Source organism: Streptococcus sp. 1621 (assembly GCF_013276615.1).
In the GTDB taxonomy this organism is placed as follows: Bacteria; Bacillota; Bacilli; order Lactobacillales; family Streptococcaceae; genus Streptococcus.
Map to the genome: position 1 here is coordinate 1 of NZ_VMLJ01000017.1, position 49,291 is coordinate 49,291.

Below are 49,291 nucleotides of genomic sequence, written 5' to 3' on the forward strand. Positions count from 1 at the left end.
TGTCAACACCTTTTTTAAATTTTTTTTACTTTTTTGCATGAATTCCTAATGAGCACGGATGTCAAACTCTTTAAACACAATACGTAAGTCTCTTAACACTCTTTGACGCCCTCGGAAACGTTCATTTCTTAAGACGCGTTCTAACTCTTCTCGTTTCTCTTTACTTTGTTTGTTTCTATAATCTCTTAGTGTTTCATGAAAGAGATAATAGTCATCTAGCCACAGACCTCCCTCACTTATACGATGACTGATCTCGCCTACTTCTTCATAAGGTTCTTTATTATATCTTCGTTTGTGGCTCTCTTGTTTACGGATATAGTCTAAAATTCGATTTCGAAACCTGGTTTTGAAATATTTCCTTAAACGAGGGATATCTTCTACAAGCCTTTCTTCTCTACTGATCAATTCATGTAAGCAAATCATTCCCTCTTGGTCCCAGTCCGATAACTCCCACAAATGAAGGTAATATTCATTTCTACACTTGTATACAATTCCTTGGACTTCTTCATACATTTTTTTAAGCATAATTTTCCCCTTTCTAGATACAGTCTAACAGATTCAGAAACACTTTTGGCACATTTCCTCCATTCTGCACCCTTTAACTCCTCAACTGCACAAAAAAGAGAGGACAAGCCTCTCTCAGGGTTATAATTCTGCAATTTGGTTTAGGTTTACTTCTGCAACTGTGTCATTACCAAACATAGAGATAATCATTTTTACTTTGTTATTATCAATTTCTGTAATCTTACCAGTGTAGTCTGCAAAAGCACCATCAATAATACGTACAGTTTGACCAACCTCAACATCGAAATCAAATTCTTGAACAGTTTGTCCCATAGATACCAAAATGTCACGAATTTCTTGTTCCAATAATGGAGTTGGTTTTGATCTGTTCCCGTGTGATCCGACAAATCCTGTAACATTTGGTGTGTTTCTAACAACAAACCAAGCTTCATCTGTCATGACCATTTCTACAAGAACATAACCTGGAAAGCGATTTTCCTCTACTTCTTTTCTCTTTCCATTTTTTTCAACTTGCACTGTTTGTGTTGGAATTTCAACGCGTAGAATATTATCCAACATATTGTAGGTTTGTGCACGTTGTAATAGATTTTCTTTTACCTTATTTTCATAACCAGAATAAGTTTGTAAGACAAACCATCCTTTATCAAAACTATCCATGATATTTCCTTTCATAAATAGAAGATTTCTAGTGTAATTAACTCCACTAACCTTCTAAAAAATGTTAATAAATCGAATCAAACCTGAAACAATCAACTGGTCAAAAATGTAAATAATTACTACAAAGAAAGCTGTGTATTCCATGATAGAACGAAAATCTCTCCAGCTTTCCTTGCGAGTTGGCCATGTTGTGTCTTTAAGAAGTCTAAAAATATCTCCAATAAAACGCATCGCTCTCTCCTATCTCGTTTCTCTGTGTGTAGTGTACTTACCACAATGCTTACAAAATTTATTTACTTCTAGTCGTGTAGGCTTGGGGGTTCCACTAATCTTGATTGAATAGTTTCTCGAACCACAAACCGCACAAGCTAGGCTTGCTTTTTTTAGTGCCATAACGCCTCCATCTTATCTATTATAACAAGAAAGCTAGGCTTTGACAAGCATCTTAGCGAAATAGATTGACTACCGAATCCCATATTGTTTGAGCCTTTTCCTTAATCTTCGCATCCGAGATAGCCCGACTAGCCTCATCTACTAGACTTTGCGCACGTCCTCGAATATCAGACAAATTATCATCTGTCTGGCTATTATCATTGGTTTGTACTTGTCTTTTTGTGTTAGCTGGTGCAATTCCGTTTTTCTTATATGCATTTTCAACTGTGAAGGTACTTCCTGGTGTATAAGGTAAAATGGTATTTGCAATATTCCTAAAGACATGGGCTGCACCGTTTGAAGTAGATCCTGCTAGATAGTGATTTTCATCAGTGATCGGAAAACCAAGCCAATGACTAATCACCACATCCGGAGTATAACCAATCACCCACTGGTCACTTGTGTATTCCGGATTAAAAACAGCTTCGGTTGTACCAGTTTTCCCTGCCATGACATAATCTGCAGGCGATGAACTAATACCGGTTCCGTTGGTGAATGTCCCCAACATCATACTAGTCATCTTGTCAGCTACAGACTTATCAAGCACCCGTTTTTGTGAATTTTTATGGCTAGCAATAACTTGTCCACTAGCATTTTCAATTCTACTAATAAAATGAGCTTCCGGCATTAAACCTTCATTGGCAAAAACAGCATATGCTTGAGCCATTTGAAGTGGGTTGGTTTCGACACCACTTCCCAAGGCAATACCAAGAACACGGTCGACCTTTTCCATGTTGAGTCCAAATTTTTCGCCCGCCTCAAAAGCCTTATCAAGGCCCAAATCATTAACAGTGGCAACAGCAGGTAGATTAAGCGATTCTGCCAAGGCTTGATACATGGGAACTTCTCGACTCGTTTTGATCCCTGCATAGTTATCAACCTTATAGCTGTCATACTGCATGGTATGGTTATCCAAGAGCTTATTCAAAGCCCAGCCTGCTTCAACTGCTGGCGTATAAACAACTAAAGGCTTAATTGTAGAACCAGGGCTACGTTTCGATTGGGTTGCATAGTTGAAATTCCGGAATCCCGTTTTATCATTGCCAGCAACTTGACCGACAACTCCACGAACTCCCCCTGTTTTCGGTTCGAGAGCGACACTTCCTGATTGAGCAAATGTTCCATCCTCTGCCCTCGGAAATAGCACTGTATTTTCATAGACAACCTGCATATTTGCTTGGTAGTTTTGATCCAGCTCTGTGTAAATGCGGTAGCCATTATTGACAATTTCTTCCTCTGTTAGATTATACTTGGAAACAGCTTCATTAACCACCGCATCAAAGTAAGAAGGATAGCGGTAATCTGAGATTTTCCCTTCATACTTATCGTGCAATTGAGAATTCATATCAACTTCTGCAGCTTCGGTTTCTTGGTTTTTATCAATATATCCTGCTGCAACCATATTTTGTAAGACAGTGTCGCGACGATTAGTCGAATCTTGTACGGAATTCAAAGGATTATACAATTCCGGTCCCTTCAGCATCCCTGCCAGAGTCGCAGCTTGATCCAGACTCACTTCTGATGCAGAAACTCCAAAGTATTTCTTACTCGCATCTTCTACACCCCACACACCATTTCCAAAATAGGCATTGTTAAGGTACATGGTTAGGATCTGATCCTTGCTATATTTTTTAGTCAATTCTAAAGCCAAGAAAAATTCTTTCGCTTTTCTCTCAACAGTTTGATCCTGCGACAGATAGGCATTTTTAGCCAGCTGTTGGGTAATAGTAGAGCCACCACCTGAACGACCAGCAGTGACAATAGCCAAGAAGAAACGACCATAGTTAATCCCGTCATTTTTATAGAAGGAACGGTCTTCTGTCGCAATAACGGCATTCTGCAAATTTTTACTGATAGCAGTCAATTCAACGTAGGTTCCCTTTTGACCAGACAAGGCACCAGCCTCCTTTTCTTCACGGTCAAAAATGATAGTCCGAGTTTTCAAGGCGTTTTGCAAATCATTGACATTGGTTGACTTGGCCACAGCAAACAAATAGGTTCCAACTAGCAAGCCTGCACTCAAACCTAGTATAAGGACAATCTTTGTTAGATGATAACGACGCCAAAATTTTCGAATTGGACCTACTTGGGCCAATTTTTTTCGATCACTACGAGAGCGACGTAGGCTAGTAGAATCAGAGTCCTCTAGTTCACTTGTTTCTTTTTTAAAAAGAGAAAGAAATTTCTCGAATAATTTATCTAATTTCATGCGTTTATTTTATCATCTTCATCATAGGAAGACAAGAATTTAGCTATTTCCTATCAAAATAGGGGGTTTTTTGTTACAATATCTGTATGAAATTCACATTTACATTACCAGACTCTCTACCTCAAATGACGGTAAAGCAATTACTTGAGGAACAACTCCTCATCCCTAGAAAAATCCGTCATTTTTTGAGAATCAAGAAACATATTTTGATAAACCAAGAAGAAGTTCACTGGAACGAGATGGTAAGCCCTGGGGATGTTTGCCAGTTGACTTTTGATGAGGAAGATTATCCCAAAAAGGAAATTCCTTGGGGCAACCCAAACCTCGTTCAAGAGGTTTATCAAGATCAACACTTGATTATTGTCAACAAACCAGAGGGGATGAAAACCCACGGTAATCAGCCGAACGAAATCGCCCTTCTTAACCATGTCAGTGCCTATGTTGGCCAAACCTGCTATGTCGTTCATCGTCTGGACATGGAAACCAGTGGTTTAGTTCTCTTTGCCAAAAATCCTTTTATCCTACCTATTCTCAATCGCTTATTGGAGAAAAAAGAGATTTCTAGGGAATATTGGGCACTCGTTGACGGAAATATCAACAGCAAAGAACTTGTTTTCAGAGACAAAATCGGACGTGATCGCCATGACCGCAGAAAGCGAATAGTTGATACAAAAAATGGGCAATATGCTGAAACACATGTAAGCAGATTAAAGCAATTCCAAAACAAGACTTCCTTGGTTCATTGCAAACTAAAGACAGGTCGAACCCATCAAATCCGTGTACACCTTTCGCATCATAACTTCCCTATTTTGGGCGACCCTCTCTATAACAGCAATTCAAAGATAAGTCGGCTTATGCTTCATGCCTTCCGACTTTCCTTTACCCATCCACTTACATTAGAAAAATTAAGCTTCACTGCCCTTTCAGATACTTTCGAAAGAGAAATAAAAAAGAATGGATGATTGTGTCATCCATTTTTCCATATAAGAAAAGCAAGACCAAGAGGCCTTGCTTTTTATCGACTCATGAATTATTTAGCAATTTTTGCGAAGTATTCAAGAGTACGAACAAGTTGTGCAGTGTATGACATTTCGTTGTCGTACCATGATACAACTTTAACCAATTGTTTACCGTCAACGTCAAGAACTTTAGTTTGAGTTGCATCAAACAATGAACCGTAAGACATACCTAGGATATCTGAAGATACGATTGGATCTTCAGTGTATCCGTATGATTCGTTTGAAGCTGCTTTCATAGCTGCGTTCACTTCATCAACAGTAACGTTCTTTTCAAGAACTGCTACCAACTCAGTTACAGAACCTGCTGGAACAGGAACACGTTGAGCAGCTCCGTCCAATTTACCGTTCAATTCTGGGATTACAAGACCGATAGCTTTCGCAGCACCAGTTGAGTTAGGAACGATGTTTACAGCACCAGCGCGAGCACGGCGAAGGTCACCACCACGGTGTGGTCCGTCAAGAATCATTTGGTCACCAGTGTAAGCGTGGATAGTAGTCATCAATCCTTCAACAACACCAAAGTTGTCTTGAAGAGCTTTAGCCATTGGAGCCAAGCAGTTTGTAGTACATGAAGCACCTGAGATAACTGTTTCAGTACCGTCAAGAACGTCGTGGTTAGTGTTGAATACAACTGTTTTAACGTCGTTTCCACCAGGAGCAGTGATAACAACTTTTTTAGCTCCACCAGCGTGCAAGTGTTTTTCAGCAGCTGCTTTCTTAGCAAAGAAACCAGTAGCTTCAAGAACAATTTCTACACCGTCGTTAGCCCAGTCGATTTGTTCTGGATCACGTTCAGCAGAAACTTTGATGAATTTACCGTTAACTTCAAATCCGCCTTCTTTAACTTCAACAGTACCGTCGAAACGACCTTGAGTTGTGTCGTATTTCAACAAGTGTGCAAGCATAACTGGATCTGTAAGGTCGTTGATACGAGTAACTTCAACACCTTCTACATTTTGGATACGACGGAAAGCAAGACGACCGATACGTCCGAAACCGTTAATACCAACTTTAACTACCATTAGTGATTTCCTCCTTATGAAAATCATGAAATTTTTATTGTGAAAAGAGTAACTTGAATCACTACAAATCACCTTTCAACAAACCTATTATATAACTATTTAAGTTTAATTGCAAGTACGGACATTGTTTTTCTATGTTAGTTTCTTTTTAAGGATATAAATCAAGAACTCCCTTACTATTCATATCGTAGCGATTCTACAGGATCCATTTTACTAATTTTACGTGCTGGGAAGTAGGCTGAGACATAACCAAGTAATAGAGCAAAAGCTAGAGTTCCTAAAACAGATAACAAATTTAATTCAAAAACCTTAGTGATGGATGGGTAAAAATGATTTACAACCGCATTCGCCAAACTTCCCACCCCTTGTGCTACCAAAAAGGCCAGTAGCAAGGCGATGCCTACAATCCAGATAGCCTCGTAAATAAAAATTCCTTTGACATCACGATTTTGATAACCAACTGCCTTCATGACACCTATTTCCTTAGAACGTTGCATGATATTGATGTAAATGATGATACCAATCATGACCGCTGCTACCACAATAGCTTGTGATGAAAGTACAATCAACAATCCCTGAATGACACGAATAAAAGTAATCACAATATCAAGAACCTTCTGTTGAGAAAGAACAGTATACTTCTTGTTTTTCTGCAATTCTTCTGTTATCGCTTTTGTTTGTGATGGATCTTTGAGTTCCAAGATAAAATAAGATACAGCTTTTGTAAATCCAGCCTCTTTCAAGATTGCTTCCATTTGATGAGACGGCATGAAACTGTTGCTGTCCTCCAGGTCATCTTCATCATTGATTACACGTACAATCTTTGTTTGAAATTGAGCAGTCTTACTAGCTTCAGCAGCATTTTCTACAATGCTAGCTGAGACTGATTTGCCAATAACATCATTAGCTGTCAGATTTTTTCCTGTCTGTTCATTCCAATTTTTTAGTAAACTGCTTGGAATCGTCAATCCCTGTTCATTTGAATCAGTATAGAGGGAACCAGCTAATACTTTGTCCGCCTCATTACTACTAACAGAAATACTTGTATCCTCATAGAGACTCACTACTTGAGCATAAGAAGGCATCGTTTGACTCAGATCCATTTCTTGCCCATCTATAGTAATATTTGACATAATCATCCCAAAAGGACTCTCCAAATATTTAATAGCTTCTTTTCCAACTGTATCCGTGATATAGTTCTTATCATCTTGGTTCAAAAAGCCTCGTCCAACATTTTTTGTGTTTAAAGCAATCTGAACTTGAGAAGGAATTTGACCTCCATTCGTATTTTCATCAATCATCGAAATCAAGGCATTTCCCAATCCAAAAGAAATCAAGACTCCTACAAAACCGATTGAGGTTGCTAGCGCAATCAATAGGTTACGCCATTTTCTTTCCAGAAAGTTATTTAAAGAAAGTTTGAATTTATTTTTCAATGATAATCCTTTATTTTTTGACTTCTTCAACGACTTCACCATCCTTCATTTTGATAATCACATCTGCATATTCGGCAACCTCTGGATTATGGGTTACAATCAGTACTGTTTTCCCTGTTTGGGCTAATTTTTTAAATACCTCCAATACCATTTCTTGGGATTGAGAGTCCAGCGAACCCGTTGGTTCATCTGCTACAATCATATCAGGCTGATTTACCAAGGCACGCGCGATTGCTACACGTTGCTTTTGCCCGCCAGAAAGCTGTTTAACATTTTTAGTAATAAAAGGCTCCATGCCCAAGTTACTTAATTGCTCCTTTGCAATCATTGTCATCTCCCTGTCAGATAAATCTTTGACATAGAGAGGTAGCTTGACATTGTCCAAGACAGACTGATGAGGAATAAGGTTAAAGTTTTGAAACACAAATCCAATCTTATCTTTACGAAATTGAGTTAGTTCAATCTCTGATAAGTCACGGAGGGATTCCCCTTTAAACTCTAAACCTCCTTCATATTGTCTGTCTAAACCGCTGATGATGTTTAGTAGACTGGTTTTGCCACAGCCTGACGGACCGTAAATCGCTGTAATTTTACCTTTTGCAATCTGCAGGTTAATATTTCTTAGAGCCTGCTCTTGATGTTTACCGTCCAAAGTGTAAAACTTTGAAATATTTTTAATGGATAAAATGGACATTCTTTCCCCCTTATTTAAAACTGTTATCGTCATACATCATAATTATAGAAAAGCCTTCAAGCGACATCAGCACTGATTGCCACTATGAACCTACTGCTTAGAATTTTTTCTCTATTGCCTCGTTTGCTCTGGATGTATAGCAAGTAAAATTTATTGTAACAAAAAAGCGACATTTCCCCAATGACAGAAATGTCACTCCTATAAATCATTTAATAATACCTTTCTAAGTCTTCGCTCCATTCCTTATCTAAACTAACGAGTAACTTCTCATTACCAAACATCCTCGCCATCATTTTTGCTTCTTCATACTTTTGTTTGGCTGTATCATAATCGGTATGAATATAATATTTCCACTCCACCATCAAGACAATCGGTTGCTTTTGGAAATCTCGTGTTTTTTGTCCTATTTTATTTAAGGTCTCGACTGCCCTCTTAAAATAATGAAACAGCCCCATAATTTCTATACAAGCTAAAGAAGCTAACAAGGAATCTCTAAGTAAGTCCAAACAATCGAACTCTATCTTATCAACCTGAGAACTTAGTTTGTCATGAAAACAAAGAATGGTTTCATGCTCAGATTCTTTTATCTCACCCACATTTAAACCATCCATTAACTGACAGTTGAAATACAGTCTCAGTTTCAACAAGTCCTCGGCTTTATATACATCTCTGGATAGTAAATCTTGAAGACCGTCTTCAATCACACCACTTCCGTATAAGGAATTACTAGTCGCTCTCACTGCATCTATAGCTTGAAGACAATCCACTAGCACTTTCTCATCACGGGGCAGGTCATCATAAAAACACTCAAAAATCTCATCAAAATATTCTTCCTTTTGTTCCTGCAACTCCTCGTCTCCATAGTCAGGATGATGTAAAAGAAAGTACTTTAATTCTTGGTAACGCTTGGGTAATTCCTTATAATCTGGCATCAAGACGTAGGACGGAATTTCTAATCGTTCTGCAATATATTCTAGTGTTTTTATCGTCGGGCGAAATTCTCCTTTTTCAATCCGCACCAACTGACGCACTGATAATTCAGACTCATCCCCGCAAAAAACTGGACGACTAAGTCCTTTCTCCTCTCTTAAAAGTCGCACTTTATCCCCTAACTCATTTATCTTGTTCATTTGCCCCTCGCATGATTATTAAAGATTTGATTTTCAAATAAATATATGCGATGATTATACCATTTTTCAAATAGAATTACAAAAAAAGAGACAGGATTTCTCCTGCCTCTAGGCTGATAACAATTATTTACGGCGTCCTGGTCTTTCTTTGTAGCCATAGTAAGAATCTTCGATGATTTCTTGCATATGGTCAACCATTGGAAGACGTGGGTTAGCTGGCGAACATTGATCTTCATAAGCAAGGAAGGCCAATTCACGAGAATGTTCTTTCCATTCTTTTTCATCAATTCCTTGTGCTTTGAAGTTCATTTGGATACCTACGCGCTCACCAAGTTCGTAAACAGCTTTTGCATAAGATTCCACACCTTCTTCTGGAGTAGAAGCTGGAAGGCCAAGCATGCGTGCGATATCTTGGTATTTTTCATCTGCACGGTAGTAGTTATACTTAGGCCATGTTGCTGTCTTAGCTGGACGTGTACCGTTATAGCGGATGACGTATGGAAGCAAGATTGCATTTGTACGACCGTGGATTGTGTGGAATTGCGCACCAATCTTATGAGCCATTGAGTGAGAAATACCTAGAAAGGCATTGGCAAAGGCCATACCAGCGATTGTTGAAGCGTTATGCATTTTCTCACGTGAGTGGAAGTCTGCGTTCTTAACTGAGCTTTCAAGGTTTTCGAATACAAGTTTGATGGCTTGAAGCGCAAGACCGTCAGTGTAGTCGCTAGCCATTTGTGATACGTAAGCTTCAGTCGCGTGGGTCAATACGTCCATACCAGTATCCGCAGCAACAAATCCAGGAACTGTCAATACCAAAGCAGGGTCTACGATTGCCACAGTTGGTGTCAATGAGTAGTCGGCGATTGGGTATTTACGGTTATTTGCTTTATCAGAGATAACGGCAAATGGTGTTACTTCAGATCCTGTACCAGATGTAGTTGGAATCGCGATGAATTTAGTCTTCTTACCAAGCAATGGGAACTTGAAGGCACGTTTACGGATATCCATGAATTTTTGGACAAGGTCACGGAAGTCCACTTCTGGTTGTTCGTAGAAGAGCCACATTACTTTAGCAGCATCCATTGGAGATCCACCACCGAGAGCGATGATTGTATCTGGTTTGAAGGCACGCATAATCTCAGTACCACGGTTTACAGTTGTGATATCTGGATCTGGTTCCACATCAGCAAAGATTTGATAAACAACCTTATTGCGACGAAGATCAAGTTGTTCGATGATACGATCAAGGAAACCAAGTTCTACCATGGCATGGTCAGTAACGATCATGACACGTTCAACGTCACGACATTTTTGAAGGTATTGAATTGAATCACGTTCAAAGTATGTTTTTGAAGGAAGTTTCATCCATTGCATGTTATTTCTCCGTCTTCCGACTTTTTTGATATTCAAGAGGTTAATGGCACTAACGTTATCCCCAACTGAGTTGCGTCCGTAAGAACCACATCCGAGTGTCAATGATGGTAAGAAGGCATTGTAAACGTCCCCGATACCACCGAAAGTAGAAGGTGAGTTACAGATAACACGAATAGCTTTAACAGCTTTACCAAATTCTTTAGTCAATTCTTCGTCAGCCGTATGGATGGCTGCTGAGTGACCAAGACCGTTAAATTCAACCATTTGACGAGCTTTGGCAATACCATCTTCACGGCTTTCAGATTTCAAAACTGCGATAACTGGTGACAATTTTTCACGAGTCAATGGCTCATTTTCACCAACTTCTTTACATTCTGCAGCCAAAATGTTTGTTCCTTCTGGAACTGTAAATCCTGCTTGTTCTGCAATCCAAGTTGCTGGTTTACCAACGATGTCAGCGTTCAATTTTGCACCAGCACAGTTTTTACTATTTGCTTTCACGCCGAAGCAGAATTCTTCAAGAAGTGCTTTTTCTTTTTTGTTTACAAAGTAAGTGTGGTAAGATTTGAACTCTGCTACAAATTCGTCGTAAATTTCTTTATCAATGATAACCGCTTGTTCAGATGCACAGACCATACCGTTATCAAATGATTTAGACATAACAATATCGTGTGCCGCTTGGCGGATGTTAGCTGATTTTTCAACATAAGCTGGAACGTTTCCGGCACCTACCCCAAGAGCTGGTTTACCGCATGAGTATGCGGCTTTAACCATAGCATTACCACCTGTTGCAAGGATTGTTGCAATACCTTCGTGATTCATAAGGGCACTAGTTGCTTCCATAGATGGTTCAGTGATCCACTGTACACAGTTTTCAGGAGCACCAGCTGCGATAGCTGCATCGCGGACGATACGAGCTGCGTGAGCTGATGATTCTTGAGCTGATGGGTGGAAGGCAAAGACGATTGGGTTACGTGTCTTCAATGAAATCAATGATTTGAAGATTGCTGTTGATGTTGGGTTTGTTGTAGGAGTGATACCACAGACAACACCAACTGGTTCAGCAATAAGAGTCAAACCTGTTACATCGTCTTCTTCGATAACGCCAACTGTCTTAGTGTGGCGCATGTTGTTTACTACGTGTTCACAAGCAAACAAGTTCTTAGTTGCTTTATCTTCAAATACACCACGTCCTGTTTCTTCAAAGGCATGTAAAGCCAATTCTCCGTGGGCATCCAAAGCTGCTACTGATGCTTTGGCAACGATGTAGTCAACCTGCTCTTGATCCAACTTACGCATTTCTTCAAGAGCAACTAAAGCTTTTTGCACCAAGCCATCGACATGCTTTTCAGCAGCGAGTTTCTTTTCCTCTGGTGTCACAGTTTTTTTATCAGCCATATTTTCCTCCATAGCTTTCAAGGATTAAATCCTTTGTTAATTTTTTCACAAGTTTATTATAACGCATTATTTCAACTTTGTAAACAGTTTCATAAACATTTCACAAAGAATTTTTAGCACCTTGTGAAATGTTTGCTAGTTTCTTTTCTTAGCAAGCTTTTTCTTTAAAGTTTGTGAAATTTATTTCAAATATTTTTTTATTTCACAAACTTGCTTGGAAGAGGAGCTTGGAAAGAAAGGGATTTACAGGTAAGCGCTTACTTATTTGGTTTTAACAATACCTCCTTTGATAAGGAGGCTTTATTTTTGTTGAAAAACGCCTTGTTTAAAAGTCCCTTCATAAACGACTTCTTGTTCTGTTGTTAGTTTCCCTTTTCCTTCAGCTTGACCATTTACAAAATCCCCCTCGTAGGTCCAGCCTTCTTTAGATTGAAAGGTACCTTTTCCGTTGAAGGCTCCATTGTTGAAGCCACCTGTATATTGGTCTCCATTTTGGAAGGTAATGGTACCTTGGCCATTCATTTTACCACGGACAAGACTGCCGTCGTAAACAATCGTTCCATTATCAAGCTTTAGAACACCTTTTCCGGGAATATTTAGAAAAAAGACGAGTAGAGCACAAAAAACAATGGCAACTACTGCTAAAAGCTCTAAACGTGGACGAGTCAGATAGACACGGTACTTTTCATAAAAATTCTTAAGATTTTCCACCTTCACTCTCCTTTTCTAAACGTTCTAACCATGCTTGACAACCCTCCTGAACACGCTGATAGGTTTCCTCAAAATCTCCTGTATACCAAGGATCTGGAACGCTTTCAGATGCAAATGAGTAAATCTTATCTTGCAAGCCTACTGGACACATCTGACGTAAGTCAGAAACATTTGAAGCGTCCATGCCGATAATATAATCAAAGGATTCAAAATCTTCCTTACTAATCTGAAGCGATGTTTTGCCTTTGTCATAAGGAATATCATACTCTTGAAAAACCCCCTGAGTTCCCTTATGAATCGGATTGCCATGTTCCCAAGAGGAAGTAGCTCGACTTTGGATTTCATAATTATCTGTCATTGATTTCATCACAAACTCGGCCATAGGGCTACGGCAAATATTTCCCAGACAGACAAAGACTAATTTTTTCATCCCATTTCCTTTCTTTTATAGAAAAACGGGAGTTCGTAATCCCGTCTTATTTTTCAATTGCACCTTCGAGTGAAGCTGTTTCTTTAAGTGGTAATACTGTCTTGATAGCAGCTAGTTCAAAAGTCAAGTAAACCCCATCTACATCAAGAACAATTGTTCCCTTCGCCGTATCTACTTCATCGACTGTTCCATAAAGTCCACCAATTGTAATCACTTCATAACCTTTTTGTAGTTTATTCAAGCTTTCCATACGCTTTTGTGCTTGTTTCTTTTGAGAGCGTTGCGTAAAGAACATCAAACCCACCATAAGGGCTAGCATGATTAAAAATGTATAATTTGGATTCATTGTCTTCTCCTTTGTCTTTTACATAGGACTACTATATCAAATTTCAGCTACTTTTACAAGATTGTACCTTGCTTTTCTAATAAGAAAAACCAGAGCTTGCGCCCTGATTTTTAGAATTATTTCAAGTTTTGAACAACTTTTACAAGATTTTCTACAGTAAAGCCATATTCTGCCAATACTTTTGGTGCTGGGGCAGAGGCTCCGAAGGTATCAATACCAAGAACAGCACCATCTAGTCCAACATATTTGTACCAGTTTTGAGTTGCACCCATTTCGACTGCAACACGACGGCGAACTGCATTTGGAAGAATTTCTTCCTTGTATGCTGCATCTTGTTTATCAAAGACATCTGTAGATGGCATACTAACTACGCGGACTTTTTCGCCTTGACTAGCCAATTCTTTGGCAGCTGAGACAGCAAGATTAACCTCTGAACCTGTTGCAATCAAGATGGTATCAAAGTCGGCTGCATTTTCATAGACAACATAAGCACCTTTAGCAACCTTGTCAAAATCTGTTCCCTCTTCAACAGTCAAGTTTTGACGGGTCAAGACAAGGGCAGTTGGTGTTTTCTCACTTGTCACTGCAAGGTACCAAGCTGCTTGCGTTTCACGCGCATCTGCTGGACGGAAAACATTTAGATTTGGCATAGCACGAAGACCTGCTAAATGCTCAACTGGTTCGTGCGTTGGACCGTCTTCCCCAACCGCGATTGAATCGTGGGTAAAGACATAAGTCACAGGAAGACCTTGCAAAGCTGACAAGCGGACAGCTGCCTTCACATAGTCAGAGAAGACGAAGAAAGTTCCACCGTATACACGAAGTCCACCGTGAAGGGCCATCCCGTTCAAGATCGTTCCCATTGCAAATTCACGAACACCAAACTGAATGTTACGGTTCAAGCGATTAGCATCGTCTTGAAGTCCGTCAGTCTTGATATAAGTCATGTTTGAGTGAGCTAGGTCAGCTGATCCACCCAAGAAAGTTGGCAACTTAGCAGCTACAACATTCAAAGCATCTTGGCTTGAATTACGAGTTGCTTGAGAGAAGCCATTTTCTAATGCTGGGAAGTCTGCTGGAGTCACTTCAACTGGATCACATCCATCAATAATGGCTTCTACTTCTGCAGCCAATTCTGGATGCGCTTCTTTATAGTCAGCAACTAATTTTGTCCAAGCTTCATAAGCTGATGCACCACGGTCTGCAACATGTTCTTTGAAATCAGCATAAACTTGTTCTGGGATTTCAAATGGTTCATAGTCCCAACCGAGAGCTTGACGAGTTGCTGCAGTCTCATCTGCTCCAAGAGGGGCACCATGTACGGCATTGGTTCCTTGTTTGTTTGGAGAACCGTATCCAATAACAGTCTTCACTTCAATCAATGATGGTTTGCCTGAAGCTTTTGCTGTTTCGATAGCAGCATGGATTGCTTCCAAGTCTGTTCCATCTTCAACCAAGGCAGTATGCCAACCATAGGCATTGTAACGGTCACGAACGCTTTCTGTAAAGGAATCCTTTGTCTCACCATCCAAGTTGATGTCATTTGAATCATAAAGAACAACCAACTTGTCTAGTTTTTGCAAACCTGCGTATGAAGCTGCCTCGCTTGAGACACCTTCCATCAAGTCTCCATCTCCACAGATAACGTAAGTATAGTGGTCAAAGATATTGTAGCCTTCACGGTTATACTTAGCTGCCAAGAAACGTTCTGCCTGGGCAAAACCAGTGGCAGTTGAAATACCTTGCCCTAGAGGACCTGTTGTAGCATCAATCCCTGCTGTATGACCAAATTCTGGGTGACCTGGTGTTTTTGAACCCCACTGACGGAAGCTCTTAATCTCATCCATGCTAACATCTTCAAAACCAGAAAGGTGAAGAAGGGCATAAAGAAGCATTGAACCATGACCTGCTGAAAGAATAAAGCGGTCGCGGTTGATCCAGTTTGGTTGAGCTGGATTGATACGAAGTTGTTTTGTAAAGAGGCTGTAAGCCATCGGAGCTGCTCCCATAACCACACCTGGGTGACCTGAGTTGGCTTTGTTGATAGCGTCAATACCTAGGAAACGAATTGCATTAACAGATAGATTTGACATAGAATTTCCTTTCTATTTGAGGTGATTATTGAATCACACATTCTATTTTACTATTATATGAAAATTATCCGTATCATGCAACATACGGATAACCTCCAAAGAATATTTTTATATTATAGCAAAGCTTTAAATTGAATGTTAGAGTCTTGTTCAAAACAATCATCAAAACCACGTGGATGATGGTATTCTACTAAGTGTTGATCTTGAGGATAAGTGTACTTACCGCCGACTTCCCAGATAAATGGATGGAAATCGTATTGCAAGCGATCTTTTCTCATTTTCCAAAGTTCTAGAATCTCATTAGTAGAAGCCATGAAGTTAGACCAGATATCATAGTGAACTGGGATAATGACTTTGGTACGCAGATTTTCTGCCATACGAAGAAGGTCGATAGATGTCATTTTATCTTGGATACCTACCGGATTTTCACCATAGTTATTCAAAGCAACATCAATTTTAAAGTCTTTACCATGTTTTGCAAAATAGTTTGAGAAGTGAGAATCTGCACCATGATAGATGGTTCCACCTGGTGTTTCAAAGATATAGTTAACAGCCTTTTGAGCCATTTCTTCATCTGTAACAGCTAAGCCAGCAAGTTCACCGCCTGTCTCATCAGCACCGTTCACTGGAAGAGTTACCAAGCAAGTACGGTCAAATGATTCTACTGCATGAATCTTCATATCTTTTAATTCGATAGTGTCACCTGGTTTAACAACGATGATACGTTCTTTTGGAACACCCCATCCTTCCCAGATTCGTCCACAGTGGTAAGGACCGATAAACTTAACATGCTCTAACTTAGGATTGTTGAGAATTGCTGCAGCTGTGTATGGGTCGATATGATCACTATGGAAGTGTGAAACTAAGTAATAGTCTAGTTCGTTGATAGCAAATGGATCGATAACCATTGGCTGAACACGCAAGTTTGGTTGCAACTTACGAACACCTGCCATATTTGCCATTTGGTGCCCACGAACCATATCTTTCACTTTTTTGGTTGATTTTCCACGGTTTGACCAAAGGTCCATGACAACGTTAGCACCACCTGGTGTCTTAATCCAAGTACCACAGTTGCCTAGCCACCACATGGCAAAGTTGCCTTCAGGTACGACTTCTTCTTCGATTTCTTCGTTCAACCATGTTCCCCACTCTGGGAAAGTAGCTAAAATCCATGACTCTCTTGTAATTTCTTTGACGTTTGGCATATGTTGCCTCCTTTGGATATAATTGTTATCTTTGAGATTAGTATACCACCCTTCAAAATACTAAAAAAGACCAAGAAAAACACAGGTTTGTGTTCATCATTGGACTGTCCTTCAAATATCTTCCAAAAAAGCTTGAACTACTATTTCTTGATTTATAAGTGTTTGAACCTCTTCTTGGAACTTACTAGCCAACTTGCTGTCTACAATATAAGACGAAATAAGACTGGAAAGATTTTCACTGAAACTTTTGCTCTCATTACGAAATATATTGTGTTTAAGATAGTCTAGCATTTTCAAAATATCTTCTGCTTCAAGGATAGGATTAACTCTTAAAATTGGAAATCTGCTATCCAAATCATCATTAGTAGTAATCACTACATCAACTTGTGCAATATCTTCCACACTCTTAAATTGTTCTGTTGTAAATACAGTGCCAATTTGCTCATTTGGAAAATAAAGTTTGCATTGTTTCAGCAAAAGTCTCGAAACCGCAACACCTTCATCACAAACGAGATAAACTTTTTTCATATTTTTTTGAGACGATGGTGTATACTTTAAAAATCCTCCAATATGAATCGTCAAATAGGCAATATCATCGTCTGTTAGCCGGATAAACCATGCTCCTTCTAAAATTTCCGCAGATTTTCTAGTGACTAAAAATAATTCTCCATACTTGGATCGAATTTGTTTTGTTAGAGGATTTTTAGAAAAAATACCGTAAGTCTTTCTAAATAACAAGGCTTTACAGTGGATCATCAAATTTCGTAATAAATCATCCTTGTTCTCAATCTCCATTCGGATTTGTGATTCAAAATACCAGATAAATTCTTCTAAAGCAAGTTTTAATTGCCGAAAATCATCACTTTCTGCATGAATATCCAAATCTTTACGATAGGAGAGGAGAAGAACAGCTACAAGAGAAACTTCAAGTTCTGACAAAGAAATTTCAAACTTTTGAAACAACCGTTCTCCTAATTTCTTAGACACCTGATACTCTATTCTTTTTCTTATCAAAGAAAATTCTTTCTCTATATCCTGATGTCTTTCTTGATACTGTTCAACATTATGACAGCTTAACAGCAAATAAGGTAGAACCTGCAACATAAAAGTTACTTCATGATGGTTTATTTTCTTCCCTAAATCTTGTTCAACTAAAGGAACCTGTTCCTTAAAAAATTGGTTCATTTCAACAGAAAGCAAACACTCATCATCTAACCTCTCTTTCATCTTATCTTCTAAAATAGATACAAAAGTGGCATTCTCTTCCATAAAAATATGATATAGAAGCGATTGAAGATACTGAATTTTATTAAGAGGGTGGGCATAAAGGTGGTATCCTTGTGACTTGCTCACTAGCAAGGTCACCTGATATTGTTCCAAAGTTAGTTGATAACGAATACTATTCAAATCATTGAGAACAGTATTCCTAGATACCTCTGTTAACTCCATCAATTTTTCAATCGTAATACGTTCTTTAGAAATACCTATCCATAGTAACATTATCATCATACGTTCATGCGCACTCATGATATAATCGTACGAATCTACTTCTGATAATAGTTCACAACAAGCATCTCTCTGCTCTTCCGTTAAGTGAATACCAATTCGTGGAATACTAATGATGTGAAGCGCCTCGTCACCCAAAGCAGCATTGATTTTGTCAATGTGATAATAAATTTTCCTTCTTGACTCTTTCAAATCTTTCGAAATCGCCATAATCGTTTTGGACGTTTCTTGATCCATCAAATATTGAAGTAAATCACAACTTGCCTTATCCAGTACCATATTTCATACTCCTCTATCAATCAACTGCCTTGAAAACAACTTTATAATAGTATCACATTCACTAACGCATTTCAATTATCAACAGTAGTCTCTGAATAACGAATACTTACAATTACAAAAGCGAGGCTTGGATCGAAAGGTCCTAGCCTCTTTTCAATTCAATTTCTTATTTCTTTTGACCGTAATAAGCATTTGGTCCATGTTTACGTTGGTAGTGCTTTTCTAGGATGTACTGGGGAGCAGGTTCAACTCTTGGATTGATTTGCTCTGTGAAACGATTCATCTTAGACACTTCCTCTAGTACAACAGAGTGATAGACAGCATTCTCTGGATTTTTGCCCCAGGTGAATGGACCGTGATTACGTACGACAATCCCTGGTACTTCAACAGGGTTTAGACCACGGCGTTCAAACTCTTCCACGATGACCAGACCAGTATCTTTTTCATAGGCTACTTCTACTTCATCCTTGGTCAAACTACGGGCGCAAGGAATTGAACCGTAGAAATAATCCGCATGGGTTGTTCCATAGAAAGGAATATCACGACCTGCCTGAGCCCAACCAACAGCTTCTGTCGAATGGGTATGGACCACACTAGCAATCTCTGGCCAAGCCTTATATAACTGCACATGAGTTGGAAGGTCCGAAGATGGTCTTAAATCTCCTTCTAGAACCTTGCCATCCAGGTCAGTTGCCACCATGTTTTCAGGTGTCAATTCGTCATAATCTACGCCTGATGGTTTGATAACAATGACACCGAGTTCACGATTGACTTCCGATACATTGCCCCAGGTAAATTTGACAAGTCCATGTTTTGGCAATGATTGATTGGCATCACAGACTCGTTTACGCATAGCATTAATTACTTGATTCATCTTACATCAAACCTGCTTTCTTAATTAGTGGATAGAGAAAAGCTTGCGCCTCTTGAATGGCTGCGCGTGTTTCTTCTACAGTTTCACAATTTTCAGACCACATTTCGATTAGGAAAGGACCATTATAATTGGTTTGCTTTAAAATATCGAAAGCTTCTTCCCATTTGACACAACCTTGCCCAAAAGGTACATCTCGGAACTGGCCCTTTGAACTTTCTGTCACTGCATAAGTATCCTTGAGATGGAGAGCTGCGATAGCATGGTGACCTAGATAGAACTCACTATAGACATCATTATGCCATGCAGACACATTCCCAATATCTGGATATACAAAAAGGTAGGGAGAGTCAACATCCTTTTCTACAGCCAAGTATTTTTCGATACTATTGATAAAAGGATCATCCATAATTTCAATAGCAAGTACCACCTGAGCTTCTTCAGCCCAGTCACAGGCTTTTCTCAAATTTTTGATAAAACGTTGGCGTGTCTGGGGTGACTTTTCCTCATAGTAAACGTCGTAACCAGCTAATTGAATCGTACGAACTCCCAAATCCTGAGCTAATTCGATACATTTTTTCATGAGTTCCAGAGATTTTTCCTCTAGAACTGGATCATTTGATCCCAATGGGTAACGACGATGTCCTGAAAAACAGATAGAAGGAATACGAACACCAGTTTCATAAATCGCTTTGACAACTTCCAAGCGCTCTTCCTTGCTCCAGTCCAGTCTTGCTAAACGCTCGTCACGTTCATCAATAGACATCTCGACAAAATCAAAGCCTAACTCCTTGGCAAAATTTAAACGTTCTAGCCAAGTAAAGTGTGTCGGGGTTGCCTTTTCATAAATTCCAATTGGACGTGCCATGGTTTACCCCCAAATTCGTCTGATTTCATCCTTGAAGGCACGCGCTGCTCCTGCTGGATCCGCAGCTTCTGTAATTCCACGACCTGCGATAAAGGTAAAGACATCAACGCCTTCAAAGAGTTTGAGAGTATCTACATCTAGACCACCTGTTACAGAAACTCGGAAGCCCATGTCAATGAGTTTTTTAACCTTATTAAGGTCTTTTTCACCCCAAGTTTCACCAGCAAGAAGGGCATCACGAGATTGGTGATAGATAGCTTGTGAGATACCTGCATCTAGCCAAAGCTGAGCTTGTTCAAAAGTCCAATCGCCATAAAGCTCGATCTGGATTTCGCCTCGTTCTCCTCGTTCAGTCTTGATAGCCTTTAGAGCTGCTTCCATAGTAGGGATGGTTGCACAACAGATACAAGTCATCCAGTCTGCTCCACGAACTGCATTATTTTTAGCAACTGTTCCACCAGCATCAGCACATTTTGTGTCTGCCACAATAATCTTATCTGGGAAAAGGCTACGCAAGACTTCAACCAGTTCACTTCCAACTTGAAGCAAGCAAACAGTTCCAGCTTCGATAATATCTACTTCCTGACCAACAGAAACAGCTGCTTTAATCGCTCCTTGCAAGTCTGAATGATCTAATGCAACTTGTAAATTTGGTATTCTTTTTGTCATCTCTATATCCCTCTTTCTAACTTTCCAAATCCAACCCTTCAAGATAGGGACTATTTTTCGATTCTTCAATCATAGCCAAGACATCTTCCTTGGTCTGACAAGCTTGTAAACGTGCAATAGAATCTTCCAATTCAAATAAGGCAATAATCTGTGGAATAGCTACACTTGTGTGAATCTTGGAACTTGTAGCGGCCAAAGCTAATAAGACAGATACTTCTTTTCCATCCGAAAAGACAACTGGTTGTTTCAAAGTGATAAGTGAAAAGGCGTCTCGCTGTACTCCTGCCTCTGGTCTAGCATGGGGCATAGCCATACCTGGCATTAAGATATAGTAGGGACCATATTCTTCAGTCGATTCAATGATTGCATCATAATACTCTGGTAAAATAGCCCCACTTTCAATCAAGGGATCTACCGCTACCTTGACTGCTTCTTTCCAGTCCGTAGCCTCTAATCCTAGTCTAATCGAATCGTTTTCAATCAATGCTTGTTTTAAATTCATATTTACCTCCTTATATAAACAAGGGAGGATGTTTCCTCCCCAATCTGCTACTCCAGTGCTAGACTCAGCTTTTCAGTAATTTCTCTATCATCCATCAAATTATCCAAGCCAATTAATTTGCCATCTGTCCGTCCATCCAATTCGTGAATTAAATGAAGGGATGCAATTACAATATCATAACCTGCTGCCAAACTTTTTGCTTCACCAACACTGCAGGAATTGACTGTAAAATCAATTTGATCTAGTTTACGCAGGGCATTCTCCACTTTCATTTTGATCACCATAGATGAACCCATACCATTTCCACATGCTGCTAATACTTTAACCATTTTACTTTCTCCTTTTCTAAAAATTATGCTTCTTCTTGTACTTCACCATTGTAGTATTTTGCCTTATCTTTTGCTTTAGCAAATTGAAGTTGAGGAATGACAAGCAGGAAGAGACATACAAGTACATAACCAATAATACCAAGGTATTTGAAGATATAACCAAATCCAAGCCATGGGAATTCAAAGTCGATATTTCCATGGTAGCCACCATAAGATGCCAAATCGAGAAGGGCCACACAAAGAGCTCCTAGAGCAACTTGAAGGACACCTGAGATAAAGGAAAGGATTACTGCCGCCTTCCATCCACCACGCTTATCAGCATAAACAGCGATAGCGGCATTATCAAAGAACACTGGAACAAACCCTGTAATAATGAGGATAGGATTTTTAAAGACGATGAGCAAGACAATTGTAATCAATTGACCAATCAAACCAAAGGCAAATCCTGACAAGACAGCATTTGGAGATCCAAATCCATAAGAAGCTGCAACGTCAACCGCTGGGAATGACCCTGGCAACAATTTGCTTGAAATCCCTTGGAAGGCATTTGTCAACTCAGATACGAACATACGGACACCTTGCATCAAAACAAAGAGGTAAACTGAGAAGGTGAAGGCTGTTTGGATAATATACATAAAGAAATCTTGTTTAGCAGGATTGAACAAGGTTCCTGAAGTAATAACTTCTTTATTAGACATGATATCTGGCCCCAAAATCAACAGAATTGCTCCAAAGAAGACCAGCATCAAGGTGGCAGATGCAACAACTGTATCGTGGAAGATTGAAAGGAATTTAGGCAATTTCAGATTGTCTAGACTTTCTTCTTTCTTACCAAAACGTCCTGCTACTTTATCCACAAACCAGATGGCAAATTGTTGTTGGTGACCAATCGCGAATCCACCGCCACCAGTTAAACGTTGAGTTGCCTCAACCGTCATATTGGAGCTGACCGCCCAGTAAAGACCACAGATAATACCGATAGCTGCTGTACCATAAGCATTGCGCAATTGCGGAACCAAAAAGAGAACCATAAGAGAGACAGTCGCTGCCTGTTGGACCATGATGTGACCAGTAATAAAGAGGGTTCTTACTTTCGTGATCTTCCGAAGGGCTACTAGCAAGATATTGACTCCAAAACCAATCAATAGAGCTGTGGTTGCAGTTCCAACAAAATCCGGAAACTCTGCTGCGATTTTGTTATTCGCTGCAGCAAGGCCAAAGTAAGGATCGATGACCGCTGCACCAATTTGAAACTTAAAGTTCAATGCTGCCAAGATCGGTCGAAAGGTTCTAACCAAGCCACCAGCACCAACGTTTAGCAACAGATATCCTACTGTTGCTTTAACGAAACCTGAATAAACATCATGGGCTGGTTTTTTCAAAAGTGCGTATCCTATCAACACCAATAAACCTACGAAAAATGCGGGATTCTGCAAAATATTGCTAGAAAACCAATTTAGAACACTTGAAATGACTTCCATAATTGTTCTCCTTTTTGAATTGTTTTTATGAGTTTATTATACAATTTGAAAGCGATAACAAAAAGACCAAGAATTACACAACGGACTGTTCACTCTTGGACTGTAATCTTATAATAATTGACTGACACGTTATTCTCTAGTCACCTGATAGTAAGGAAGTAGGCACTCGTATGCTTCTTCTAATTTATCTAAAATCGCTTCTAATGATTGATTTTCTATGACAGAAACATCTGCCTTAACTAGCACTTTTCGGATTTCTTGACTGCCTACCTTCTCGACTAAGACCTGACGATTTTCTTCGTTCGCCTCCCATCTTTGACTTTGACCATCAGAGTAAGCTAGATAATAAATTCCTTCAACGGTTGGAATTTCTAAAACTTTGGCCTGCTTGCCTAGAGTTTGCTCATCTTTCTTACGCTCAATGAAGCTGACTTCTAATGACATACCAAAGTCCGAGGGATTGCCATACAAACGCAGGGCCAACATGGGTTCTGTCACCTGTCCCTCGCGCCGTAGATAGGCCCAGAAATGGGGTCGTAAACGCTGGGCTTGATTCATCCACTGACTGATCTGTTGCAGTTGCCATTCTGGATGGCTTGCTTGAAAAGTCTTGGCCAGTTCTGTAAAGACCTTTCGAGCCTCTTGGGCTTTGTGGCGCAATTCCAACATTTTCTCTCGCTCATCTCCTGCTTTATCAGGATTACGGTACTGCAAGCCTGCAAAAGCCAGATAGTCTCTCATCGCATTCAACATATGATTAACCTCCTTTGACTAGCAAAAAATCAGGATAAACCTGATTTCCCTTTGATTACTCTGTATCTACAACTACATAGCGATTTGGCTCATCACCCTCAGAATAACTAGTCACGCCATCCATACGTGAAATAATACGGTGGATAATCTTGCGTTCACTATTCGACATGGGATCTGTTTGATGACTACGTCCTTCGTCTAAAACACGAGTCGCCAATTTTTGCGCATAGGTCTGCAAAACTTCTGCACGGTGTTCGACATAATCATTGACATTGATTGTAACGTAGAAGGTTCTGGAATAGCGGTTGTAAAGATAATTTTGAGCCAACAGTTGCAAGGCCTTCAAGACTTTACCATGGTAGCCGATAATACGACCTGGTTCGTTAGTATCAATTTGCAAATTGATGCTACGACGGTTATAATCATTTGAAAGTGTGGCTTCAACATCCATGTCATCCACAATCGCTTGAACATAGGCAGTCACATCCGTAGCCACCTGAGCAATATCAAAGCTCGGTTCAACTTTCAAGCCCATCTCTGTCAAGTCTTGATTTTCAGTTTGGTCTTGCTCAGTTTCAAGGTCATCAGCGCCCGCTTCTTCCCTCATCGCTTCCTCGATTTGAAGTTCATTTAAAATCTCAATGTGGCCAGTTTCTTCTAAGATAGTGCTGGCATGTCTTTCATGTTTTAAGATTTCAGCCTTGACTTCATCAGAAATACCTTGACCTTCCTCTTCAATCTTTTTAATTGCTTCTACAACATGACCCAAATCAACAGTTGCTTCACTGACTGTTTTAACAGGCTCATTCAAATCATTGATTTGTTTTGGAACTCCCTTTACAGCTTGTTGATTTGCTTTGACAACAGTCGTTTCACTAATCGCTTCAATATCTACTTGGGCTGGTTTTTTACCAAATAAACCAAGAAATCCTTTTTTCTCACGAGAAATGACTTTAATATGTGCCTTCTTCCTCGGAATATCTAATTCCTTCAATCCTTTTTGGATTGCTTCTTCAACAGTTGAACCTGTAAATACTACCATTACCAGATTCCTCCTTATTATTTCGTTTTCTGAGCCTTTTTCTTGGCTTTTCTTTTTCTATTTTCCAAATCTTTCTGTGCCTGTACTAGAGCCTCGCGCTCTGCGATAATCTTGAATGGATTGTTCAAGAAATAGGTTTGCAAGACTTGGTAAGCATTGGACACTGTCCAGTATAGGGCGACTCCACCTGGCGCATAAACTGCAAAGATAAAAATCAAGACTGGAATCCCATACATCATCGCAGTCGTAGCCCCATTACGCTCAGACAAGGCTTTATTAGACAGCCAAGTACTTAAAAAGGTGAATACAGCTGCTAAAATAGGAAGAACAAGGGTTGTATCCACACCACCAAGGTTAATCCATAAGAAATGACCTGTCTTTAAAAAGTCAACTCTTGATAGAGCTTGGAACAAGGCCAAGATAACCGGCATCTGAATCAAAATCGGCCAAAGAGAATCTGACTGTCTGACACCCATTTCTTTAAAGACTTTACGCATTTCTTGCTCTAGCTTAGTTCTGCTTTCCATATCTCGACCTGGATATTGTTCTCGAAGCGCCTTAATACGTGGTTGAGCTTCCTGCATTTTTCTGGAAGCCACCATTTGCACCTGAAAGACTGGCAAGAGGACTGTACGAATCAAGACCGTAAAGAGAATAATCCCCACTCCGATACTGATATCAAATGATAAAAAGCGAATAATTTCCGCAAAGAAGTAAACCAATTTACTCCAAAAATCAGCCGAATCGGCTGTAATATCGCTAGTTGTCCCATTTGTTACACAGGCTGTCATGATCAATAGAGACAATCCTAGCAAACTAGTCAACTGTAGTTTCTTTTTCACTCCCATTTCCTTCCTGGTAAATCTTTGATAATTTTAATACGTGGAGTAGATTTTTCTCCATCTCTGCGTATTCCAAGGTTTCAACCCCTTTTCGAGCAATGACAACAAAGTCTACATCTTCTACCAGACTCCCTTTTGCATTCTGGATAATATGTCGGATCCGTCGCTTGATTTGATTTCTAGTGACGGCATTCCCCAGTTTTTTGCTGACTGATAGACCTACTCGAAAATGGTTTTTCTGGTTTTCTAATTGGTAGACAACAAATTTGCGATTGGCAAAACTTGTCCCCTCCTTGAAAATCGCCTTAAAATCTTTCTCTCTTTTTACACGAAAGTTTTTCTTCAAAACTCAACTCCATCTATTAAATTACTACTATTATACCATATTTTTCAAAAAAGCCAATCATAGCAAGGTTTTGGACAATTTCATCAGAAAAAGAAGCTGGAAAAATCACTTTCCCAACTCCTTGTACGGAATATTTTTTCTAATTTTAGTTATTTTTTCAAGCGTTCAACATCACGGGCAATGACCAATTCTTCATCTGTTGGAATAACCAATACACGGATTTTAGCTGCATCTGTTGAGATGTCTCCTGTCACACCAAAGACATTCTTTTCATCATCAACATCACAGCCAAACCAAGAGATACCTGAGATAACATCTTCACGTACATCGGTTGCATTTTCTCCTACACCCGCTGTAAAGATAATAGCATCTGCTCCGTTTAGGACTGCGAGGTATTGACCGATATGTTTTTGGATACGGTCAATATAGATTTCATAGGCCAAGGTAGCATCATGATCTCCTGCTTCTTTCGCAGCAATCACATCACGCATATCACTAGATTTACCTGAAACCCCCATCAGTCCTGATTCACGATTAAGAACGTGACTAATGTCTTCAGGCGTGTTAAAGTCCTCTGTATATTGCATTAAGTAAGGAATGATAGCTGGGTCAATATCCCCTGTACGAGTACCCATCATCACACCACCAAGTGGAGTGAAGCCCATTGATGTATCGACAGATTGACCACCCTTAACAGCTGTAATAGAAGCACCATTACCGATGTGGCAAGTAATCAATTTCAAGTCTTCTAATGGACGTCCCAATAGTTTTGCAGCTTCTCCTGCTACAAACTGGTGACTTGTACCGTGGGCACCATATTTACGAACCTTGTTTTCTGTGTAATATTTTGTTGGTAGAGGGTAGCGATAAGCTTTCTCTGGCATAGTTGTGTGGAATGAAGTATCAAACACAACTACACTGGTAATGTCTGGCAACAATTCCTTGAAGGCACGAACCCCTGCTGCATTGGCTGGATTGTGGAGAGGAGCCAACAAGCTCAACTCTTCAACTTTTTCTAAAACATCTCCTTCAACAACTGTTGATTCTTTGAAATATTCTCCACCGGCAACAACACGGTGTCCAACACCTGTAATCTCGTCGTAAGCCTTGATAATATCGAAACGAATCAAGTCATCCAATAAAATTTTAACGGCTTGTGTGTGATTTTCAATATCTAAAATTTGTTGTTCAGAACGGCCGTCAAATTTTACAGTTGAAATTGAATCTTTCAAACCGATACGTTCAATCAAACCTTTCGCCAATACTTTTTCTTCTGGCATTAAGTATAATTGCCATTTCAAACTTGAACTTCCTGCATTGATTGCAATTGTTTTTGTCATAACATGATACCCCTTTTAAGCGTTTTCAACTATTATAACAAAATCTATTTTATATTTCAGTACCTTGAGTCCATTTTTGAAAATTTTCTTTAAATTTCATTAAAACACTTGCATCTTGTAAGCTAGCAAGTGGATAAATAAAGGGTTCTACTGCTATTTCACTTTTCTTCTGTAAGATAAAAATAGTCTTGGATTGTTTAGCATTAGCAAAGAGATTTTCAGGTAAACTAATCATAGCAACCAGACTTGCCTCCTCTTTCAACCAGCCTTTCAACAAATCACTTTGAGGACTGGTCAACAAATCACTCGAAGCTAGAAAAATAGCGTATCCGTCTGACTTGAGGTACTTAAGTCCTTGTTCCATGAGCAAGTGATGGGCGTAAGTATGTTCTTGACTAGAAGCAACTTGATGGCGCGACGCAACGGCATCATCAGGATAATAGCCGACCGGCAAGTCGCTGATGACCACATCGCTTTCTTTGAGCATTTGTGGACGAACGGCATCTCCTTGGACAAAGCCAGCCTGCAAACCAATTACATCTGCCATGCTAGCTGCCAAATCAATCAGCAAATCATCCACTTCCATTCCCAAGTAATCCACTTTTTTAGCAAGCGAGGTCAAGAAAGTAGCGCCTAGAATTCCCATGCCAGAACCCATTTCGAGGATCGTAATCTCCTCCTTTTGAGACAACTCTTCCACAATAAACACCAAAAGCAAAGCAATGACATCTGGCGTAAACTGGTGATTGGCCTGTAGGGGCTCTGTTTGCCCAGCCTTCATCAAGAGAAACTGGTAGGTCTTGAGCCATTCTTCTTTGCGAAGCGCTAAGCGTTTAAGGGCCTGATTGTTCTCCTTGACCTGCTCTAACTCAGTCTCACCATCCAAATAGATGCTATTTTGCTCCACCAGGGCGTCATAAAAATTGGTCGCCAAATCACTTTGAATGACTTGGACATTCTCTAGTAAATACGTATAAGCTTGTTCAATTTTTTCAAAATCCATATTCCTATCTTATCAAATTTCCCTTCTTTTTTCCATCCTTATAGAAAAATCACTCCCTGACTAGGCGAGTGATTTTTGGGCTACTGTTAAAAAGAGTTCTGAGTAATTTCCTTGAAACAGGTCTTTAGCACTGTAAAGAATCTGACTATCAATGCTCGAAAAACCAAACTGAGCTAGCTTGTTTTCCAGTTCAGCTAAATCAAATCCATGATGGTTAGCTTCTGTCTTGGTAAAATCAGCAAGTAGGAGTTGCCCATCTTCCTTCAAATGTTGATGAAATAGTGAGAGAGCCGCATCCAAATCAGGCATATGGTGAAGAACCCGACAAACAACAATGAGATCAAACCCTTGCTCTAAGGGGTTTTCCAGTAAATCTTGCTCCAAAAACTGGATATTCTTGATGTCTTGCTGCTCCGCTTTCAAACGAGCTTGCTCCAGCATTTTCTCCGAAATATCCACCAATGTTACAGACTTAGCCTGCTTGGCTAGGGGCAAGGTTAACAGACCCGTCCCTCCACCAAAATCCAAAATTTCTTTGTCTGATAGAAGATCAATCTGTTTCTCGACTGCTTGACAAACCAAGTTTGCAAGGAAGATATTTTTAGGGGAATCAAAAGTTTCTGCTTTGTGGTTAAAATCATGTTTCATGCTTTTAGTTTAACACAAAGTAGCTTGGTTGGCTAGGAATTCCCTTTCTTTTCAGGCTTCTCTTCTGATTTTTTCTTCTCCACTTTTTCGCTTGAATCGGTCGCTACCTCTTCCTTTTTATCCTTTTTCTCTTCTTTGATTTTGACTGAAGGAAAGATGAATTCATATTGTCTCTTAGGCGTACGAACCCTTGTCACCAAGTTTGTTTTCTTGTTTTGATAGCTTACCTGACCCAGATTAAAGACCTGTTCCCCGCTTTCTTGCTCGGCTTTATCCTTGGTTCGTTTAGCCATGGCAAAAGCAACCAATTTTTCTTTATTCAAAGCATAGTCTTGATAGTGGGCAACTTGTCGGTTCAAGTAAAATTGTAACAAAAGACTAAAGATAGCTGCCATGGTGACTGCATAGAGGAGAACCCCTGCCTTAACTTTCTTCTTTTTCCACACGATAGATGAACTCCCTTTCTAAGCCTTTTTGGAACTGGAAACGAAAACGAACCAGTTGATTGTCCTCTGTAATCTGCGCAGATTTGAGTCCATAAACCATAGGCTGATAACCCCGTCCACTGGCATCGGTTTTCCGAAAATCATCTGATTTTGACTTACCTATCGCAATTTCCTTGCCATCCTGCTTCATATAAATACGATTGCCCTCCACTTTTTCAAACTGCGAACGGTCTAATTCTGCCTCCAACTGGTCCACAAACAGGAGCCACTCCTTTTGCTCGCTTTGTTGCTGGTAGCGAACTTCTGAAATGAGGAGCTGACTCATGGCTTGAAAGAGGAGTAAGCTTCCACTGATGACAATAAGAGCAATAAGGGATTCCAACAAGGTGAAAGCCTTGACCTTATGGCTCTTTGATAGCCAACAACTGTTCTGAACCATGATAAACCTCCAATCCCTTTTCACTAGAAAACACCTGAATCTCCACTCCATTTATGTTTACCTGATTTTGACCTGTCTGCAGAGCCATCTTAGCGACACGCACAACTTCTTCTTTCTGCAAGATTTTTGCTTCTTCTTGCCTATTTTTTTGAATTTGTCCCAAAAGGAGGGTCGCAATGCTAGCAAAAATAGCTAGAGCGACTACTGCTTCCAGTAAAATCACTGCCCTAATTTTTTGTTTCCTTAATGCGTTTAATTTTTCCATTTCCTAAATATAATTGATAGCGAATCGCTCCTTTACTGGTCTGAAATTCAACCTTAGCCAGAGACGAATTGCCCCCAGCTCGGTCAAATGTGATACTTTGTCCCGATGGTGCTTGAATTCCTTTAGGAACTGTCAGCTTTTGACTGCCATTGCTAATGGTCTTTCCGTCTATGCTCAAACTTGTCTTTTGCTGACTAGCTACACTGCGTTTTTGAGTTTCCCGATAAAGTTCTTCAAACTCCATAAAGAAAATCTGCTCCTCTACTGCTGCAAAAGTGGACTGAACAGAACCAGACAATCCCAAGGCAAGGATACTCACAAGACCCAAAACCAATAGACTTTCCAGCATGGTAAAGGCCTTAATCATTGACTTTACGATTTGCTCCTCCGTTTTTAGTATAGTATTCATTATAGGCTTTAGCCTGTTCAGAAGTAATACGCCCATCTGCTTGTAACTTGCTTAGGCTAGCATCTTCATTTTTATCCAAGCTATAAAGCTCTGCCTGGCTTTCTACCACCTTAACAACAGCAGCTTTTCCTTTGTCGTTGACAGCCTCTTTTTGCTTGGTCAGATTAGGTACAAAGAGCAAGAGAAGCACGCTGATGATTAAAAGGACCACTAACATCTCTACCAGAGTGAAAGCTTTAACCTTAGCTTTTTTCAAGAATGTCATCATTTTTTTCATGTTAAAAATTTACCTCCATATTTTGATACATGGGAATGAGCATTGCCGCATAAAGTAAAACGATAATCAGAGCCACAAAGATAAAAACCAGTGGCTGCACCAAATTCATGGTGCGATTGACTCGGGTAAAAAAGGCTTCCCAAGTTTTTTCAGCATAGATTTCCAACTCACTACCCAGCTTGGACTTGACTTCCCCATACTCGATGATGAGACTCAACTCCTTTTTAAAGAAAGGATAGGTTCCTATCGTCTGAGAAAATTCACGGCCATTTTGTAGGGACTGAGCCAAATCTTGACCGATTTCTTTAAAGAGCTGGGAACCTTGTTCCTGCATGATTTGAAAAATCTGCGTCAGCTCCATTCCCTGCGAAATCATATTCCCCCATTCACGCGCATAATAGGCTGTCAAATAGGTCTGCACAAAGATTCCAAGAAAGGGAAGGCGTGCTAGGATAGAAAAGACACGCATCTTAGAACTTCTTTTATAAAAAGTGAGTGCTAAAAGGACACCTACTGAAACAAACCCTACCATTCCTAGAAAAATTTGTGGCAAATTACCGATAATCTGAGTGGCGATATTACTACTATCCAGTTGTGGTAGTAGGTAGTTCCGTAGCCCCAGCATGATTAAGAGAAGAAAACCCAGCAAAATCAAGGGATAGGTCGCCACTTCAATTAATTTTTTCTTGACCTTGGCCAGATTGTCTAGATATTCTTCTATCTTTCCCAAACTCAGGTGGAGATTTCCATGGACTTCCGCTAGGGATAACTGAGTGACAATGGCACTTGAAAATCCCAAACTTTCCAGCATTTCTGAGAATGATTTTCCCTGAGACAATCCCGCACGCATCTGAGTCACACACTGCTTGTCCAATAAGGCACTCCTATCTAAAAAGGAGATGGTCTCCACCAGATGAAAACCGCTGGAAAAGAGATTATTAAATAAGGTGATGATATTTTTTTGCTTAGCTGTAGCTAATTTTTTCCGTTTCAGCCTGAAGACTTGTGATATGTCCATCTTTAAGAAGCTGGTCAATCTGTTCATTCCAGCTAGATGGCTGGTGTTCTTGATAGTCTTTATTTGCAAAGTCAACGATTCCTCCTCCCCCGATTAATCTCTGATAGCAGACTCCTTGCAGAACGACTGCCAATTCCTCCTCACTCACACCCAACTCCAGCAGGCGTTCATAAACACCTCGGATACTCTTGGCATGAATGGTTGAAAAGACTGTCGCCCCTGTCAAACTGGCTCTGACCACTGCACGCGCCGTCTCGCTGTCCCGAATTTCTCCGATAATCAAGAGATCAGGACGATGCCGTAGGGAAAGCTTAATCAGATTTTCATAGGTCAGTCCGATTGCTTCATTTAGCTGCAACTGGAGCATGTCGCCCTGCTTGATTTCTACAGGATCTTCAATGGACATGACTTGCTGTCCTTTAAAGAGAGATTTAGCCAATTCATGCATCAAGGTCGTCTTGCCACTTCCGACTGGACCAGCAAAAAGATAAAGTCCCCGTTGCCTATACTGCTTGCCCAATTCTTCAATATCCTGAAACCAAAAATGCAAGTCCTGCTCCTCATCATGCAACAAGCGAATGACTAAACTCTCCTGCCCTCGATAATCGCCTACAGTAGATAAACGTAGGGACGCCATCTTCTGGTCATATTCATAATCACAGGAACCCAGTTGACTACGTCGCTTTTCTCCCACATTCATACCTGCCACAAACTTAAAGTGACTGATGACGGCCGCAAATTTTTCAAAATCATAACAACCGATTTTACAGCGCTCGTCTCCTACCCTCATATGAAGCTCATAGGCATCTAACTTGGGGACAAAATAAATATCCTGCGCCCCTTTTTTCCGAGCCGAACGAATGATTTCTTGTGCAATTTCTTGAACCATACTTACCTCCTCACCTAAACTATTCGCAAAGATTTGGGAAAATAAAAAAAGCAACTCCAAAAAAGTTACTTTTTCTCTATTTTAATTTCATACGGCAAGAACGGTGCCTTTCCTTACCTGTTTGTTTTTCATAGCCTGGGCGTAGTTTTTCATCTGGAATAACCTGCTCATCCTGCAAAAGAGCCAAAGAATGGTATTGTTGTAAATACTCGTCACATTCATCACACCAGCGTTGGTCTTCTGGATCCCAAAAAATGGTCATCAAATCACTTCTACTTTTATAAAGAGGAGATTCTCGTTCCAATCTAAACCAGCAAGTTTTGTAGTATTTGAGAGCATCATAATACTGGTCAAATTTCTTACTTGCTACAATATCTTCTTCCCAACCTTCTAAGAACCACCACGGTTCAAAATCTCCGTACATTTCTATAACACGATACATATTCATTCATTCCTTTGTACCGTATATTATAACCAATTCCGCTAAACAAGGAAAGAAATATGCTCATTGCTTATTTTTCAGATAAAAAATCCAGCCATCCTATGATGGCTGAATTTCTATTTGCTTATGTTCCAAAATGTTTTTACTACTTAAGCTTCTGAAATATCGTTTTCGATGATGACCTTAATGGCATGGTGGTCTGCTGCCTTACTGAAAACTTCATAGGCTTTTTCAATTTCACTTAGTTTGAAATAATGAGTTACCAATTTTTCTGGTTCAATCTTATGACTTTCAAGAGCTTTCAACAATTGTGGAGTGGTATTTGTAGATACCAAACCAGTTGTTACATTGATGTTACGAATCCAAAGTTTATCCAAATCGAATTCAACTGGTTTACCATGCACACCACAGTTGGCAACCGTTCCGTCTACACCGATAATCTTTTGACAGAAATCAAATGTTGCAGGAATACCAACAGCTTCGATAGCAACATCTACCCCACGGCCATCTGTCAAATCATAAATTTCTTTAATGGCTTTTTCAGGATCTGAAGAATTAACCTTATGAGTCGCACCAAATGATAGGGCAGTTTCCAAGCGGTTATCGTCTAAGTCCACCATAATCAATTTAGCTGGTGAGTAGAATTGAGCCGTCAAAAGAGCTGCTAAACCAACTGGACCTGAACCAATAATGGCTACGCTGCAACCAGGTTCCACTTTCCCTTTTAAGACACCAATTTCATATCCAGTAGGCAGAATGTCTGATAGCATAACCAAGGCTTCATCTGACAAGTCTTCTGGAGTGTGGTAAAGAGTATTATCTGCATGAGGGACACGTAAATATTCAGCCTGCATACCATCAATCAAGTGACCGAAAATCCAGCCCCCTTCGTCTTCACAGTGGGCATAAATTCCTTTTTTACAGTAGTAGCATTTACCACAGGCACAGACACAAGAAATCAAGACCTTATCGCCTTTTTTGAAGTTAGAAACTCCTTCCCCAACTTCTTCCACAATCCCAATCCCTTCGTGACCAAGAATGGTACCACTTTGACAAGCGGGAACATCCCCTTTGATAATATGGAGGTCTGTTCCACAAATAGTGGTTTTTACTATACGCACAATAGCGTCTGTTGGCTTGCGAATAACTGGTTTGTCAACGTCAACAAAAGAAGCAAGTCCTGGTTTAACATAAGTATAGGCTTTCATAAAGCACTCCTCCGTTTTTTTATTTGTACTATTTATAATATAATTGTAAGCCTTTTCTTTTGTTCCTTCAAGTTTTTTTGTGATTTTTTTAACTTTTTTATTTACCAGTAAAGCAATATAGATAAAAAAGCAGAAGCTAGTCTCTAACTTCTGCCTTCTCTCTTATGCTTGATAACGTTTCACACCATCTAGGTAAGTTGCTACCAATTCCAAATCTTTATCTAATACGATAAAGTCTGCGTCGTAGCCTTCACGGATTTGGCCACAGACATCATCAATGTGAACAGATTTAGCTGGGTTAAGGCTAGCCATCATGACCGCTTCGTGTGGATTTGCAATACCCCACTCGACGACATTTTTCAAACCGTCCTTGAGTTTGAGAATAGAACCTGCCAAATTACCAGTAGATTTGAGACGTGCAGTTCCATTTGCTACTACAACAGGGAATTCTCCCAACATATAGTCACCGTCTTCAAGCCCACCAGCTGTCATACAGTCCGTAATAAGAGCGATGTTTTCTGTCCCCTTTTGCTTAAGTAAAATCTCACAAGCTTTTGGATCTACGTGATAACCATCACAAATCAATTCTGCGTAAGTATGTGGGAGCTCATACATAGCTCCTACCATACCTAGTTCGCGGTGTGTTAAACCACGCATCCCATTATAGGCATGTACCCATACACTAGCTCCAGCATCAACTGCCTTCTTAGCTTGTTCAAATGTCGCATCTGAGTGTCCAAGTGCAACTGTCACACCTTCACCTGTAATAGTACGTACAAAATCTTCCACCCCATCACGTTCTGGTGCAATAGCGATTTTATTTAGCATCCCTTTTGCAGCATCTTGCCAAGAATGAAACTCCTCAACACCCGGGTCTCTCATATAAGTTGGATTTTGTGCCCCCTTAAAAGTTTCTGTGAAATATGGACCTTCATAATAAATCCCACGAATCTTAGCACCTGTTGCTTCTTTATAATGGTTTCCGAGATTTTCAGTGACTGCAAGCAATTGCTCATAAGTGGCTGTTAAAGTTGTTGGCAAGAAACTGGTAACACCGGTACTAAGAAGTCCTTCACTCATAGTATGCAATGTACCTTCAATGTTGTTGTCCATCACATCTACACCTGCATATCCATGAATATGAGTATCCACAAGACCTGGTGCAATGCTATAACCTGTATAGTCAATCACCTCAGCGCCTTCAGGAATCTGCTCGACATGTTTTCCAAACTTGCCATCAACAAGTTCTAAGTACCCACCGCGACGAATGCCAAATGGATAGAAAAACTGATCCGCTTTAACGTAATTAGGCATAATAATGACCTCCTTAAAAGATTACTTTTGATATTTATTATGTCAATTACATTATAAACCTTTCCGATTCATTTGTAAATGGTATAGACCTATTTTCTAGAGATATTTTAAAAGAGCTGGATTTCTCCAACTCTTCTCTTTTTAATACAAGTTATTTTGATTTGACTGGCTTGTCTTGAGCTGTTTGCAAGGCTGTGGCAATGGTATCTGCATACAATTTTGCTCCTGCTTCAATAGTGCTAGTGTCACTTCCGAAATGGACTTGGTCTGTTCCTGCCCAAATTTCTGGATGCTCTTTCGCAACTTGATTCCAATCTGCTATCGTGATGTAAGGTGTCTTCTCTGCCAATTCTCTCATATAGGCAGCAGCCTTCTCAACGATGGCATAGGTCTCTTTTGTCTTATCCCCCTCATAAGGAGTCACTAAAATCATATGATGGCCCTTAGGAAGATTTTTCACGATACTGTCCCAATCTTCCTTGTAATTTTCAGGATTATTCACACCAGTTGCAATAACTACCATCTTTGGTAGAAATTTATTCTGGCTATTGTTTAGCATGATTTCATTGGCAGTCTTAGTTGTTCTGCTAACTTGTGCATTTATCTGTGCTCCAGGAAGGGCTGTCTGCAAAGCTGTATTTGCCCTTAAAGCCACCGAGTCACCAATTAACATAGTGCCATCAGCAATCCCCAAACTATCAGCTTCTGCTCGTTCTGCCATCACTTTTGTTTGGGCAATATTACTAGCAGCTTGCTTCAAACCATTGACAGTTAAGTCTGTCTCAAACGCTCCCACTTGTGGTGCCAACAAAGTCACTAAGAAGACAATGAAGGCCAAGATTCCTGTACTCGCTGCAAGGATTGTGTGAATGTGAGGCAGAGGACGAAGAGTTTGTAAAACAGGTGTGTTCTTGCCTGCAATCCAAGGTTCCAATATATAAAATGAAAGACTAGAGAATCCATAAGAACAAATCAAAGTCAGTAACACAGCAAAAAGATTTGATGTCAACTGTGAGAAAATAATATAGAAAGGCCAATGGAAGAGATAAACCGCATAGCTAGTATCTGCTAAAAAGCTGATAATCTTTGGTTCTTGCACATTAGGAGTCTTTTCATGTAAGACACGCGCCGCCAGAATCATAGCAAGGGCTGCAAGGCTGGCAAGCAAGAAGCCCATAAGATAGGCAAAGAGATAGGTAAATTTGACAAAGAAGGTCAAAATGAGTAAGAAGCCAAAACCTCCTGCAAAAACTAAAAGGGTCTTGCGTAAATCCCAGATTTTATCTAACTGCTTGACGAGGGAAGTCGTCTGACGAACGCCTACAATCGTTGCTAGGATACTTCCCAAAAAGAATGGATAGACATGAGTTAAACTGGAGAAGTAAACAGAGGAATAAGAGGTTACTAGAAAACTACCAATAAACATGGAGAAGAAGCTGATCAAGAAGGCAGTGGCAGATAAAAGAAAGACCATCCCCTTCAACTGACCATTTGATTTAGCCTGTTTAGATAAGAACCAAACTGCCAATCCCCAAAGAATATAGTAGTGAACCTCAACGGCCAAGCTCCAATTATGAACAAACAAATGAGGAATGAACTGAGATTCATAACTCCCTCCTGTTAGAATTTCATAGAAGTTGGTCATAAAACCTAAGACACCTGCAATCTGACCCCCAATTCCAGCTACATAATCTTGTCGAACTAAGAAAGTAAAGGGCATGGTTACCAAGACCATCAAAACCACAGGTGGAACAATCCGATAAAAGCGTCTCCTAAAAAATCCAATCAAGTCAATCTCGTGATTCTTAGAAAATTCTTCGATGAGTAGAGCCGTAATCAGGAAGCCTGAAAACGTGAAAAAGACATCTACCCCGAAAAAACCTCCAGGAAAGATGGTCTGAAAGAAATGATACAAGAGTACCAATAGTAAACCTGTAATCCTAATCAAGGAAAACCATTTAATGCGCATACGAGTTTATTCTTCCTTTCATTGTACACTTTATTCTATCAAAAAAAGAAGAAAAATCCCAAGAGAAAACTTAGGATTTTTAGCTTATATCAATTCCATTTTAGAAATTACGTCCTGACTTATTATAGCCATATTTTTCCACAAAATACTCACGGAATTCCAAGAGATTGTCATCCATGATGGCTTGTCGCACTTGCTTCATCAGGTTAAGCAAGAAGTAAAGATTGTGGTAACTAGTCAAGCGAATACCAAAGGTTTCATCAGCCTTGAGCAGGTGACGAAGGTAGGCGCGTGTATAGTTCTTACATGTGTAGCAATCACACTCAGGATCTAGTGGCGTAAAGTCCTCAGCAAACTGAGCGTTTTTCACAACCAAACGTCCTTGACTGGTCATACAAGTCCCGTTACGAGCGATACGAGTCGGCAAGACACAGTCAAACATATCTACCCCACGAATGACCCCATCAATCAAGCTATCTGGCGCTCCCACACCCATCAAATAGCGAGGTTTATTTTCAGGAAGCAGTTGAGTTGTGAAGTCCAAGACAGCATTCATCTCTTCATGGGTTTCTCCCACTGCCAAACCGCCGATAGAGTAACCTGGAAAGTCCATGCTGACAAGATCATGAGCTGATTGGCGACGAAGGTCTTCAAATCCTGCCCCCTGTACAATTCCAAATAACCCTTGGTCATGCGGACGACGATGAGCCTTCAAACCACGCTCAGCCCAACGACTGGTACGCTCGATTGATTTCTTAACGTAGTCGTATGGTTGATAAAACTGAGGACATTCGTCAAAGGACATCATGATGTCTGAGCCCAGATTATTCTGAATAGAGATAGCTTTTTCTGGTGATAGGAACATCTTAGAACCATTGAGATGGTTTTTAAAGGTTACTCCTTCTTCTGTGATATTACGGCTATCTGCTAAGGAATAAACCTGAAAACCACCACTATCTGTCAAAATAGGCTGGTCCCAATTCATGAACTTGTGGAGACCGCCTGCGCGTGCGATGAGTTCATCTCCAGGACGAAGCCAGAGATGATAGGTGTTTGACAGGATAATTCCCGAACCCATCTCCTTCAATTCTTCAGGCGACTGAGTTTTGACAGTGGCTTGTGTCCCAACTGGCATAAACATAGGTGTTGGGAAGGTACCGTGGGGAGTGATGATTTCTCCCAGACGAGCTCCTGTGTGTTTTTCTTTCTTAATCAAACGATATTTGATTGGTGAATCTGACATTTTTTACCTCCGAAGCTGGGAAAGACAGTCCCAGTTCATACTTTGTACCCAAGGGCATACTGTATGATTTTATCAAAAAAAGCCGGAACTGTCACGAACTATGGTATAATAAGAGAATGAACTATCCAAAAATTGATTTAAAAACAATTCGTCAGGAGTCAAAACATTTTCAGGCTGACACCCCCCGTCTCTTTCTCCTCTATATCCTTCCCAGTATGCTGGTCATCTTATCTGGTTTTCTTAATCCCTTATCTCGGATCCACGGGACTGTTTTAGAACAGCCATTTTTCAGCATACTTGGTCAAATAATTCAAGCCTACCTCTTTCCTCTACTAGTCTCCTTTATCGGGACTATTCTTTTGACCAGTTCCGTCTATGCAACACTGACACTCATGAAAGATTCTAAAACGGAGCCATCTGTAAAAAACAGCCTAGCTCTCTTTGATGAGGAGCGTTTTTCTCAAACCTTTTTGACCCTACTTCTCAAACGTTTCTATCTCTTTTTATGGAGTATCCCTAATTTACTTGGGATTTACTTCCTATTTTATAGTAGCTTTTTAGCCAAAAAATTCGTCACCCTACATCCTGAGTTTCCAAATCTAGATCTCTCATCAGTTGAAACCGAGCGTTTCCTCATGGTCTTTGGACTCTACTTTCTTGCAAGTCTCATCTTGATCATTGTAGGAAATATCCTCTATATTCCACAGTATTATGCCTATTCACAGGTGGAATTTCTTCTCTGTTATAGTCTAGACCTAGGACAGGCCTCACCAAGACGAATCCTAAAAACTAGCCGTTCCTTTATGAAGGGCTACAAGTTCCAGCACTTTGTCCTAGATTTACAGCTTCTTCCTTGGTACTTCCTCAATTGGATTACCTTTGGCATTGCTAGTTTTTTACTCCTACCTTATATCCAATGTACTAAAATCAGCTTTTATAGAGCAGTACTTAGAGCAGCACTTAGTAAAAAATACCAACTAAACTACCCCTGGTAGGGCTAGTTTCTCACTCCTACCCTACATTCAAATCAATAAAATAATTTTCTACCGAGCAGTATTGGCTCGAAAACGTCCAAAAGCTTGAAGGTTTTCCCTCAAGCTTTTTTCTATCAATGAGTTTCTCCGCCTACCAACTTGAGGTCCTCATCTCCATGTTCGATAATGGCGCCGATTGCCGCTTCTATCCCTCGCCTAATATCCACTAAACTCATAGCTGGAGTAGTCGGTCTATTCACCACCTGTTCCATCATATAAGGAATATGCATAAAACCTGCCTTAACATGTGGAAATTTCTTTTCTACCAAATAGAGGGCCTGATACATCAAATGATTGCAGACAAAAGTCCCTGCAGTATTGGAAACAGAGGCCGGCAAGCCCTCTTTTTTTATAGCTTGAACCATCGCTTTAATCGGCAGACTGCTAAAGTAGGCCGAAGAACCATCTGGGCGAATGGGAAGGTCAATCGGTTGATTACCTTCGTTATCCGGGATGCGTGCATCGTCTTGATTAATAGCCACTCGTTCAGGCGTCAAACTAGATCTTCCACCTGCTTGGCCAATACAAAGGATAAAGTCAGGTTGATAACGACTCATTTCTTCTTCCAATACTTGGGCCGATTTGTGAAAGACTGTTGGCACTTCTAACCAACGGATCTCAGCACCATGGATTTCAGCTGGTAAACCTTTAATAGCCTTCAAAGCTGGATTGACCTTTTCCCCTCCAAAGGGCTCAAAACCTGTCACTAATACTTTCATTTCTAACTCCTTACAAACGATTCCATGAGATTCTTTTCTTAAAGACAAGTATAACATATTTCCCTTATTCTCGAATTGAAAAGAACTAGTGTGGCTAGGATTGGTCTCTGATACTCAATGAAAATCAAAGAGCAAACTAGGAAGCTAGCCACAGGCTGTACTTGAGTACGGCAAGGCGACGCTGACATGGTTTGAAGAGATTTTCGAAGAGTATGAGTTTATTTAAAGAGTAAAATACTCATCAAGGCCAAAATAGCTGGTCCACCTTGCTTCAAAATAATTTTCTTATCCGCTGTTAGAGAGCCATAAGCCGCAGCACCAATCACAAATAAAACAAAAATAGTCACAATTTCTAAATTCTGTGAGAAATAAATCCCATACAGGAGAAAGACTCCTAGCAGAGCATTATAAATCCCTTGATTTTTAAACAATGAACTTACTGACGGACGAGCCAATTCTTCCTTGTCCATGTTAAAGACACAACTAGTCGCATCTGATTGCGTTGCAATACTTTCCAAATAAAAAATGTAAAAATGCTCCAAAGCAACAATCGTTGCTAAAATGATTGTAATAATTGACATCTATTTCTCCTTAAATTTCTAGATTTTCAATACCCAAAACTAATTTATTTAATAAACGGCTGAGTTCTATTCTTTCAGAATCTGTTAAGATATTTTCCATCTCTTGCTTAACCTTGATATGCTTCATAGGAGGATTCACCACTAACTGCTCCTTGGCATACTTCGTAGCCTCTACCAACACTTCTCGCTGATTTTCAGGATTGCGATGACGCTCCACCAAACCTTCCTTTTCTAAAATCTTGAAATGTCGTGTTAAAGCAGCCTGATCAATCTTCAAACGCTCCTGAACCGCTATTTGATTACAGGGAGAATTCTCCAGCAAAAACAGTAAAATCTGATACCGTGTCAAACTAATCCCAAGTCTTTTTTCAAACAATTGCGTGCTCGCTTGCTCAGACAAGCGGAGTTGATAAAGTAAATCTTGAATCTCTAACATTTCTTTTCCTTTTTTAATCGATTTATCAATAGTTGACTTATCAAGTATAATGCAAAGTAAAATAGATTGCAAGAATTATGATTAAAACATTACAAAATGCTAACTTTCAATTTTCCATTCAAATTGAAAAAGAAAAAACGAACGAAACTCGCTTCCTATCACGAAAGCTAGATCTCATTCGTAAACATTATATTATCAAATCTAGTTTATCCATTCATTGAAACGTGAACGTGGTCATAGTGATTTTCTGTCACGCTACCACGGTCTGGCATCGGGTTCCAAGTGTTAGCTGGTCCATATTTGCTATCGAATGGAGCATAGAAACGTTGTTTCCAGATGATATAACTAATGCCGCGGCTAGCCATGTTTTGAATAGCGTATTCCGCAATCTTATCCCCTAGTTCTGAGCTTTCTGGTACCATGAAGTCGATAGCCAAACCTTTTCCGTGATCTCCACTGTCTCCTGGACGGTAACCACTAAAGGATGTGATGCCAAACAAGTTAGCAATTTCTTCTTTAAAGGCAGCCGTTTGTGGTTGAAGGCCTGCATTTTCAGATTTCGCTACTGCAAGTCCAGCATAATCGGGCGCAGCTGGAGCTGTGTAAGTTGTTGAAATTATTTTCGTCTCTTCTGGTTGATAAGTAGAAACTGTTGGTGCAGCTTCACTTGATGATGCTACTTCTTTTACTTCTTTTACTTCTTCTGCACTTGTTACAGTTGTTTCGCTTGCTGTTTCTTCTGCTGGCGTTGTAGTTGCTTCTACTGCTGATTCAGCTTGAGTCCTTGCTTGTGTTTCCTGCTTCTCAGTTGGAATCGTTGCCTGAGGAGCTGCTTCTTCAACTGCACTACTTGTTTCGGATGTTTGCTCCTCTGGGACAGAAGTACCTGTAGATGGTGTCACTTCTTCTGTAGCAGTCACTGTCTTTGTAACTTCTGAGCTTGATGCTACTTCTTTTGGCGCTTCTGCAATCGGTTGAGAAAGGTCTGCAACCTGAACAGTTTGATTATCAACCGTCACTTGATTGGTTGTCAAATCTGCTGTCGCAGTTCTCACTTCTTCACTAGAGTCTGCTTGAGGAGTTTGGATTTCAACTTCTGTTACTTCTTCAGCTTCATTAACAGTCGTTGTCAAAACAGTTTCTGGGAAAATCAGGTCCATATTAGTGATTTTATTCAAATTCGCAAGAACTGTGACATCTACACCCAAGGCTTCTGCAATTGTGCTCAAGGTATCACCATACTGTACTGTATAACTTGTTTTGTTATCCGTTTTAGTCAAATCATTTTGGATTTGCTCAACACTACGTGCAGTCCAAAAAAGTTCTTCTGCTTGAGTTACCAATACTGGGGCAAATGACAAGGCTACTGTTGAGGCTAATAATATTCTTTTCTTCATTCTTTCAAATTCCTTTCAAATGAGTACCTGACTATGATAACACAAAAAATGCAGAAAAAAAGCCCTCTCGGGCCTATTTAACAGAACTGTCTATTCCTTGTAATAAACTCGATTACTTGAAATAGTTTGTTAGGTCTCTGTCACAAAACTGACACAATCTTTTTATCGCTCAGCCTCAAAAATACGGGAAATATCTGCTAAGGCTTGAATCCTGTGATTGCCTTCATAAGTCGACTCTAAAAAATTGATACTTTGAATCCTACTATTCTGGGCAAATTCCACATCCAAAGTTCGATCTCCTATATAATAAGTATTATCAAGATTCAACTGATACTTGTCTATCAGATAGGTAGCTGCTTCTGGACTTGGCTTGCGCGCAAAGCCATTCTGACTGGTTAGAATCTCTGTAAAATAGGATTCCAGCCCCAGATCTCTTAGAATAGTAAAAGCATTGTCTCTCTTATGAGTGTAAACAAACTGCTGAATTCCTGATTCGTCTGCCCAAGCTAGCACATCACGCGCACCTGGCATCAAAACTACCTGAGCATTCTTCTCAGCCAAACTCTGGGCACGCACCTGATTTAGCACTTCCACATACAACTTTCTCTCTTCTGCCACCCGCACAAGCAAATCTTGCACCGAATACTTGAGGATAAACTCTCTCACCTTCTCCTTATCATAAGGAATAGCAAACTGAGCAAAAGTCTCCTCAATCCCTGACAAAATCGCTTCGTAAGAGTCCAATAAAGTCCCGTCCAAATCCCAAATAAAAGCTGTTTTTTGCATTTCCTATCCTTTCAAGCTCATATAACGCTGGTAACGGTAACGTAGAAATAACCAACGAAAACCATTATCCAAAAGAGTTCCGGCCCAAATACCGGGCAAGCCCCAACCAAGCACAATTCCCATCAGATATCCTGTTCCAATGCGGATACACCACATTCCTATACTTGTCGCATAAAAGGGAAGCCGAGCATTGCCCAAACCCTGCCAGACTGCCGTATAGATGACTGTTCCTGTCGTCATAGGGGTTCCAAGTAGTGAAAAAAGTGTTACTAGAACACTGGCCTCCACCGCTAGAGGATCAGTCGTATAGAGATGAGTTAGTGGTATACCCAAAGCATAGATACTGAAGGTCAAGGGTAACATGAGAACCAGAGAGAGCCAAAAGGTTTGCTTGCTCAAACTAGCGACTCTTTCCCAATCATCTTCTCCAACCGCTCGAGCTACCAGCATGACTGTTGCTGTAGCCACACCAAAGGCAGGCATATAGTTAAACTGGGTCAAGACTTCTCCGACTGCATTCCCAGCCACTGCCTCCGTTCCAAAAGAAACGACCAAGGCAATGATCACGACATCTCCAGCCCGCATCATAAGACGTTCTCCAGCTGCTGGTAAAGCCAAGATCAACAATTCCTTATCTAAACCAAAAGTTGGCTTCGCATAAGGCAGTTTTAATTGTGACCACAAAATCACAAGACCTACCAAACGAGACAGAATAGTTCCCCAAGCAACACCAGCTATTCCCATATCAAGAACAAAAATAGCTAGACTGGAAAAGAGAATATTCAAGGCATTGGATAAAAAACTAACATAGAGGGGCAAACGTGGATTATGCGTTGCACGAATCAAGGAACCCATACTGGTCATCAAGCCCAAAAGAACAATCGATCCGCCTACCAAGGATAGGTAGAGTCCACCACTCTCAGCTACATCTCTCTCCGTCCCCAAAAGTCCTATCATCTCTTTCCCAGCGAAGATGGACAAAGCTCCCAAAAGAAAACTTAATAGTAAGGTAATCTTCAAGGCCTCAGTCACATGATAGACTAGCTTAGACTGATCCTTCTGCCCCAAACTTTTTGAAATAACACTGGAAATAGCAGCTCCCAGAGCGATGAAAATCGCCTGGTAAATGGTGATAATATTGCCAGCTACTGATACACCCGAAATAGCTATCAAGCCCAAGTGGGCTACCAAGTAACTATCCACCATCCCCATGAGCATCTGCAAAAAGTTTTCGCCCATAGCTGGCAAGGCAATATTAAGAATGTCTTTATTTTTCTTAAACAATCCTTCCTCCTGATGAAAAGAAACTCAGTTGGTTTCCCAACCGAGTTTACTCCCTCTGTCTTAAAGTCCTAGATAAGCCTCAACCGCTGCTTGCATGTCAGCAGCCGCCACAGTTGTCTTATGACGAACTGGAGCTGTTTCAAGGCCATCAACTGCTGGTGGCACTGCAACTCCTGAGATTTCATGTAATTGAACCAAGGCTTCAAAGTCAGTTAAGCCTGCTTTTCCTGTTACAGCTTCTACTGCAACTACTGGGAACTTGTATGGACTAGCTGTTGATGCAATCACTGTCTTAGTCGCATCGCCAGTAGCCGTTTGGTATTTCTTATAAACTGCAGAGGCAACCGCCGTATGTGGATCCTCGATATAAGAATCTGACTCATAAACTCGCTTGATTTCTGCCGCTGTTTCTTCCTCAGTCGCATATTCAGCTGCAAATAGTTCAAGAATCTCTGCATCAAAGTCTGTCAACTCATATTGTCCTTGCGTGTTCAAGGCATTCATAAGTTCAGCTGTCTTTTCAGAATCATTTCCCAAAAGATGGAAAATCAAGCGCTCCAAGTTTGAAGATACCAAAATATCCATAGATGGACTAGTTGTTACTTTAAACTCACGTTTCTTATCGTAAACACGTGTCTTGAAAAAGTCTGTCAAAACATTGTTGTCATTTGAAGCACAGATCAATTTACCAACTGGTAGACCAATTTGCTTAGCATAAAAGGCAGCCAAGATATTTCCAAAGTTTCCTGTTGGTACGGTGAAATTGACCTTATCACCAGCCACGATCTCAGCAGTCTTGACCAACTGAGCGTAAGCATACACATAGTAGACAATCTGTGGCACCAGACGACCAATGTTCATCGAGTTTGCAGATGAAAATTGCAACTTGTTTGCAGCCAATTTTTCACGAAGTGCTACATCGTTAAACATATGTTTGACGTTAGTTTGCGCATCGTCAAAGTTACCATCAATAGCAATAACATGAGTATTGTCGCCAGTTTGAGTGGTCATTTGCAACTCTTGTACCTTGCTGACACCATCCTTTGGATAAAAGACGATAATCTCAGTTCCAGGCACATCCGCAAACCCTGCCATAGCAGCTTTCCCCGTGTCACCAGATGTCGCTGTCAAGATAACAATCTTATTTTCCAAACCATGTTTCTTAGCAGCAGTCGTCATAAAGTATGGCAAGATAGACAAGGCCATATCCTTAAAGGCAATCGTTGAACCATGGAAAAGTTCTAAGTTATATTGGCCGTCTAATTTCACTAATGGCGCGATAGCTGGAGTATCAAATTTGCTATCGTAGGCATTGTTGATACAGTAGTTCAACTCCTCAGCTGTAAAGTCATCTAAAAATGCTGACAAAACTAACTTAGCAACTTCCTGATAAGAAGCATCTTGCAATTTGTCAAAGTCCAAATCTACCTTTGGATAAGTAAGCGGTGTAAACAAACCACCGTCCGTCGCCAAACCTTGCAAAATTGCTTGGCTAGCAGTTACTGTATTATTGGCATCACGCGTTGATTGATAAACTAATGTCATTACTCTCTATCCTTTATCTATAGTCTCTTCCATTATATCATGATTTTTCAGAAAATTCTCCCTTTATAAAAGAAATTATAGTCCCAATTCTTTCTTCAAAGGCTCTAAATAAATCATTTCTTGTTTATTTCTCATCTTCAGACCTTCCTCAGCTAACAGAAGTAAGTCTTTGGAAATTTCAATAATCGCAGTCTCTTCCTGATCTGTAAGCTTCTTCTTAGAAAATTGTCGTCTTAAAAACTTATAATTTCGCCCAAATTCTTTAAAGAAAGGTGCTGTTTCTAAGTAAGATTCAAGTTTCTCTAAATTAACTAATAATCCCAAGTGAAAAGCTGCAGAAGCAAAAGTTCTATCAAGAGGCTGAGTACACACACTACGAAACTCAACTGTTCCTCGAGTCGTTAAGTCTTGGTACTGGTAACTACGATGAGTTTCAAAGTCTTTCTCTTGAGGGTAAATAAGAACCTCTTCCCCATTAAGATCAAATGCTTGGATTTCAGGTGTAGCTAAATAGTCCCTAGCCTGAATCGGATAAAAATAATAGGTTTGTCCATCACGTTCCGCAGTAAAAATTGCAGAATGATCTAGATAATCAAAAAAATCATCCTCATCTTTAAAGAGGCTAGCATTGACACCAACATTCTCTGGATATATACCATGCATCGATTCTTCCCAGAAAATATCTCTTGAGATTTTTGTATCCCAATCCGCACCTGTAAACTCAGAATTAGCAAATAAATAAGCCTTAACTGCTTCAATTTGGGTAAAAGCATTAATCACTCGTAAGTAGTTAGACTTTGAAATATCCAGCTGAACCTGACTCCCACAGATAAAAGAACCATATTCAGGGAAATGATGTAAGTTTGATTTAGTAACATTTCTACTCAAATTCAAATAGTCCATCAACATCTGATAACGTGGGGAAGCCACTGGACAATTCTCATTTTTATCCCAGTTGGGATGAATACCACAGCCAACAATAGCATGGTTTGATTCAGCTAACTTTTTCTGAATTACATCCATATAATTGTTGAAACGATTTTCGATCTCTTGAATCGTTTCAGCCTTGCCAAATGCAAACTCAATCGTAGTATAGGAAACTTCAAATAAAATAGCATCCTGACTTACTGGATCTACTAACTGGATAGGATTCCCAAAATCATCTACCTTTTCGATAGTAAAATCAAAAGAAGAAACTAAATATCGGAATAAGTGCTTGGTAACTTCAACATCTGTAGCAGCTCCTTCCAAGTTTACAACAGGATATTCCAGCTCAATCCCGACAAACAATTCAGGATTTTCTTTAATATTTTTCAAATATCGATGTTTTAATAAATCGATAGAACGAGACATACTTCCCTACACTTTCATAATCTAAATAAATTTTGAATAACTATTATTATACCAAAAATAATATAAAAAGGAACGAAGATTTACAACGTTCCTTAATGCTATACTATACCGGCGGCCGGGGTCGAACCGGCACGTCCTTGCGGACACTGGATTTTGAGTCCAGCGCGTCTGCCAATTCCGCCACGCCGGCAAATAGTAACTGGGGTAGCTGGATTCGAACCAACGCATGAGGGAGTCAAAGTCCCTTGCCTTACCGCTTGGCTATACCCCAATAATATAAAATAGGCGAGTGATGGGGATCGAACCCACGCATGCCAGAGCCACAATCTGGTGTGTTAACCACTTCACCACACCCGCCATAATTCTATTAACACGGGCAGTAGGAATTGAACCCACACTGAAGGTTTTGGAGACCTTAGTTCTACCTTTAAACTATGCCCGTAAAATGGAAGGGGAGGGATTCGAACCCCCGAACCCGAAGGAGCGGATTTACAGTCCGCCGCGTTTAGCCTCTTCGCTACCCTTCCAAAATATATAAATGGCGCGAGACGGAATCGAACCGCCGACACATGGAGCTTCAATCCATTGCTCTACCAACTGAGCTACCGAGCCTTATTGCGGGAGCAGGATTTGAACCTACGACCTTCGGGTTATGAGCCCGACGAGCTACCGAGCTGCTCCATCCCGCGCTAATACAAAAGGAGGATGTGGGATTCGAACCCACGCACGCTTTTACACGCCTGACGGTTTTCAAGACCGTTCCCTTCAGCCGGACTTGGGTAATCCTCCAAAATAGTTTATACGGGAATAAACCCGTGTCCTCTTAGCGAACAGATAATATTACAATTCTCTAGTAATGGACTAAACACTATGGGCACGAGTGGACTCGAACCACCGACCTCACGCTTATCAGGCGTGCGCTCTAACCACCTGAGCTACGCGCCCAAGTCAAAAACTTGGTACAAAGAACAAAGTTCAAAGCGGGTGACGAGAATCGAACTCGCGACAACAGCTTGGAAGGCTGTAGTTTTACCACTAAACTACACCCGCTAAAATGGGAGTTAACGGGATCGA

51 protein-coding genes, 10 tRNA genes and 1 pseudogene are annotated in these 49,291 nt (G+C 40.2%); 3 read left to right on the forward strand and 59 right to left on the reverse strand.

The features are described 5' to 3' along the window. Positions 1–45 precede the first annotated feature (45 nt). From HT697_RS04300 to pbp2a, 5 genes are all read right to left on the reverse strand, one after another. Complete coding sequence (locus HT697_RS04300; RefSeq protein WP_173262303.1) at positions 46–525, reverse strand: sigma-70 family RNA polymerase sigma factor; 480 nt, start codon at positions 523–525, stop codon at positions 46–48. A gap of 120 nt (positions 526–645) precedes the next feature. After that, the gene (gene nusG / locus HT697_RS04305) at positions 646–1,182 is read right to left on the reverse strand and encodes a transcription termination/antitermination protein NusG (RefSeq protein WP_000376739.1); all 537 of its coding nucleotides are present in this window, start codon (positions 1,180–1,182) and stop codon (positions 646–648) included. A gap of 54 nt (positions 1,183–1,236) precedes the next feature. Further along, entirely contained in the window at positions 1,237–1,413 is a 177-nt protein-coding gene (gene secE, locus HT697_RS04310) for a preprotein translocase subunit SecE (protein ID WP_001210991.1), read from the reverse strand. A gap of 9 nt (positions 1,414–1,422) precedes the next feature. Continuing rightward, on the reverse strand, positions 1,423–1,575 hold the full coding sequence (gene rpmG, locus HT697_RS04315) for a 50S ribosomal protein L33 (RefSeq protein WP_014017356.1): 153 nt from the start codon (positions 1,573–1,575) through the stop codon (positions 1,423–1,425). A 52-nt stretch (positions 1,576–1,627) separates the two neighbouring features. Continuing rightward, positions 1,628–3,823 carry a penicillin-binding protein PBP2A gene (gene pbp2a, locus HT697_RS04320; protein WP_173220050.1) on the reverse strand — a complete coding sequence of 732 codons (2,196 nt, stop codon included), beginning with the start codon at positions 3,821–3,823 and terminating at the stop codon, positions 1,628–1,630. A gap of 86 nt (positions 3,824–3,909) precedes the next feature. On the opposite strand from pbp2a, the gene HT697_RS04325 reads away from it, so the two are divergent. Then, positions 3,910–4,785 (forward strand): RluA family pseudouridine synthase, encoded by an 876-nt coding sequence (locus HT697_RS04325; RefSeq protein ID WP_240147149.1) that lies wholly within the window; start codon positions 3,910–3,912, stop codon positions 4,783–4,785. Between the two features lie 68 nt (positions 4,786–4,853). Here HT697_RS04325 and gap read toward each other — a convergent pair whose 3' ends face one another. From gap to tgt, 36 genes are all read right to left on the reverse strand, one after another. Next, positions 4,854–5,864 (reverse strand): type I glyceraldehyde-3-phosphate dehydrogenase, encoded by a 1,011-nt coding sequence (gap, locus tag HT697_RS04330; RefSeq protein ID WP_000260662.1) that lies wholly within the window; start codon positions 5,862–5,864, stop codon positions 4,854–4,856. A 176-nt stretch (positions 5,865–6,040) separates the two neighbouring features. After that, positions 6,041–7,342 (reverse strand): ABC transporter permease, encoded by a 1,302-nt coding sequence (locus HT697_RS04335; protein WP_173220053.1) that lies wholly within the window; start codon positions 7,340–7,342, stop codon positions 6,041–6,043. Beyond that, positions 7,311–7,994, reverse strand: coding sequence for an ABC transporter ATP-binding protein (locus tag HT697_RS04340; protein ID WP_173220056.1), 684 nt, complete (start codon positions 7,992–7,994; stop codon positions 7,311–7,313). Before HT697_RS04340 ends, HT697_RS04335 begins: the two co-directional genes overlap by 32 nt. Positions 7,995–8,203: 209 nt before the next feature. Continuing rightward, on the reverse strand, positions 8,204–9,124 hold the full coding sequence (locus tag HT697_RS04345; protein ID WP_023945661.1) for an XRE family transcriptional regulator: 921 nt from the start codon (positions 9,122–9,124) through the stop codon (positions 8,204–8,206). A gap of 123 nt (positions 9,125–9,247) precedes the next feature. Then, positions 9,248–11,899 carry a bifunctional acetaldehyde-CoA/alcohol dehydrogenase gene (gene adhE, locus HT697_RS04350; protein WP_061440006.1) on the reverse strand — a complete coding sequence of 884 codons (2,652 nt, stop codon included), beginning with the start codon at positions 11,897–11,899 and terminating at the stop codon, positions 9,248–9,250. Between the two features lie 300 nt (positions 11,900–12,199). Beyond that, a complete protein-coding gene (locus tag HT697_RS04355) occupies positions 12,200–12,610 on the reverse strand; it encodes an MORN repeat-containing protein (RefSeq protein ID WP_000429315.1) in 411 nt (136 codons plus the stop codon). After that, positions 12,597–13,040: a low molecular weight protein-tyrosine-phosphatase gene (locus HT697_RS04360; protein ID WP_173262306.1), complete on the reverse strand. Its 444-nt coding sequence runs from the start codon at positions 13,038–13,040 to the stop codon at positions 12,597–12,599. Before HT697_RS04360 ends, HT697_RS04355 begins: the two co-directional genes overlap by 14 nt. A gap of 46 nt (positions 13,041–13,086) precedes the next feature. Beyond that, positions 13,087–13,386, reverse strand: a complete 300-nt coding sequence (gene yajC / locus HT697_RS04365; RefSeq protein ID WP_173262309.1) for a preprotein translocase subunit YajC — start codon at positions 13,384–13,386, stop codon at positions 13,087–13,089. 116 nt (positions 13,387–13,502) lie between these two features. After that, positions 13,503–15,479, reverse strand: coding sequence for a transketolase (gene tkt / locus HT697_RS04370; protein WP_173262312.1), 1,977 nt, complete (start codon positions 15,477–15,479; stop codon positions 13,503–13,505). A gap of 113 nt (positions 15,480–15,592) precedes the next feature. Next, positions 15,593–16,684, reverse strand: a complete 1,092-nt coding sequence (ulaG, locus tag HT697_RS04375) for an L-ascorbate 6-phosphate lactonase (RefSeq protein ID WP_001134226.1) — start codon at positions 16,682–16,684, stop codon at positions 15,593–15,595. A 111-nt stretch (positions 16,685–16,795) separates the two neighbouring features. Continuing rightward, a complete protein-coding gene (locus HT697_RS04380) occupies positions 16,796–18,469 on the reverse strand; it encodes a transcription antiterminator (protein WP_173262315.1) in 1,674 nt (557 codons plus the stop codon). A gap of 166 nt (positions 18,470–18,635) precedes the next feature. Further along, on the reverse strand, positions 18,636–19,343 hold the full coding sequence (locus HT697_RS04385; protein WP_049532033.1) for an L-ribulose-5-phosphate 4-epimerase: 708 nt from the start codon (positions 19,341–19,343) through the stop codon (positions 18,636–18,638). A gap of 1 nt (position 19,344) precedes the next feature. After that, positions 19,345–20,208, reverse strand: coding sequence for an L-ribulose-5-phosphate 3-epimerase (locus HT697_RS04390; RefSeq protein WP_049523964.1), 864 nt, complete (start codon positions 20,206–20,208; stop codon positions 19,345–19,347). A gap of 3 nt (positions 20,209–20,211) precedes the next feature. Continuing rightward, positions 20,212–20,877 carry a 3-keto-L-gulonate-6-phosphate decarboxylase UlaD gene (locus HT697_RS04395; protein ID WP_000166737.1) on the reverse strand — a complete coding sequence of 222 codons (666 nt, stop codon included), beginning with the start codon at positions 20,875–20,877 and terminating at the stop codon, positions 20,212–20,214. Between the two features lie 16 nt (positions 20,878–20,893). After that, complete coding sequence (locus tag HT697_RS04400; protein ID WP_173262319.1) at positions 20,894–21,379, reverse strand: PTS sugar transporter subunit IIA; 486 nt, start codon at positions 21,377–21,379, stop codon at positions 20,894–20,896. Positions 21,380–21,426: 47 nt separating this feature from the next. Beyond that, positions 21,427–21,708: a PTS sugar transporter subunit IIB gene (locus HT697_RS04405; protein WP_173262322.1), complete on the reverse strand. Its 282-nt coding sequence runs from the start codon at positions 21,706–21,708 to the stop codon at positions 21,427–21,429. A gap of 23 nt (positions 21,709–21,731) precedes the next feature. Further along, complete coding sequence (locus HT697_RS04410) at positions 21,732–23,189, reverse strand: PTS ascorbate transporter subunit IIC (protein WP_173262324.1); 1,458 nt, start codon at positions 23,187–23,189, stop codon at positions 21,732–21,734. Positions 23,190–23,318: 129 nt separating this feature from the next. Further along, positions 23,319–23,942 carry a ribonuclease P gene (locus HT697_RS04415; RefSeq protein ID WP_173262327.1) on the reverse strand — a complete coding sequence of 208 codons (624 nt, stop codon included), beginning with the start codon at positions 23,940–23,942 and terminating at the stop codon, positions 23,319–23,321. Between the two features lie 55 nt (positions 23,943–23,997). Then, entirely contained in the window at positions 23,998–24,984 is a 987-nt protein-coding gene (jag, locus tag HT697_RS04420) for an RNA-binding cell elongation regulator Jag/EloR (RefSeq protein ID WP_173262330.1), read from the reverse strand. A gap of 17 nt (positions 24,985–25,001) precedes the next feature. Further along, entirely contained in the window at positions 25,002–25,826 is an 825-nt protein-coding gene (locus HT697_RS04425) for a membrane protein insertase YidC (RefSeq protein WP_345789590.1), read from the reverse strand. After that, positions 25,801–26,172 (reverse strand): ribonuclease P protein component, encoded by a 372-nt coding sequence (gene rnpA, locus HT697_RS04430; protein WP_000739243.1) that lies wholly within the window; start codon positions 26,170–26,172, stop codon positions 25,801–25,803. Before rnpA ends, HT697_RS04425 begins: the two co-directional genes overlap by 26 nt. A 149-nt stretch (positions 26,173–26,321) precedes the next feature. Then, entirely contained in the window at positions 26,322–27,512 is a 1,191-nt protein-coding gene (locus tag HT697_RS04435) for an acetate kinase (RefSeq protein WP_173262336.1), read from the reverse strand. A gap of 49 nt (positions 27,513–27,561) precedes the next feature. Beyond that, complete coding sequence (locus HT697_RS04440; protein WP_173262339.1) at positions 27,562–28,515, reverse strand: class I SAM-dependent methyltransferase; 954 nt, start codon at positions 28,513–28,515, stop codon at positions 27,562–27,564. A gap of 60 nt (positions 28,516–28,575) precedes the next feature. Then, positions 28,576–29,163, reverse strand: a complete 588-nt coding sequence (locus HT697_RS04445) for a class I SAM-dependent methyltransferase (protein WP_173253258.1) — start codon at positions 29,161–29,163, stop codon at positions 28,576–28,578. A gap of 32 nt (positions 29,164–29,195) precedes the next feature. Further along, the gene (comGG, locus tag HT697_RS04450) at positions 29,196–29,609 is read right to left on the reverse strand and encodes a competence type IV pilus minor pilin ComGG (protein ID WP_173253259.1); all 414 of its coding nucleotides are present in this window, start codon (positions 29,607–29,609) and stop codon (positions 29,196–29,198) included. Further along, on the reverse strand, positions 29,587–30,048 hold the full coding sequence (comGF, locus tag HT697_RS04455) for a competence type IV pilus minor pilin ComGF (protein ID WP_173253260.1): 462 nt from the start codon (positions 30,046–30,048) through the stop codon (positions 29,587–29,589). Before comGF ends, comGG begins: the two co-directional genes overlap by 23 nt. After that, complete coding sequence (gene comGE, locus HT697_RS04460; RefSeq protein ID WP_071478895.1) at positions 30,011–30,313, reverse strand: competence type IV pilus minor pilin ComGE; 303 nt, start codon at positions 30,311–30,313, stop codon at positions 30,011–30,013. The genes comGF and comGE overlap by 38 nt, the downstream gene beginning before the upstream one ends. After that, a complete protein-coding gene (gene comGD, locus HT697_RS04465) occupies positions 30,276–30,680 on the reverse strand; it encodes a competence type IV pilus minor pilin ComGD (RefSeq protein ID WP_240147371.1) in 405 nt (134 codons plus the stop codon). Before comGD ends, comGE begins: the two co-directional genes overlap by 38 nt. Further along, on the reverse strand, positions 30,673–30,999 hold the full coding sequence (comGC, locus tag HT697_RS04470; RefSeq protein ID WP_173218185.1) for a competence type IV pilus major pilin ComGC: 327 nt from the start codon (positions 30,997–30,999) through the stop codon (positions 30,673–30,675). Before comGC ends, comGD begins: the two co-directional genes overlap by 8 nt. Position 31,000: 1 nt before the next feature. Beyond that, positions 31,001–32,017 (reverse strand): competence type IV pilus assembly protein ComGB, encoded by a 1,017-nt coding sequence (comGB, locus tag HT697_RS04475; protein WP_173253261.1) that lies wholly within the window; start codon positions 32,015–32,017, stop codon positions 31,001–31,003. Then, positions 31,965–32,906 (reverse strand): competence type IV pilus ATPase ComGA, encoded by a 942-nt coding sequence (comGA, locus tag HT697_RS04480; protein WP_173253262.1) that lies wholly within the window; start codon positions 32,904–32,906, stop codon positions 31,965–31,967. The genes comGB and comGA overlap by 53 nt, the downstream gene beginning before the upstream one ends. 76 nt (positions 32,907–32,982) lie before the next feature. Further along, positions 32,983–33,348 (reverse strand): DUF1033 family protein, encoded by a 366-nt coding sequence (locus tag HT697_RS04485; protein WP_173218179.1) that lies wholly within the window; start codon positions 33,346–33,348, stop codon positions 32,983–32,985. 149 nt (positions 33,349–33,497) lie between these two features. Then, positions 33,498–34,556 (reverse strand): zinc-dependent alcohol dehydrogenase family protein, encoded by a 1,059-nt coding sequence (locus HT697_RS04490; RefSeq protein WP_000649458.1) that lies wholly within the window; start codon positions 34,554–34,556, stop codon positions 33,498–33,500. A gap of 162 nt (positions 34,557–34,718) precedes the next feature. Beyond that, entirely contained in the window at positions 34,719–35,870 is a 1,152-nt protein-coding gene (gene nagA, locus HT697_RS04495; RefSeq protein ID WP_173262342.1) for an N-acetylglucosamine-6-phosphate deacetylase, read from the reverse strand. A gap of 151 nt (positions 35,871–36,021) precedes the next feature. Then, the gene (locus HT697_RS04500; RefSeq protein WP_173262344.1) at positions 36,022–37,839 is read right to left on the reverse strand and encodes an acyltransferase family protein; all 1,818 of its coding nucleotides are present in this window, start codon (positions 37,837–37,839) and stop codon (positions 36,022–36,024) included. Positions 37,840–37,939: 100 nt separating this feature from the next. Next, positions 37,940–39,082 carry a tRNA guanosine(34) transglycosylase Tgt gene (tgt, locus tag HT697_RS04505; protein ID WP_001285237.1) on the reverse strand — a complete coding sequence of 381 codons (1,143 nt, stop codon included), beginning with the start codon at positions 39,080–39,082 and terminating at the stop codon, positions 37,940–37,942. Between the two features lie 116 nt (positions 39,083–39,198). Between tgt and HT697_RS04510 the strand changes: the two genes are divergently transcribed. Together HT697_RS04510 and HT697_RS04515 are read left to right on the forward strand one after the other, a co-directional pair. Continuing rightward, complete coding sequence (locus HT697_RS04510) at positions 39,199–40,077, forward strand: DUF975 family protein (protein WP_173262347.1); 879 nt, start codon at positions 39,199–39,201, stop codon at positions 40,075–40,077. Continuing rightward, positions 40,067–40,165 (forward strand): annotated as a pseudogene (locus HT697_RS04515) (beta-carotene 15,15'-monooxygenase); the annotation flags it as partial. The gene HT697_RS04510 and the pseudogene HT697_RS04515, both read left to right, overlap by 11 nt. A gap of 25 nt (positions 40,166–40,190) precedes the next feature. On the opposite strand, the gene pcp reads toward HT697_RS04515, so the two are convergent. The 18 genes from pcp to HT697_RS04605 form a co-directional block, all read right to left on the reverse strand. Next, entirely contained in the window at positions 40,191–40,835 is a 645-nt protein-coding gene (pcp, locus tag HT697_RS04520; RefSeq protein WP_173262350.1) for a pyroglutamyl-peptidase I, read from the reverse strand. A 218-nt stretch (positions 40,836–41,053) separates the two neighbouring features. Next, a complete protein-coding gene (locus HT697_RS04525; protein ID WP_173262353.1) occupies positions 41,054–41,416 on the reverse strand; it encodes a DUF1304 domain-containing protein in 363 nt (120 codons plus the stop codon). Between the two features lie 10 nt (positions 41,417–41,426). Next, positions 41,427–41,852, reverse strand: coding sequence for a MarR family winged helix-turn-helix transcriptional regulator (locus HT697_RS04530; RefSeq protein WP_173262354.1), 426 nt, complete (start codon positions 41,850–41,852; stop codon positions 41,427–41,429). 206 nt (positions 41,853–42,058) lie between these two features. Continuing rightward, positions 42,059–43,249 (reverse strand): LysM domain-containing protein, encoded by a 1,191-nt coding sequence (locus HT697_RS04535; protein ID WP_173218875.1) that lies wholly within the window; start codon positions 43,247–43,249, stop codon positions 42,059–42,061. Positions 43,250–43,411: 162 nt separating this feature from the next. Continuing rightward, complete coding sequence (locus HT697_RS04540) at positions 43,412–44,035, reverse strand: HAD family hydrolase (RefSeq protein WP_173218876.1); 624 nt, start codon at positions 44,033–44,035, stop codon at positions 43,412–43,414. A 3-nt stretch (positions 44,036–44,038) separates the two neighbouring features. After that, a complete protein-coding gene (locus HT697_RS04545; protein ID WP_173253265.1) occupies positions 44,039–45,319 on the reverse strand; it encodes an MATE family efflux transporter in 1,281 nt (426 codons plus the stop codon). Positions 45,320–45,379: 60 nt separating this feature from the next. Continuing rightward, on the reverse strand, positions 45,380–46,864 hold the full coding sequence (gene thrC, locus HT697_RS04550; protein ID WP_173218878.1) for a threonine synthase: 1,485 nt from the start codon (positions 46,862–46,864) through the stop codon (positions 45,380–45,382). A gap of 75 nt (positions 46,865–46,939) precedes the next feature. After that, on the reverse strand, positions 46,940–48,217 hold the full coding sequence (locus tag HT697_RS04555) for a glutamate-cysteine ligase family protein (protein WP_173214441.1): 1,278 nt from the start codon (positions 48,215–48,217) through the stop codon (positions 46,940–46,942). 106 nt (positions 48,218–48,323) lie between these two features. Beyond that, positions 48,324–48,407 (reverse strand) — tRNA-Leu (locus HT697_RS04560). Between the two features lie 9 nt (positions 48,408–48,416). After that, positions 48,417–48,488, reverse strand: a tRNA-Gln gene (locus HT697_RS04565). Between the two features lie 13 nt (positions 48,489–48,501). Beyond that, positions 48,502–48,574, reverse strand: a tRNA-His gene (locus tag HT697_RS04570). Between the two features lie 14 nt (positions 48,575–48,588). Further along, positions 48,589–48,659, reverse strand: a tRNA-Trp gene (locus HT697_RS04575). A gap of 4 nt (positions 48,660–48,663) precedes the next feature. Continuing rightward, positions 48,664–48,744, reverse strand: a tRNA-Tyr gene (locus tag HT697_RS04580). Positions 48,745–48,756: 12 nt separating this feature from the next. Next, positions 48,757–48,829 (reverse strand) — tRNA-Phe (locus HT697_RS04585). A gap of 3 nt (positions 48,830–48,832) precedes the next feature. Next, positions 48,833–48,906, reverse strand: a tRNA-Met gene (locus HT697_RS04590). 10 nt (positions 48,907–48,916) lie between these two features. Beyond that, positions 48,917–49,006: transfer RNA gene (locus tag HT697_RS04595), tRNA-Ser, on the reverse strand. A gap of 82 nt (positions 49,007–49,088) precedes the next feature. After that, positions 49,089–49,162 (reverse strand) — tRNA-Ile (locus tag HT697_RS04600). Positions 49,163–49,196: 34 nt separating this feature from the next. Further along, positions 49,197–49,267: transfer RNA gene (locus HT697_RS04605), tRNA-Gly, on the reverse strand. Positions 49,268–49,291 lie beyond the last annotated feature (24 nt).

Bases quoted from the DNA above. Each gene is read 5' to 3' on its own strand.
- HT697_RS04300 (WP_173262303.1), bottom strand. From the start codon at position 525: ATGCTTAAAAAAATGTATGAAGAAGTCCAAGGAATTGTATACAAGTGT.
- nusG (WP_000376739.1), bottom strand. From the start codon at position 1,182: ATGGATAGTTTTGATAAAGGATGGTTTGTCTTACAAACTTATTCTGGT.
- secE (WP_001210991.1), bottom strand. From the start codon at position 1,413: ATGCGTTTTATTGGAGATATTTTTAGACTTCTTAAAGACACAACATGG.
- rpmG (WP_014017356.1), bottom strand. From the start codon at position 1,575: ATGGCACTAAAAAAAGCAAGCCTAGCTTGTGCGGTTTGTGGTTCGAGA.
- pbp2a (WP_173220050.1), bottom strand. From the start codon at position 3,823: ATGAAATTAGATAAATTATTCGAGAAATTTCTTTCTCTTTTTAAAAAA.
- HT697_RS04325 (WP_240147149.1), top strand. From the start codon at position 3,910: ATGAAATTCACATTTACATTACCAGACTCTCTACCTCAAATGACGGTA.
- gap (WP_000260662.1), bottom strand. From the start codon at position 5,864: ATGGTAGTTAAAGTTGGTATTAACGGTTTCGGACGTATCGGTCGTCTT.
- HT697_RS04335 (WP_173220053.1), bottom strand. From the start codon at position 7,342: ATGGTGAAGTCGTTGAAGAAGTCAAAAAATAAAGGATTATCATTGAAA.
- HT697_RS04340 (WP_173220056.1), bottom strand. From the start codon at position 7,994: ATGTCCATTTTATCCATTAAAAATATTTCAAAGTTTTACACTTTGGAC.
- HT697_RS04345 (WP_023945661.1), bottom strand. From the start codon at position 9,124: ATGAACAAGATAAATGAGTTAGGGGATAAAGTGCGACTTTTAAGAGAG.
- adhE (WP_061440006.1), bottom strand. From the start codon at position 11,899: ATGGCTGATAAAAAAACTGTGACACCAGAGGAAAAGAAACTCGCTGCT.
- HT697_RS04360 (WP_173262306.1), bottom strand. From the start codon at position 13,040: ATGAAAAAATTAGTCTTTGTCTGTCTGGGAAATATTTGCCGTAGCCCT.
- yajC (WP_173262309.1), bottom strand. From the start codon at position 13,386: ATGAATCCAAATTATACATTTTTAATCATGCTAGCCCTTATGGTGGGT.
- tkt (WP_173262312.1), bottom strand. From the start codon at position 15,479: ATGTCAAATCTATCTGTTAATGCAATTCGTTTCCTAGGTATTGACGCT.
- ulaG (WP_001134226.1), bottom strand. From the start codon at position 16,684: ATGCCAAACGTCAAAGAAATTACAAGAGAGTCATGGATTTTAGCTACT.
- HT697_RS04380 (WP_173262315.1), bottom strand. From the start codon at position 18,469: ATGGTACTGGATAAGGCAAGTTGTGATTTACTTCAATATTTGATGGAT.
- HT697_RS04385 (WP_049532033.1), bottom strand. From the start codon at position 19,343: ATGAATCAAGTAATTAATGCTATGCGTAAACGAGTCTGTGATGCCAAT.
- HT697_RS04390 (WP_049523964.1), bottom strand. From the start codon at position 20,208: ATGGCACGTCCAATTGGAATTTATGAAAAGGCAACCCCGACACACTTT.
- HT697_RS04395 (WP_000166737.1), bottom strand. From the start codon at position 20,877: ATGACAAAAAGAATACCAAATTTACAAGTTGCATTAGATCATTCAGAC.
- HT697_RS04400 (WP_173262319.1), bottom strand. From the start codon at position 21,379: ATGAATTTAAAACAAGCATTGATTGAAAACGATTCGATTAGACTAGGA.
- HT697_RS04405 (WP_173262322.1), bottom strand. From the start codon at position 21,708: ATGGTTAAAGTATTAGCAGCATGTGGAAATGGTATGGGTTCATCTATG.
- HT697_RS04410 (WP_173262324.1), bottom strand. From the start codon at position 23,189: ATGGAAGTCATTTCAAGTGTTCTAAATTGGTTTTCTAGCAATATTTTG.
- HT697_RS04415 (WP_173262327.1), bottom strand. From the start codon at position 23,942: ATGTTGAATGCGATGAGAGACTATCTGGCTTTTGCAGGCTTGCAGTAC.
- jag (WP_173262330.1), bottom strand. From the start codon at position 24,984: ATGGTAGTATTTACAGGTTCAACTGTTGAAGAAGCAATCCAAAAAGGA.
- HT697_RS04435 (WP_173262336.1), bottom strand. From the start codon at position 27,512: ATGACAAAAACAATTGCAATCAATGCAGGAAGTTCAAGTTTGAAATGG.
- HT697_RS04440 (WP_173262339.1), bottom strand. From the start codon at position 28,515: ATGGATTTTGAAAAAATTGAACAAGCTTATACGTATTTACTAGAGAAT.
- HT697_RS04445 (WP_173253258.1), bottom strand. From the start codon at position 29,163: ATGAAACATGATTTTAACCACAAAGCAGAAACTTTTGATTCCCCTAAA.
- comGF (WP_173253260.1), bottom strand. From the start codon at position 30,048: ATGGTTCAGAACAGTTGTTGGCTATCAAAGAGCCATAAGGTCAAGGCT.
- comGE (WP_071478895.1), bottom strand. From the start codon at position 30,313: ATGGAAAAATTAAACGCATTAAGGAAACAAAAAATTAGGGCAGTGATT.
- comGD (WP_240147371.1), bottom strand. From the start codon at position 30,680: ATGATTAAGGCCTTTACCATGCTGGAAAGTCTATTGGTTTTGGGTCTT.
- comGC (WP_173218185.1), bottom strand. From the start codon at position 30,999: ATGAAAAAAATGATGACATTCTTGAAAAAAGCTAAGGTTAAAGCTTTC.
- comGB (WP_173253261.1), bottom strand. From the start codon at position 32,017: ATGGACATATCACAAGTCTTCAGGCTGAAACGGAAAAAATTAGCTACA.
- comGA (WP_173253262.1), bottom strand. From the start codon at position 32,906: ATGGTTCAAGAAATTGCACAAGAAATCATTCGTTCGGCTCGGAAAAAA.
- HT697_RS04485 (WP_173218179.1), bottom strand. From the start codon at position 33,348: ATGTATCGTGTTATAGAAATGTACGGAGATTTTGAACCGTGGTGGTTC.
- HT697_RS04490 (WP_000649458.1), bottom strand. From the start codon at position 34,556: ATGAAAGCCTATACTTATGTTAAACCAGGACTTGCTTCTTTTGTTGAC.
- nagA (WP_173262342.1), bottom strand. From the start codon at position 35,870: ATGCCTAATTACGTTAAAGCGGATCAGTTTTTCTATCCATTTGGCATT.
- HT697_RS04500 (WP_173262344.1), bottom strand. From the start codon at position 37,839: ATGCGCATTAAATGGTTTTCCTTGATTAGGATTACAGGTTTACTATTG.
- tgt (WP_001285237.1), bottom strand. From the start codon at position 39,082: ATGTCAGATTCACCAATCAAATATCGTTTGATTAAGAAAGAAAAACAC.
- HT697_RS04510 (WP_173262347.1), top strand. From the start codon at position 39,199: ATGAACTATCCAAAAATTGATTTAAAAACAATTCGTCAGGAGTCAAAA.
- pcp (WP_173262350.1), bottom strand. From the start codon at position 40,835: ATGAAAGTATTAGTGACAGGTTTTGAGCCCTTTGGAGGGGAAAAGGTC.
- HT697_RS04525 (WP_173262353.1), bottom strand. From the start codon at position 41,416: ATGTCAATTATTACAATCATTTTAGCAACGATTGTTGCTTTGGAGCAT.
- HT697_RS04530 (WP_173262354.1), bottom strand. From the start codon at position 41,852: ATGTTAGAGATTCAAGATTTACTTTATCAACTCCGCTTGTCTGAGCAA.
- HT697_RS04535 (WP_173218875.1), bottom strand. From the start codon at position 43,249: ATGAAGAAAAGAATATTATTAGCCTCAACAGTAGCCTTGTCATTTGCC.
- HT697_RS04540 (WP_173218876.1), bottom strand. From the start codon at position 44,035: ATGCAAAAAACAGCTTTTATTTGGGATTTGGACGGGACTTTATTGGAC.
- thrC (WP_173218878.1), bottom strand. From the start codon at position 46,864: ATGACATTAGTTTATCAATCAACGCGTGATGCCAATAATACAGTAACT.
- HT697_RS04555 (WP_173214441.1), bottom strand. From the start codon at position 48,217: ATGTCTCGTTCTATCGATTTATTAAAACATCGATATTTGAAAAATATT.